Genomic DNA, 57,671 nt, shown 5'->3' on the forward strand with positions numbered 1-57,671 from the left:
CTACTTCGGTCGCCATGTGCAGTGGTGTTCCACCACCGCCACAAAAACCCACCAGCACACCCGCCTGTGAGAGCATGCGCATCGCCGCTTGAGTGATTGAGGTGCCATTACCCATCATAAGAACCGTGGTGTTAGCAATCGGGATATTGAAGTAGAGGTTTTCTTTGTCTGCTTCGGTTAAATACAGTACGCGGCCATCTTTTTGCATCACACGGCAATACTCGAGATAGTACATATTGGCGCGCTTTGAATGCAGGATCACTTTGAGATCTGAGGGGGATAAATCGTCCATTGCTTACTCCATTCCTGGCGGTGCGGTTATGCATCTACTTTATGTGCTTGTGTACAAAGCTCAATCCTGCACATTTATTCAGGTAAAATAACTTTACCTGAACGCGGTTTATCTTCGCATTAACGATCAAATAACCATGGTTTGACGTCACGTGGGTTGAGCAAAATCAGTTGCTGGGCTTCTGGGGTGCCTTCGAGATATTGGGTCTTGACTTGCATCTCTTTCAGTAGGTAATCAACTAAAGCAGCACGGGTGGTAATGTGCAGTTGCCCGTTATCCATTTGGTAGTCATGGACGATCACTTCCCTTTGCGCCTCATTCAAACGAGGATCGGGGGCAAAGATCAAATCCACCTGTGTATTCCAAACCTGATCATCGTCCTTGGTGTGCTCGGAAGCATCGAGCAATTCAGCTTCTCCACGACAACGGCTCAGCACCAAATCTCGGTAGTCCTGCGATTTTTCGCAGTAACCACGCATATGCCAACGTAAGCCCGTTTTGATAAAGGAGTGAGGGTGAAAAATTCGCCCTTGCCACTCGGGATTAGACAGTGAGACATACCCCAGTTCGACGCGTTTCTGCTGGCGAATAGCATCGGTTAAAACGGCAATGACTTGTGGAGAAACATAGCGCTGTGGGACGGAGCACTGCTCCCCCAATACAGAATTGAGTGCTGGCTGAGGCGCATAGAATTGACCTGTGCTCAACCATTGTAAGTAATGCTCTAGTGAGTGTTTTGGTGCTTGATATATATATTGAGCGCTAAATTGATATGGCCCTGAGGCCATTTTATTTAACCGTTCAGGATAACGCTCTTGGTAAGCTCGAATATCCTGATAAGCCTGTTGGCGAGTAATGACAAACTGATCGACGAGATCCTTGTTGCGGATATACCCTTGCCAAAGAGCAAGCATCTCTAGGAAAAGGTGTCGCTCTTGAAGGGTGTGAATGGTCAAATTCAATCCGCCTATCGATTAAAAATACGCCTAGATTAGCATAATCAATAAGATTGGTTCGTGATTGTGTCTACAATCCACTGCTCTCAAGAATGAATCTTTTTTGGGTATGGAATGACATGTAATTATCCCATATAAAAAGCCCCAATATTATTGGGGCTAATGACCTTTTAATTATCTGACTATTGTTATTATTTTAGATCAACAACCTTAATCTGTTTGGCTGGCGACTTTGTGACGGGCAGTAATATTCAGCTTATAACCAATCCAGAACACCAGTGCGACACAAATCACGGTTAACAGGAAATTAGACCCCATTCCGGCATACTCTGCACGAATAACTGCACTGTACAGAAAGATCCCCAACAAGAAACAGGATGCCGCTAACATTGGCGTCCCTGCTGGCATTGGATGAGTAACATAACGTTGATGCAAACAATAAATAGAAAAACCCAGTGCGATTAATGGAAATATCGAAAACGCAATCACTGAGTCAAACAATGCATTAAACGATCCATTAACAGATAAACCGGCGATAAACGCCAATAACAGTATTCCATATTCTTTATTTACTTGTTCTGTCATTGATATTCCTCCTTTTATCTAGAGTGAAATGGGCACTACACCCTTCTCCTGTTCACGACGATACCAATAATATACGCCTTTGGAAATCATCCGTAGCTGTAAGACTAAACGTTCTTCCAACTGTTTACGTTGGGCTGCGTCAATATCCAGCGCTTCCGCACCGGCACTGAATACAATGGTCACCATGGCTTCAGCTTGCGCCTCAGAAAAGCTACGTGGCATCTGATTTGCCAGTTCGAGATAATCCGCCAGTTCCGCAATAAAGTGCTGAATCTCCCGAGCAACCGCGGCGCGAAATGCAGCGGAAGTACCTGAACGCTCCCGTAATAACAGCCGAAACGCGTTGGGATTATCACCAATAAATTCCATAAATGTGGAGACGGAAGTACGAATAACACTCCCACCTTTGGCGATTCTCTGGCGAGCCTGACGCATCAGTTGACGTAGCATCAGACCACTTTCATCCACCATAGTTAAACCCAGCTCGTCAACATCACGAAAATGACGATAGAAAGAGGTAGGGGCAATACCCGCCTCACGAGCCACTTCTCTTAAGCTTAAGCTAGCAAAACTCCGCTCAGCACTTAACTGGCTGAAGGCCGCCTCTATCAATGAACGACGGGTACGCTCTTTCTGTTGGGCTCTGACGCCTATCACATCTTAATCCTTACCTATCAATCCACTGACCGAATATACATGACCAGCATTTAGAATGATTAATCATAAACTGCTTTAAAATTTGCTGACCAAGAAACAAATCAAGAACGTTTGCTTTAACCAATGTTTATCCGCTAACGGACGATAGATTAACTCGTTCTCTTTTGCTCAGAATCAATCACGCCCGGCATATGTCCGGCAATAGTGTCAGCCAGTTGCTCATAACGCGCTCGCAATGGTGACCCCGGACGATAGACTAAACCAATGGTTCTTTTTGGCTCTGGCTTATAGCAAGGCAGATAATAGATCCCATCCCGTTCACGTTCCGGTGGCGCAGCCAGTAAAGGCAGCAATGTAATACCGCTGGCAGCAGCAACCATGTTGCGTAACGTTTCCAGGCTGGTTGCCCGAAAATGCGAATCCTCATCAGCACCGGCCTGAAAACAGAAGCCTAATGCCTGATCGCGTAAACAGTGGCCGTCTTCCAACATCAGCAACTTCTCACCGGCAAGTTCAGACATCATAATTTTGTCTCGGCCTGCCCAAGGGTGATCGGAATAAATCGCTAAACGCATTGGCTCATCATAGAGTGGAATTTCAATAAAAGACTCGGTCTCTTTTACCAGTGCCAAAATGGCACAGTCCAGCTTTCCACTGTCCAACTGCGCGAGTAGATCTTTCGTCTGAGCTTCATGAAGATACATTTCCAACTTAGGAAACTCTTGATGCAGCATGGGAATAATGTGGGGCAATAAATAGGGAGCAACCGTGGGAATCAAGCCAATATGCAATGGCCCAGACATGGTTTCACCCTGCTGGCTAGCCATCTCTTTTAATACTTTCACTTCTCGTAATACGGTTTTGGCCTGATCAACCAGCAGCATACCCGCCTGAGTGAACAAAACCTTACGGCTGGTTCGCTCAAGTAACATAACGCCTAATTCGTCTTCCAGTTTACGAATCTGTCCACTTAACGTTGGCTGGCTCACATGACACGAGTCCGCTGCACGTCGGAAGTGACAGTGTTCAGAGAGTGCAACAAGGTACTCCAAATCGCGAATATTCATAGCTCAATCCTTTAATTTAAGATAGTTCGTGTCAATAGATAAGATAGCGACTAACGATTATACCTATTAATCGGCTCAATGGATAATCATCAACAACAAAAATATGACGCTAGCAGTAAAAATTAGCACGCACACACAAATTGCATAAGAGGTTAAAACATGTTCAGTACTCAAGAAGGCCAGAAAGTACCTAATACCGTTTTCCATACCCGTCAGGGAGATCAGTGGATTGATATCAGTACTGAAGAATTATTCGCTAACAAAACCGTGATTGTGTTCTCCCTACCGGGCGCATTCACTCCGACCTGTTCTTCCAGCCATCTGCCTCGTTACAACGAACTGGCGCCAGTATTCAAACAATATGGTGTTGATAGTGTGTTATGCGTTTCCGTCAACGATACCTTCGTGATGAATGCCTGGAAATCAGAACAACACGCCGAAAACATTACCTTTATTCCTGACGGTAATGGTGAGTTCACCAAAGGCATGAATATGTTGGTTGAGAAAGCCGATTTAGGATTTGGCCCTCGCTCATGGCGCTATTCCATGCTGGTACGTAATGGCGTGATTGAAAAAATGTTTGTTGAGCCAAACAAGCCAGGCGACCCGTTTGAAGTCTCTGATGCCGACACCATGCTGAAATATTTGGCACCGGACTGCAAACTACAAGAATCGATTTCCCTGATGACTAAACCTGGCTGCCCATACTGTGCTAAAGCCAAACAAATGCTGCAAGAGCGTGGCCTACAGTATGAAGAGATCATTTTAGGCACCGATGCAACCACCGTTAGCCTGCGTGCGATTACTGGCCGTTCAACGGTTCCACAAATCTATATCGGCGGACAGCATATTGGCGGCAGCGATGATTTAGAAAAATATTTCGCCGCCTAATAAGACCAACAGAACGTATTTTGATTTTTTAAGCCACCATAATTTTAAAGTTAGCCAATGGTAAGTTTTGGCGGACTCCGGTCCGCCTTTTTTTATTCAGGAGTCAAAGGATGAAAGTATTACAGGTTGATGTTGCCGTGATTGGCGGCGGCACCGCAGGATTAGGCGCTTACCGTGCAGCAAAACGATTAACGCCCAATGTGGTCATGATTGAAGGTGGCCCATATGGAACAACCTGTGCCAGAGTTGGCTGTATGCCTTCAAAGCTATTAATTGCTGCGGCTGAAGCAGTACACCATATAGACATGGCGCCTGGATTTGGTATTCACCCACAGGGTGAAACCAGAATTGACGGTCGCGAAGTAATGAGTCGAGTTAAGCGCGAACGCGATCGTTTTGTTGGCTTTGTTCTGGAAGGCGTCGGGGAAATTCCTCAGCAGGATAAAATTAGCGGCTACGCCCGGTTTATCGATGACAATATGCTACAGGTTGACGAGCACACACGAATTCAGGCAAAGCGTATTGTGATTGCCACTGGTTCACGCCCAAGCTGGCCGGCACCATGGAACTCTCTGGGCGATCGTTTAATCATTAATGATGATGTTTTCAACTGGGACGATCTACCGAAGTCGGTAGCGGTATTTGGCCCTGGCGTTATTGGTTTAGAGCTGGGTCAGGCGCTGCATCGTTTAGGGGTTAAAGTCACGATGTTTGGTGTCGGTGGTGCCGTCGGCCCGCTGACGGATGGTGCTATTCGCCAATATGCCGCAAATACGCTAAATCAAGAGTTCTATCTCGATCCAGATGCCAAAGTCGAGCTAATGGAACGCAGAGACGATAGCGTGTTTATCCGCTATCAAGATAAAGACGGTCATCCGCAAGAAATTACCGTTGATTACGTGTTGGCCGCCACGGGCCGCCGTCCTAACGTCGATAAAATTGGTCTGGAAAACACCTCTCTTGAACTTGATGATCGTGGTGTACCTATTGCCGATCGTCTTACGATGCAAACCAATCTCCCACATATTTTTATTGCCGGAGACGCCAGCAATCAACTGCCACTGCTTCATGAAGCCAGCGATCAGGCACGCATTGCCGGCGAGAATGCGGGGTCATATCCTGAGATATCGCCCAGTTTACGTCGCAGCTCAATTTCCGTAGTGTTCTCCGATCCACAGATCGCCATGGTTGGCTCAACCTATCGGGAACTGAATCAAAAGTTCAGCGCCTGCGGCTGTTTTGAAATTGGCGAAGTCTCTTTTGAAAATCAGGGACGTTCACGAGTGATGCTACGCAATAAAGGCCTGCTGCACGTTTATGGGGAACAAGGTACCGGTCGTTTTCTTGGTGCCGAAATGATGGGGCCAAACGTTGAGCATATTGCTCATCTGTTAGCTTGGGCGCATCAACAGCAAATGACCATTCCTCAGATGCTGGATATGCCCTTCTATCACCCGGTGATTGAAGAGGGCTTAAGAACGGCATTACGCGATCTGAATGCTAAATTGAGACTGGGCAATGATGAAATAGAGCGCTGTCAGCGTTGTCCTGGGGATTAAAATACCCGTTGCATATCTAACATAATACTTAAAAGCAGCCTGATTTATTTCTGGCTGCTTTTTTCTTTAAAAGACGGTATAAACTAATCTGCTCGACTCTCCATTGGCATTCAACAACAGGCCTATACGGAAATTAACTGAATAAAAAATAGCGTGTCATTCATTAGAGGGAACTATTATGGCAGAAATGAAGTTTTTCCTACTCTCAGCCTTGGTGATTTTTGCCACATTTATGGGGTTTCATGCGCCCTTATTCTATGTTGTCTTTATGTTCATCTTATATCCAGTCTATATCTCGATCAGAACCGAAAGCCTAAGAAAAAGTGGAAAATTACTCATTGAGTCCAAAAAGAACCAGTGGATATTCTATATGCAGGGTATACCGGTTAAAGAAGCGATAAATAGCTTACATAATATACATGCCCCATCAGAAAACGAGCTGGGTTCAATATTTAATAGAATGCTTAACGCGAAATTACTCGTTCTGTTCACTCTGCTGGCGATTACTTGCCATAACTTTTATACCTACTTTATCCTTGGGCAGATACCTGTATTTTTTAATAATATATGGCTTATTATCGCAACTCTTCTGATCGGTCTTCTCTTTACCGTATTTATCGTCCAAAAAATACGCAACTGTATAAAAATAAAACAACTTATAAACAAAAAAACATGGATTATTAGTTGCCATGAGAATCATGGTATTGACTACTATTCGGCTTATCACATAATCACGGAAAAGAATGAGGTTTCTTATTCGCCATTCTTGTCTACCATACTAAAGTAATACTTCTTTTAGTGAACAGGATATCAGTACTGGTTTTAAGTTATTTTACAAACCGTAATGGGTCCCACTTAAAAAGTAAGGTTAATTAAAAAATAGCAGTAGTATTTTCACCTATTACTAACATTCAAATCATTACTTATCGTTTATTTCTTCTGAATACATTGAAATAACACTCCTTAAACTATCTAAGTAAGAAGTCACAAATAAAATTCAATAATCAATATCCCAGATTAAATTATATCTGTGCAAATAAACAAAAATATAAATAATCATTTATTTAAACACGCTTACTCCCTATAATCCCCGCGCTGTATTTTTATAATTTATATTTAAAATTTAAATTAGGGATAATCTTTTAATGAAAAAAATTCTTCTGGCTTCTATTATTTCTTTAAGCGTATGTGGCATGGTTAATGCTGGAGAACATACGGTGACTTTAGGCTATGCGCAAAGTAAAGTTCAGGACTTTGATGATATTAACGGCGTTAACGTAAAATATCGCTATGAGTGGGATTCTCCTCTAAGCATTATTTCATCCTTCACTTATATGAAGGGCGATAAAGATATGAGCTATCGTGCATATAGAGATATTATAAAAACCAAGGCCGAAGTAAAATATTATTCCATCTCCGCTGGTCCAGCCTACCGTTTTAATGACTTCGTTAGTATCTATGGCTTAATGGGCGTCAATGTTAACGATGTGGACTATTCCAGCAAATGGTATAACGCTGACAGTAGCTCTTATTCTTATAGTGGCACGCTGCACAGTAGCCAAACTAAATCTACCTTGATGTATGGTGCAGGCTTACAGATTAACCCAGTGACTAATCTGGCAATTGATGTTGGTTACGAAGGGTCCCGAATGGATGTAGACGGTAAAAACTATTCAATCAACGGCTTCAACGTTGGCTTAGGCTACCGTTTCTAATTTCATATTAAGTCACCCTCAATAAAACCAAAGCCCATAAATAGATTCACTATTTATGGGCTTATTTATTCTCGTCGTGACAAATTAAATATCCAGACGTACTTTTGCCGCATTAATCGCGCTGGCAACCTGCTCAGGGTTCACGCCACCTTTAGCACAGCGTTTTTCCAGACAGGACTTCAGCGATAAAGCAGGATAAACATCTTGGTCAATCGCCTCATTAAACTGCTGTAGCTGAGCCAATGAAAGTTCTTCTAAAGCTTTACCCTGTTTAATCGCTTCTAATACCGCAGAACCAACAATATGGTGGGCTTCACGGAATGGAATACCTTTAGCCACCAAATAATCCGCCAATTCAGTGGCGTTGGCATATCCCTGCTGAGCCGCTTCCTGACAGCGAGGACGTTTTACCTGAATACCATCAAGCACCAGCACTGCCATATGCAGGCAGTCTAGCCAGGTATCAAGCGCATCAAAAATGCCCTCTTTGTCTTCCTGCATATCTTTATTGTACGCCAGAGGTAAGCCTTTAAGGGTCATTAACATACCGCTAAGCGCCCCCTGAACGCGGCCACATTTGCCACGAATTAATTCCAGCGCATCAGGGTTTTTCTTTTGCGGCATCAGGGATGAACCAGAAGTCACCCGATCGGAAAGTTCAACAAATCCAGACTCACCACTGTTAAAGAAGATCAGATCTTCAGCAAAACGCGATAGATGCACCATACTAATGGATGCATCAGACAGCAATTCCAGCACGTGATCGCGATCGGATACGCTGTCCAAACTGTTACGGGTTGCCGAACTAAAGCCTAACCAACCCGCCAGTTGATCCCGGTCAATTGGATAAGCGGTTCCTGCCAACGCACCGCAGCCCAACGGGCTGGTATCCATACGCTTTAACGCATCCTGTAAACGGCTTTCATCACGAGCCAACATCTCGGTATAGGCTAAACACCAGTGAGCAAACGTCACTGGCTGAGCGCGTTGTAGATGAGTATAGCCCGGCATAACTGCATCTTGATTCTGCTCGGCGGTGATCACCAATGCCTGTTGCAGCTCTTTCACCGCATGCAGCAGTTGCTCCACTTCCATTTTGCACCATAACTTCAGGTCAGTAGCTACCTGATCGTTACGGCTACGGCCGGTATGCAGCTTTTTACCCAAATCACCGACTTTACCAATCAGCTTCTGTTCGACCCAACTATGGATATCTTCCGCATCACTGGCAACAATGGCTCCCGGTTCTGCACGCACTTCAATCAATAGCTGGTCTAACGCTTTTTCTAATTGTTGTTGTTCTTCAGCGCTTAACACACCCACGGTTACCAGTGCTTTAGACCATGCGACAGAACCAATAATATCTTGCTCCGCCAGACGATAATCAAAACGCAGTGAATCATTAAACTGCTTAAAACGCTGGTCTGCCGCTTGACTGAACCTGCCACCCCACAATGCCATACCCTTTACTCCTGAAAATCAGGGCAATAACAACCACCCTGGATTGATAACAACGAATGATATTAACTGGTTTCTGGACTCTACCGCGAAAAACAAAATAATGATGTTATCGGGTAAAATACATTGCGCTTAATAAAATAAGGGGCAATATCCTCATCGCCCCTCATGCTCTGTTAGCAAGAATAACGCCTTGAACTCAAAACGTTAAACGGTTTATCACTTCTTCAGTTCATTCAGCGCACGAATCCGACCTGAAAGTGAGAACAGACGGATAAAGCCACCTGCATGACTGTGATCGTAAACTTCATCTTCCCCGAATGTAGCAAACTCTTCGGAATACAGGCTATTAGATGATTGCTTCTGGATCGCCGTGGCCTGTCCTTTATACAGTTTCACCACCACCTCACCGTTAACATCTTCAGCCAGCGACTCTGCCGCAGCCTGAATGGATTTACGTAACGGAGCGAACCAACGACCATCATAAACCACATAGGACATTTCCAGCCCCAGTTGCTCACGCCACTTGAAGCTGTCACGATCGAGCACCAGCTGCTCAACGCCACGCAGCGCCGTTACCATAATGGTGCCCCCCGGCGTTTCATAACAGCCACGGGATTTAATCCCTACCAGACGGTTCTCAACAATATCAATACGGCCTACGCCATGTTTGGCACCCAGTTCATTCAGGGCTTCCAAACATTGGAACGGACTCATGGCTTTGCCGTTCACCGCAGTGACTTTGCCCTTTTCTACCTTAACCGTAACCAGTTCAGGCTGATCTGGTGCGTCTTCCGGCGATACGGTCCATACCCAACAATCTTGGTTAGAAGCGTTCCACGGAGTTTCCAGTACGCCACCTTCGGTGGAGATATGCCATGCGTTTTCATCACGACTGTAGATTTTTTCCAGCGAGGCCGTAGTCGGAATATTGCGCTCTTTCAGATAATCCAGTAGGGCTTCCCGGGAACGTAAGTTCCACTCACGCCATGGTGCCACTACTTTCAGGTGCGGAGCCAAAGCCGCATAAGTAGTTTCAAAACGCACCTGATCGTTACCTTTACCCGTCGCACCATGACACACCGCATCCGCACCCAATTTCAACGCCAACTCAACTTGAGCCTTAGCAATGATTGGACGCGCCATGGAAGTACCCAGTAAATAGCTGCCTTCATACAAAGCGCCGGTTTGCAGTACCGGATAAACATAGTCACGAATAAACTCTTCACGCAAATCGACCACATAGCACGAAGATGCGCCAGAGCTCAGCGCTTTTTGTTCTACGCCTTCAAGGTCAGAACGTTCCTGTCCAATATCGGCAACAAAAGCCACCACTTCACAGTCGCCGTAGTTCTCTTTTAGCCATGGAATAATGGCTGATGTATCCAGGCCGCCGGAGTAGGCTAATACAATTTTCTTAATACCGTTGTTATTCATCACGATTTCCTTGATTGCTAAGTCTTAATTCAGTTACTGAATAGTTGTTGAGAAAAAATATCCGCACATTTAATCAATCGATGGCCCGCTACGCTAATATGCGTGTCCCAACGGGCATCCCATTAAACAATGCGGGTAATTGGTCGGCATTACGCCAACTGGCAATATCAACCGGGCGCCCTAAAGTGCGGGCGGCATCCAGAGCCGCATTAACTTTCACGATCATGCCATCGGTAATAATGCCTTGCTCTATCAGCTTTTCGGCCTTTTCGGCACTCATTTCAGCGATACGCTGACCTTTACCGTCCAAAATACCGCTAACGTCAGAAAGCAGAACCAAATCCGCTCCCAGCGTTGCGGCTAATGCTGTCGCAGCCTGATCGGCATTCACGTTCATCAGCACACCTTCTGGTGTAATGCCAATGGAGCTAACAATCGGCAAATAGCCGCCTGCTAATAGGGTTTCAATCAGTTTTTTACTGCCCGCTTTAGCTTCGCCCACGTGGCCTAACTCATCAGACAGTTGTTTGACGGCGACCATATCACCATCGGCCAAACACAGGCCAATCGCATCAATCTGGTATTTTTTAGCTGCCGCCATCAGGGTTTTGTTCGCCGTACCGGCCAAAGCGCCGGTGATGGTGCCAATCTGATCTTGCGGTGTGACCCGTAGTCCATTGCGGCGAACTACCGGCAGCGCCAGCTTTTTCATTAGCTCATCCACCAAACAGCCACCGCCATGAACAATAATCAGGTCACGCTGATGCTTTTGCTTATAACCAGCAAGCGCAACAAACAGGCGTTCCATGGCTTCATCACTGTCTAACAGAGCACCACCAAGTTTAATAATTAATGGATTCATCCTTTCTTCTCCCTAGAGCAAGGATTGGGTTTCATGGAAGCCAAAGCGTATATTCATACACTGAACGGCCTGAGCTGCCGCGCCTTTCAATAAATTATCTTCAGCGGCCACCACGATAATGTGCTGTCCATCAACGGCAAAGCCAATATCACAGAATGGTTGTCCAATAACCGATTTTAGCGCCGGAAGCCCTTTTTCATAGACCCGAACCAACGGTTTATTGTGATAAGCGTTGAAAAATGCAGTTTTAATATCGGCTTCAGTCACGCCCGGTTTTAAACGGCAAGTAATCGTCGCCAAAATACCGCGCGGGAAGTTGCCTAAATGTGGTGTAAAAATCACCGGTATACCAAGATGTGCGACAATCTCTGGTTGATGGCGGTGGGTGAATACACCATAAGGCTGTAGGCTCACTTCGCAAAAACTGGTTGTCATACTGGCTTTACGCCCGGCACCGCTCACGCCGCTCACTGCATTAATCACCGGCCACTGTTGCTGATCTAAAAAACCAGCCTCAACCAGTGGTTTAAGGGCCAGCTGCGATGCTGTCGGATAGCAACCGGCTACCGCAACCAACTGAGCCTGTTTAATATTTTCACTTTGCCACTCAGCCAAGCCATACACTGCCTGCTTTAACAGATCCCGATGCTGATGGCTAAAGCCATAGTATTTGGTATAAAAATCAGCATCATCGACACGGAAAGCGCCGGACAGGTCAAACACCACACAGCCTGCGGCCAAAAATTTCGGTGCCAGATCGTGGCTCACTTCATGAGCCGTGGCGAGAAAAACCACATCAATACCTTTAGCCGCCTCAGCAACGTCGGTTAACGGCTGAAGGGGTAAATCAACCAAACCTTTAAGCTGCGGATGCAAATCTGAAAAAGTCTTTCCTGCATCGGCGCTTTGTGCCGACACCATCAGACCGGCAATATTAATTTCAGGGTGACGCCGCAGATATACAGCCAATTCTGCTCCGGTATAACCACTTGCGCCAACAATCAGTGTTTCAAGCATACAAATAGACCTGTATTTAAATGCGTACAGAGTTTGGAAACGGCAGCACGCTACGGTAAGGTGGATGAATATTGCTTAAGGTACGAAATTCTGTTCCCTTACACAATCCTTTATTGTATTTTTATGCAAAATAAATGAATTTATATTGAATTAATCACTAAGCAGGTGCCGAATTGTGAATAAAACCCTACCGCCTTTTATTGAGCTATACAGTAAACTTATCGCTATCCCCAGTATCAGTGCTACGGATGCTGCACTGGATCAAAGCAATGAATCCCTGATTAATCTACTGGCGGAATGGTTCAGCACGCTGGGGTTTAAGGTTGAAGTCCAGCCCGTTCCTGAAACGAGAAATAAATTTAATCTGCTGGCCTCTCTGGGTGAAGGCCCCGGTGGATTACTTCTCACTGGCCACACCGATACCGTGCCCTTTGATGATGGCCGATGGACTCGCGACCCTTTTACCCTGACAGAACACGACAATAAGCTTTATGGATTAGGCACCGCCGATATGAAGGGCTTCTTTGCCTTTATTCTTGATGCATTAAGAGATATTGATAAAAGCAAACTGACTAAACCACTCTATATTCTGGCAACCGCTGACGAAGAAACCTCAATGGCCGGCGCTCGCTATTTCTCCGCCACCAGCCAACTAAAACCCGATTGTGCCATTATTGGTGAGCCAACCTCTCTTCAGCCGGTTCGCGCCCATAAAGGACATATTGCCGACGCTATCCGCATTACTGGTCAGTCGGGCCACTCCAGCGATCCGTCCCGAGGAGTTAACGCCATTGAACTGATGCATGATGCTATCGGTCACCTGATGGGACTTAGAGATTCGCTGAAACAGCGTTATCACCATGACGCTTTTGCCATTCCTTATCCAACGATGAACTTCGGTCACATTCACGGTGGGGATGCACCGAATCGGATTTGCGCCTGCTGTGAATTACATATGGATATTCGACCGTTACCCGGGCTAACCCTCAACGATCTGGATGAATTAGTACATGGTGCACTGGAACCACTTAGCTCACGCTGGCCGGGTCGAGTGGCCATTGAGCACCTGCATACGCCGATTCCTGGCTATGAATGTGCCGCAGATAACTCATTGGTCAAAGTGGTGGAAAAACTGGTTGGCGCTCAGGCTGAAGTCGTCAACTATTGTACCGAAGCCCCATTTTTACAGCAGATGTGTCCAACGCTGGTATTAGGGCCGGGTTCTATTGACCAAGCTCATCAGCCGGATGAATTTCTGGCAACTTCGTTTATCCAGCCAACCCGTCAACTTTTAACGCAAGTTATTCATCATTTTTGTGCCGTTGGATAACCACCGCTGAACCATCCATCGCCGCCCAAAACAGGTATTAATTGTTAGGGCGGTAAACACCACTATTAAATTCTGAAAGTAGAATTTGTTGTTGAAATCGCGGGTTTATAAGAATTGCTTAAAGGATTCAACAAAGTTGTGGCAATACTTAATTAGTGTGATACAACTCTAAATTTGGTACGCATAAAAATAACGATCGAAAACAACACAGCATCACGCTTAACTAACCAGGCAGGGGACATATGAACGAACAATATTCAGCAATGCGAAGTAATGTCAGCATGCTTGGCACGCTTCTCGGCGATACAATCAAAGATGCGTTAGGGGAAAATATCCTCGAACAGGTCGAGACCATTCGCAAATTATCCAAATCATCCCGGGCAGGTAACGAAGCTAACCGTCAGGCTCTGCTCTCTACCTTACAAAATCTCTCCAACGATCAATTATTGCCGGTAGCCAGAGCATTTAATCAGTTCCTTAACTTTGCCAATACCGCAGAGCAATACCACGGCATTTCATCTCGTGGTGAAGCAGCGAATAACCCAGCGGTATTCGCCAATCTTTTTCAGCGCCTGAGAGAGAAACACATTACCGATGATGCGGTGCGTGAAGCGGTTGCTCAACTATCCATTGAGCTAGTACTCACCGCACACCCGACGGAAATTGCCCGTCGCACCATGATTCATAAGCTGGTTGAAGTGAATAACTGTCTCAGCCAGTTGGATCACAACGATTTGGCCGATTATGAGCACGACAAGATTATGCGCCGTCTGCGCCAGTTGGTTGCTCAGTCCTGGCATACCGATGAAATTCGTAAAAATCGCCCAACGCCAGTTGATGAAGCCAAATGGGGATTTGCTGTCGTAGAAAACAGCCTGTGGGAAGGTGTACCTGCCTTTATGCGAGAGTTTAACGATCAGTTGGCTGACGCGTTGGACTATAAGCTACCGGTCGATGCGGTTCCTGTGCGCTTTACTTCTTGGATGGGCGGCGATCGTGACGGCAACCCTAACGTTACCGCTAAAATTACCGAACACGTGATGATCTACGGTCGCTGGAAAGCCGCTGAATTGTTCCTGAAAGATATTCAGGTACTGGTATCAGAACTTTCAATGTCTGACTGTACTCCAGAATTACGCGCCATGGCCGGTGGCGATGAAGTGCTGGAACCTTATCGTGAGCTGATGAAAAAGCTACGCGCTCAACTGATCAGCACACATGCTTATCTCGGCGCCCGTCTGAACGGCGAACGCGTTACCTGTCCAGAAGATATCCTGATTGATAATAGTCAGTTGTGGGACCCGTTGTATGCCTGCTATCAATCACTTCAGGCCTGCGGTATGAGCATTATTGCCAATGGTCAGTTACTGGATACGCTACGTCGCATCGGTTGCTTCGGCCTGCCACTGGTACGCATTGATATTCGTCAGGAAAGTACTCGCCATAGCGATGCCTTAGCCGAGTTAACCCAATATCTGGAAATCGGTAACTACGACGAGTGGTCCGAAAAAGAGAAACAGGCATTTCTGGTAAAAGAGCTACAGTCCAGAAGACCATTGTTCCCACGGGACTGGCAACCTAGCGCCGATACTCAGGAAATTCTGGATACCTGTAAAGTGATTGCCAAAGCACCTCAAGGGTCGATTGCCGCCTATGTTATCTCCATGGCGCGTACACCGTCTGATGTGCTGGCCGTTCATTTATTATTGAAAGAAGCCGGCTGTCATTTCGCACTACCGGTCTGCCCGCTGTTTGAAACGTTGGAAGACCTGAATAACGCCAACGATGTGATGACCCAACTGCTGAATATTGACTGGTACCGCAACTTTATCGGCGGTAAGCAGATGATTATGATCGGCTATTCCGACTCATCGAAAGATGCTGGTGTATTAGCCGCCTCATGGGCGCAATATTATGCTCAGGAAGCGTTAATCAAAACCTGTGAACAGGCGGGTGTAGATCTAACGTTGTTCCACGGTCGCGGCGGTACCATTGGTCGCGGAGGGGCTCCGGCTCACGATGCGTTACTTTCTCAGCCTCCGGGCTCACTGAAAGGTGGATTACGCGTTACCGAACAGGGTGAAATGATCCGCTTTAAATTCGGTCTGCCAGAAGTGACGCTTGCCAGCCTGGCAAGCTATGCCAGTGCAATTCTGGAAGCCAATTTACTGCCACCGCCGAATCCAAAACAGGAATGGCGCGATATCATGGATGACCTGTCAGCCTTCTCCTGCAAAGAGTATCGTGACATCGTGCGGGAATCGCCAGACTTTGTGCCTTATTTCCGTTCAGCAACGCCAGAGCTTGAGCTCAGCAAACTACCGCTCGGTTCACGCCCAGCCAAACGTAAACCAAACGGCGGCGTAGAAAGCCTGCGAGCGATCCCATGGATCTTCGCCTGGACGCAAAATCGCCTGATGTTACCCGCATGGCTTGGCGCAGGTGCGGCCCTGAAACACGCTATTGATAACGGTAAGCAACAAGAACTGGCTGAAATGTGCCGTGATTGGCCGTTCTTCAATACCCGCATCAATATGCTGGAGATGGTGTACGCCAAAGCTGACCTGTGGCTGGCGGAGTATTATGACCAGCGTCTGGTAGAGCAACAACTGTGGCATCTGGGCCAGAAGCTACGCGCTCAGCTAGCAGAAGACATTAAAGTGGTACTGCAACTGGCGAATGACCAGCTACCAATGGAGAAATCCCCATGGATTGCCGAATCTATCGCTCTGCGTAATGTCTACACCGACCCGTTAAACGTTCTTCAGGCTGAGCTGCTGCACCGCTCTCGCCAACAAGAGACCGCAGATCCGCGAGTTGAACAAGCGTTGATGGTAACGATTGCCGGGATAGCTGCGGGAATGAGGAATACCGGTTAGTTTTTGCAAGGTAGCTCCATCCCTGTTAATCAAAAAATGCCGCAATATGCGGCATTTTTATTGATAACAAACCCTAAATAACCAAACGTAAACGGAAGGAGAGGGTTCTGTTGGGGTCGTAGCAGCTTTAGCTGCCGAAGCGCCCCTAAGAAGCGTAGGCCTGACGCCCGTTGAACTCAAAAACATCCCCTCTCGTCCGTGAGAGGAAGTAAATATTCCAACCTTCTTTTTACGGACGAAACATTCACTGAAATCAAATTAAATGACTTTATCTACACTCTCAATGCCGCATATTGCGGCATTTTTTACTTTAATCCTTTCCCTTTAAACAGGTTCTATCATATGAAAAACGAAATTCAATCTAAACTTACGCCGGTCTAACACCCAGCGTATGGCATATCGCATAGCTTAATTCAGCACGATTCAGAGTATAGAAATGGAAATCTTTTACCCCTTCACGGCACAAGATTTTGACCATATCCATTGCGATAGAAGCGCCGACCAATTTACGGGTTTCTATATCATCTTCCAAACCAGAGAACATTTGCGTCATCCACTGTGGAACGCGCACATTGGTCATCTTGGCAAAACGCTCCAACTGCTTAAAGTTGGATACCGGTAAAATACCCGGCACAATCTCAACATCAATACCTGTAGCTACACAGCGATCGCGGAAGCGTAAATAGCTTTCTACATCAAAGAAAAATTGGGTAATGGCTCGGTTGGCCCCCGCATCTACTTTCTTCTTCAGGTTGATTAAATCAGCCTGTGCGCTTTTTGCCTCTGGATGAACTTCTGGGTAAGCCGCCACAGAAATATCAAAATCCCCCACGCTTTTCAGCAGAGCTACCAGATCAGAAGCATACATATCAGGCTTGCCACCGCCAGCGGGTAAATCACCACGTAAAGCAACGATATGACGAATACCACTATTCCAATAATCTTTAGCAATATCCAATAGCTGGTCAGAGCTGGCATCAATACAGGTCAGGTGCGGAGCCGCATCCAAACCGGTTTTGTCCTTAATCCCTTTAATAATGCTATGAGTTCTGTCACGCTCACCAGAATTTGCACCGTAGGTAACAGACACAAACTTTGGCTTAAGGGTTTTTAAACGATCGATAGATTGCCAAAGGGTTTGCTCCATTTCTGTGGTGCTTGGCGGGAAAAACTCAAAAGAAACGTTAATCTGCCCGCTGACTTCCGCCAAACTCTGATTCAGTGCTTCCCGCTGATTAGCATGAAAAAAACTCATATCCTGTCCATCCCGTTAGTATTGGCTTTTGCCTGATATTCTTATGCGCCGTTTCGTTTAATATACTTCTGAACGTTTAGACGTCTAAACATCTAAATAAGATGGCTTAACTTGCTCATTCTGTCAACCGCAAAATAACAATAAATCAGAATAAATAAAAAACGCCCGAGATCATATTGATCTCAGGCGTTACGGAAAAATCATATCGTAATGATTTTAAAGTAGTTTAGCTAGCCTGTTCAGATCCGACTGGATAGCACCGGCGGTCACATCCCGCCCGGCTCCCGGCCCACGAATAATCAGGGGGTTATCTCGATACCAGCGACTCTCAATGGCAAACAGGTTATCGCACGGCAATAGAGCAGACAGAGGATGGTCGTCACTTACCGCTTCAACACCAACCCGCGCCTTACCATTAGCATCGTAACGAGCAACGTAACGCAGAACCAGCCCCATCTCTTTCGCCGCTTCTAAACGTTCCAACATTTGCTGATTCAGGGTCTGAGCGTTTTCAAAGAAGTTGTCAACTGAGCCATGCTCCGCTCCCTCTGCGACCAGCGACTCCACCCTAACCTGATCAGGTTCAATGTCATAGCCCGCTTCACGCGCCAAAATCACCAGTTTACGCATCACGTCCTGACCGGATAAATCAACCCGAGGATCCGGCTCGGTTAAGCCCTGTTGCCAGGCTTGTTCCACCAGCTCAGAAAACGGTATCGAACCATCAAACTGCAAAAATAGCCACGATAGCGTGCCGGAGAAAATTCCGCTTAACGACAGAATAGTATCACCGCTGTCACGCAGGTCGCGTACCGTATGATTGATGGGCAACCCCGCCCCAACAGTAGCGTTATACAACCAATGGCGTCCGGTTTTAACAAAGGCATCACGAATCTGACGGTATTCATTCCCTGACGATGCACCGGCCAATTTGTTGGCGCTAATTACATGAAAACCATAACTGGCAAAATTCAGATAATTACTGGCCAGTTCCTGACTGGCGGTAATATCCAGAATCACCAGATCATCAAAGGGATGATCCCGCATCCAACTGACTAACACATTATCATCCAGCGTTTGCGATTCATCATCAAAGAAGGCGAGCACTCTGCTGGCATCCAACCCCTGATAATCAAGCACGCATCGGCGGCTATCCACCACACCAGCCAGAACAAACTCGAATCCGGTACGGGCGGAAATATTTTTTTGCTCGCGGGCAAACAACTCCAGCCAGCGAGAACCAATATTCCCCTTACCGTATAGCACCAGCCCAACGCATTTCTCTGCTCTGAACAAACTGGCGTGTAATCCCTGAATCAAATGCTCTGTTGGCCCCAGACGCAGCACCGCAACTAAACTGATCCCATCATCCGCATGCCAGATAAACTCCACCGGCTGATCTTTTAGCAACTGATAGAAGCGATGGCTATGCAGCGGATTCTTACATACACCAGCACCCACCAATGCCACCAACGCCAATCCCTCACGTAGCTGCAATCGACCAGGCAGTCTGGCATCGCTCAAAATCTGCAATACACTATTAACGACTTCAGAGGTATAACAAAGCTGGAGTAGGTTACGGTCTGAATGCACACCGGTTGCCAACGGTTTAACCTGAACCCGGTTAAGAATGCGTATAACTTCTTTTTGAATCTGGGCAAAGTCGTGCTGTGGTTCAACATGCAGCTCAATCAAACAAACATCATCATGGCTGGTGACGATTCTGGCTCCGGTACCCGATGCCAGCACCCGCTCAATACGAGTAGAACCTTGCTCTGGCTGATAACTACAGCGGAGCTGGAGCTCAATATCACTACCGGAAACCGGCTGTAACGTTCGGGTATGAAGAACCGGCGCCGCTAAACGCGCTAATTCACTAGCCTCATCCAAACGCAGTAAAGGTAGCAAACAAGCATCCTTCACTTTACGTGGATCGGCACTATACACCCCGGCAACGTCGCTCCAGATAGTGACTTTCACTACGCCCGCCAAAGCACCGATCTGGGTAGCCGAATAGTCGCTGCCATTTCGTCCCAATAGAACGGTTTCACCCGCTTCATTGCGTGAGATAAAACCGGTAACTACCAGACGCTTACCCGGCTGTTGAGCCAGAATTTGTTGCAATAATGGGTAGGATCGCCCCTCATCTACCTGAGGCTGCGCCGAACGTTCTGCGCGTAAAAAATGACGGGCATCCAGCCATTCAGCACTCATACCTTGCTGATTTAGTACCGCTGACATTAACCGAGCTGACCATATTTCACCATGACCGACCACTTCGGCATAAACGGCATCGTTAACTTCGCCATCCAACAGTGCCGCCAGACGCTCAAGATCGCTAATGAATAAGGTAATAAGCTGAGATGCCTGTGATTCCGGCAACAGACTATTAATCAATTCGCTCTGATAGCGACGCAGCTCTTGTTGGACCTGATGAGCAGAAATGCGGTCTGATTGACTTAGCTGAAGCCATTTAATTAATTGATTGGTGGTATTACCTGCGGCAGATACCACCATCATGTCGCCTTCGTGGCTATACTCTGCCATTATCCCTGCTACTCGCAGATAGCATTTACTATCTGCCAGACTGCTTCCGCCAAACTTATGCAACTGGCGGTTTGCAGGAAGCCCGGAGGCTCCTAATGTACTCATACCTACCCCTTCGCTGACGCCTGGAAAGCCTGTTCCAGATCGGCAATTAAATCTTCACTGTCTTCAATCCCTACAGAAATCCGTAACAGGCTATCCGATATACCTGCAGCTATGCGTGCCTCTGCCGCCATTCCCGCATGTGTCATGGTTGCCGCATGGGAAATCAAACTTTCGACGCCGCCTAATGACTCTGCTAGTGTAAATAAATCCAGAGCGCTAAGGAATCGTCTCATGGCCGCTTCATCACCATTAAATTCAAAACTGAGCATTGCGCCAAAACCGGACTGCTGCCGGCAGGCAATCTCATGACCCTGATTCCCCGGCAGAGAAGGATGATACAACTTTTTCACCAGCGGTTGCTGTTGTAAGTAGTCTACAATAGCCGAGGCACTTTGCTGTTGTTGTTTCATCCGCGGACTAAGCGTGCGCAGGCCTCGCAACAACAAATAACTGTCAAATGCAGCAGCGGTGACACCAATATTATTGGCCCACCACGCAAAATCGACACCCAATGCTTCCTCTTTTGCAATCACCACACCAGCCACTACATCGGAATGGCCGTTGAGATATTTAGTGCAAGAATGCACAACAATATCTGCGCCAAGAGCGATTGGCTGTTGTAGTAACGGGCTGAGGAACGTGTTATCCACCACGGCTAACGCGCCAACCTGATGGGCAGCTCGGCAAATTTTGGCAATATCCACTACCCGTAATAGCGGATTACTTGGCGATTCAATCAAGACCAATTTAGGATTTTTGGCTAATGCCGCTTCCAGCGCTTTCTCATCCCCTTGATCGACAAACAGCACGTTATAGACACCGCGGCGCGCCTGACTGTCGAAAAGGCGATAGCTACCGCCGTAGCAATCGTGAGGGGCAACCAGTAAATCCCCGGGTTTTAATAACATGGTACAAATCAGGTGAATAGCCGAAGTGCCACTGCTGGTCAGCACAGCACGGCTTCCGCCTTCCAGTTCAGCCAATGCAGCCTGTGCCACATCACGGGTTGGATTACCGCGACGAGAATAATCATGCGCACGCGGCTGATTAAAATCGGCAAAGTTATAGGTGCTGGAAAGGTGGATCGAAGGAACTACACAGCCATATTGTTCGTCTGAGTTAAGTCCGCCACGTACTGCAATGGTTGCCTGTTTACGCTTCACCTGAATTACCTCAATAGATAGAAAACCATAAAATATAGCAGATAAGATAATACCTAACCAATACGGACGTCAATACTTCTAGACATCTAAACTTCTTGCCGTGTAGATTGAGGAAAACTGAAATATCCGTTAAAATTGTCATGATATATCTTTTTTCGTGTATTCATGCGCCATACCAACGCGTGAATAGGTAAGTTGGTTCAGATTGAGCTAACTTTAAAATTTCAGCTTTCTATATAATTTAAGGTGCCCCATGGCTGAGTGGAACGGCGAATATGTCAGCCCCTATGCTGAACATGGTAAAAAAAGTGAGCAGGTAAAAAAAATTACGGTATCAATCCCATTAAAGGTACTGAAAATTTTGACTGATGAGCGTACTCGCCGTCAGATTAATAATCTGCGACATGCCACTAACAGTGAATTACTTTGTGAAGCGTTCCTGCATGCATTTACCGGGCAGCCATTGCCGAACGATGAAGATTTGCGTAAAGAGCGTAGCGATGAAATTCCGGAAGCGGCAAAGATACTGATGCGCGAGAAAGGTATCGATCCGGACACTTGGGAATACTAAATCCGATACGGTTAGCCGGTATTCGAGAACAAACTTGGGTTACTAAAGACGGATCACTAGATACAAAAAAGGCGCCATCGGCGCCTTTTTCTTAAGCTCTGTAAAATTACTTAGAGCCGCCAACCATGTTGAAACGCTTGTTGAAGCGGTCTACACGGCCACCGGTAGCAACATCACGTTGTTTACCAGTATAGAACGGGTGACATTCGCTGCACACGTCCAGGTTTAAATCGTGACCCACAGTTGAGTGAGTTTTGATAACATTACCGCAAGAACAAGTAGCAGTAATTTCTTTGTATTCTGGGTGGATACCTTGTCTCATATTAGCCTCTCTATGTCGCGTCGCTATACGGTCACTATTGCCGAACACCACGCGAAGTAAAAAATGGTTGAGTGGTTTGATTCATGTTTTGAACCAAAGGTGGCGTATTATACAGATGCCATATAATCAACGCAAGCACCGTCACCTATTCAGCAGTTAAGGCTGCTTGTGTTATGCTGCTGCGCTTCTATTCCATTTTGATTACGCTGCCGGATTTGGATTATCACAATAATGAGCGTTGTTAACGTTGCTTTACCTGTACCACTGGACCGCTGCTTCGACTATCTGCTACCTGAAGGCGAGCAAGCTGTCGTCGGTGCCAGAGTGAGTGTACCTTTTGGCAAACGACAGGCTATTGGCATTATTGTTGGTACCAGCGAACAAAGCGATTTCCCGCTATCTCAATTAAAAAAAATTAATGATCTGCTCGATCGGGAATCGCTATTTACCCCATCCTTATGGAAAACCCTGCTGTGGGCGGCAAGTTACTACCAGTTTCCGCTGGGCGAAGTCCTGTTCCATGCCTTACCGGTATTATTACGTCAGGGAAAGCCCGCTCAGGAACCCCCTATTTGGCAATGGCACATCACCGATGAAGGTAAAACGGCCGATCTGTCAGTATTAAAGCGCGCACCAAAACAGCAGCAAGCCTTGGCTGCACTACGCCAGGCCAATATCTATCGTTACCAAATTAATGAGCTGGAACTCAATGAAGCAGCCTTTCAGGCACTCAAAACCAAAGGACTAGCTGAGTTACAGCCTCAGTATCCTTCTCCGATTGTTTGGCAGGAAAGTTTTGCAATCAATGGCGAACGATTAAAGCTAAATACCGAGCAGGCTACGGCTATTGGGGCTATCCGTAGTGATGATCAAAAGTTTGGTGTTTGGCTGCTGGAAGGCATTACTGGTTCAGGCAAAACCGAAGTTTATCTTAGCGTACTGGAAAATATCCTGTCTGAGGGACGCCAGGCTCTGGTTTTGGTACCCGAAATCGGCTTAACTCCGCAAACTATTGCCCGCTTTCGTGAGCGTTTTAACGCTCCAGTTGATGTTGTTCACTCCGGGCTAAACGACAGCGAGCGTTTAGCAGTATGGTTACGTGCCCGCCGTGGCGAAACAGCTATTGTTATTGGTACTCGTTCCGCCCTGTTTACGCCATTTAAGCATCTGGGCATTATCATTATCGATGAAGAACATGACAGCTCCTATAAGCAACAAGAAGGCTGGCGTTATCATGCCCGGGATCTGGCGATCCTTCATGCCCGACAAGAAAATATTCCTATTGTCTTGGGTTCGGCAACCCCGGCCATTGAAAGCTTATATAACGCCCAAAGCGGTAAATATCATCACCTAAGACTTACTTTCCGTGCTGGCCATGCGCAACCGGCTAGCCAATATATTTTAGATCTTAAAGGCCAGCCATTAACCGCAGGACTTGCGCCATCTCTACTTAAGCGTATGCGCACCCATTTACAGGCGAACAACCAGGTTATTCTGTTTTTAAACCGCCGTGGATATGCGCCAGCACTTCTATGCCATGAATGTGGCTGGATTGCCGAATGTCAGCGCTGTGAACGCTACTATACCCTGCACCAAAATCAACGAATGTTGCGCTGCCATCATTGCGACAGCCAACGACCTATTCCTTATCAGTGTCCAAAATGCGGTTCTACCCATTTAGTACCGGTTGGTGTGGGAACTGAACAGTTGGATCACGAACTGGCGCAGCTGTTTCCTGATACGCCAATTACCCGCGTCGATCGGGATACCACCAGCCGTAAAGGTGCACTAGAACAGCATTTATCCGATATCCATCAAGGAGGTGCCCGTATTCTGATAGGCACGCAAATGCTGGCTAAAGGTCATCACTTCCCTGATGTCACCTTGGTGGGATTAATTGATGTTGATGGCGCTCTTTTTTCTGCGGATTTCCGCGCCGCCGAGCGTTTTGCCCAGCTTTATACTCAGGTTTCTGGCCGAGCTGGTCGAGCCGGGAAAAAAGGAGAGGTCTTACTACAGACCCATCATCCTGAACATCCATTGCTACAAACCTTATTACATCAAGGCTATGATGCTTTTGCCAAACAGGCGATTGAAGAACGTAAAAGTGTATTTCTACCCCCTTTCACCTATCACGCCATTTTCCGTTCGGAAGATCATGATAATCAACAAGCTCCGATGTTCCTGCAGCAGCTGCGCGAACAGTTAGAAAATATTAGAGCACAGGATTCATCTTTATGGATTCTCGGACCGGTCCCGGCATTGCAAGCTAAACGCAGCGGTCGTTTCCGTTGGCAATTGCTCCTTCAGCATCCGTCTCGAGGCCGTTTACAACAGATATTACATTCAATCAGAGCTCAAATTGCGGTTATTCCCCAAGCGAAGAAAGTGAAATGGACGCTGGATGTCGATCCGATTGAAGGTTAATAACACTATATTTGAGAAGCGGCTCTAAAAAGCTACGTAACGTTATATTAATCAGCTCGGTAATAACATAAAACGGTTATCGCACAGCGTATTGCCCCTGATTATTTATTCATTACCAAGCTCAAAGATGACTGCCCCATGTTCAGCACAATCCATTGATAATCAATGAATAATAAGTCTGACTATCTTAAAAAAGCAGAAAAAACAAAGAATAAATAAAAGAAGGGAAGCCTTAATTTGTCTCTATCGATTTGAGATAAACTATTTTTGCAGGAGTCTCATCTTGAAACAGAATAATACAGCGGCACAAGTAACGATGAAAGATGTAGCCAATGTCGCTGGCGTCTCCACGGCAACCGTGTCCAGAGCGTTGATGATGCCAGAAAAAGTCGCCCATCAAACGCGGGAGAAAGTGGATAACGCCATTCAACAAACCGGGTATATTCCTTATCTTCCCAGTAGAAATCACAAAAACAACCAATCAAAAATATTATTGGTTATGTCGTTGGATATCACCGACCCTTTTTTGACCGATGTTATTCAGGGGATTCAGCAAACCGCTGCAGAGTATGGCTATATGGTTCTGCTGTTGGGTAATCAACAACAATCAATTGAACAAGCTTCGCTCTCCCCTCTGTTAAATCAGGTCGATGGCATTATCCTGTTAGGCGCTAACTCTCCGCTGGATATACATCATCATGAATCTCTGCCACCTATGGTCATGGCCAATGAATATTTGCCTGAACTGAAATTACCCACCATCCATATTGATAATCTGACCGCCGCCTTTAATGCGGTAAACTATTTACAGCAAATTGGTCATCGTCGCATCGCCTGTATTTCTGGCCCCGCACATCTGCACCTCAGCCACTACCGCCTCCAAGGATATATTCAGGCGATTCAGCGTAGCGGTATTGCATTGGAAAAGCGCTATATGTTGTCCGGATCTCTCACGTTTGAAACCGGATCGACTGCATTGACACAATTAATGTCTCTTCCTCAACCACCTAGTGCTATATTTTGTCATAGCGATATTATGGCCATCGGGGTCATACATCAGGCTAAAAAGATTGGCATCAAAATACCTGAAGAGCTGTCAATTGTTGGCTTTGACGATATCGCTCTGGCACAATATGCCGACCCACCGTTAACTACGGTGGCACAACCCCGGTATAATATTGGTCACCAGGCAGTGTTAATGCTGCTGGAACTATTGCAAGGATGCCCGGTAAAAAGTAACTCGGTATTACTCGACAGCGAACTTATTGTTCGGGAAAGTACGGCTAAACCTCATAGCTAGCTAAAGTACGTCATATTACGTACTATAATGGCTCTCTTTTAATCAGTTTTTTCAAATAACATTGTAGTGAAGTCATAGTGGCACAACGAGATTATGTAAGCCGTAGTCGTTCGGGGACGCGGAGCAAAAACAGCAGCAGAAAGAAAAAAGGCTCATCCGGTGCGGTTTCCAAGCTGATGATCGTGCTTGCGGTCGCCGTTTTAGTGGTATTTGCTGGCGGTCTCTATTTTATTACCCAGCATAAACCAGACATCTCTCCAGATACTCCTAACCAGTCAACTAAGCCAGGTAATGGGCTACCTCCTAAACCTGAGGAACGCTGGAGCTATATTAAAGAGCTGGAAAACCGTCAGGTCACCAATTCGCCAAACTCCATTGGTCAGCCAGCCAATAATTCTCAGATTCCGTTGACGGCCGAACAGAAAAAAATTCTGGAGCAAATCCAGTCAGATATGCAACAGGCGCCTACGCAACTCTCAGGCGTAGACGCTAGCGGCCGTCCATCTACAGCACGAGATGGCGGTGCTAAACCTGCATTAAATAATACAGCACCGGCGACGGCGACCAACACCCAGCAAACACAAACCACTCAGCCGAAAAAAACACCACCGCCGGCAGCAACTAGCCAAACCGCAGCTCAGGCACAAAACCAACGATGGATTATTCAGTGTGGCTCATTTCGCACAGTTGAACAGGCAGAGTCGGTCAAAGTTGGTCTGGCCTTTTCAGGTATTGGAAGCCGTATCAGTTCGAGTGGCGGTTGGAACCGGGTTGTTCTCGGCCCCTATTCGAATAAAGATGAAGCAGACAAAACTTTACAACGCCTGAAAAATTCTGGTAACAGCGGCTGTATTCCTGTTGCATCAGGAAAGTAATTCATTGATTTAATAGACTTACTCTATCCGTTTCGGTGACCTTATCGTCACCGAAAATTCTTTAAGCCCGGCTAATTTATGCAGATTGTTTATTGGCCAAGGGTTGAAATCTACTTATCTTTCCCCATCTACATATTTATTATGCCTCGTACTTGTGTGAGGTCGTTTTCTATTAGCTAACGAGGTGTTGCTCGTGACAACAATTGTAAGCGTTCGCCGTAATGGTCATGTAGTCATAGGTGGTGATGGTCAGGTAACTCTGGGTAACACCGTAATGAAAGGTAATGCCCGCAAAGTTCGTCGCCTGTATAACGATCGTGTTATCGCGGGTTTTGCCGGTGGTACCGCTGATGCCTTTACGTTATTTGAGCGTTTTGAGCGCAAATTAGAAATGCATCAGGGTCATCTAACCAAAGCTGCCGTTGAGTTGGCAAAAGACTGGCGTACTGACCGGATGTTACGCAAATTAGAAGCTCTGTTGGCCGTCGCAGATGAAACTGCATCGTTAATCATCACCGGTAATGGTGACGTCGTACAACCTGAAAACGATCTGATTGCGATTGGTTCAGGTGGTCCCTATGCACAATCCGCAGCCAGAGCATTGCTTGAAAATACCGATATGAATGCCCGCGATATCGTCGAGAAGTCTCTCTCTATCGCCGGAGATATCTGTATTTATACGAACCGATTCCAAACCATCGAAGAATTAAAGTCTAAAGAATAAGGACCGAAACGATGTCTGAAATGACTCCTCGCGAAATCGTCAGTGAACTTGATAGTTATATTATCGGTCAGCATAAAGCCAAGCGCGCCGTTGCAATAGCATTACGTAACCGCTGGCGTCGTATGCAACTTGATGAAGTGCTGCGCCACGAAGTTACCCCAAAAAATATCCTGATGATCGGTCCTACTGGCGTCGGAAAAACCGAAATTGCCCGTCGTCTGGCAAAATTAGCCAATGCGCCGTTTATTAAAGTCGAAGCGACCAAATTCACTGAAGTCGGCTATGTTGGTAAAGAAGTTGACTCTATTATTCGTGATTTAACCGATGCGTCGATCAAAATGGTGCGTCAGCAGTCGGTTGAAAAAATGCGTTTCCGTGCGGAAGAACTGGCTGAAGAACGTATTCTTGATGCACTGATTCCACCAGCACGCGATAACTGGGGACAATCAGAAAGCACAACGGATAATTCCGCGGCCCGTCAGGCATTCCGTAAAAAACTACGGGAAGGTCAACTGGACGATAAAGAGATCGAAATCGAACTGGCTGCAATGTCGATGGGCGTAGAAATTATGGCGCCTCCAGGCATGGAAGAGATGACCAATCAACTGCAGTCAATGTTCCAGAATCTTGGCGGACAAAAACAAAAGCCGCGTAAGATGAAAATCAAAGAAGCCTTTAAACAGTTAATCGAAGAAGAGGCCAGCAAGTTAATCAATCCTGAAGAGCTAAAACAACAGGCTATTGATGCCGTTGAACAACACGGTATTGTATTTATTGATGAGATCGACAAAATCTGTAAACGCGGCGAAGTGTCTGGGCCTGACGTTTCCCGTGAAGGCGTTCAGCGCGACTTACTGCCATTAGTGGAAGGCTGTACGGTATCAACCAAGCACGGTATGGTAAAAACTGACCATATCCTATTTATTGCTTCTGGTGCATTCCAGACCGCCAGCCCATCCGATCTGATTCCAGAATTACAAGGTCGTTTACCTATTCGCGTTGAGCTGCAGGCTTTAACCACCGAAGACTTTGAAAGAATTTTGACCGAACCAAGCGCATCATTAACCGAGCAATATAAAGCGTTAATGGCAACAGAAGGCGTTAGCATTGACTTCACAACTGATGGCATCCGCAGAATTGCTGAAGCTGCATGGCAGGTCAATGAGCGTACTGAAAACATTGGAGCTCGTCGCTTACATACCGTGTTAGAACGCTTAATGGAAGACATTTCCTATGATGCCAGCGAAAGCGCCGGAACGGCCATCAACATTGACGCTGACTATGTCCGCAGCCATCTTGATGAACTGGTTGATGATGAAGACCTAAGCCGTTTCATTCTGTAACGTTTTTTACTGTACTACTTATTTTGCTGTATTTACGGGAGGTATCAACCTCCCGTAAACTTATCTCTCCGGTATTTACCCTGTTTTGGTGCAGAATCAAAGCAAACTCTCGTTAACTTCTCTATAATACTCGTATAATCAGCGGTTAGCCGTTTATCCACATTAAATTTTATTTTTTGATTAAAGCTAAAACATGAGCCAAACCCACTCAACAAGTAAAGCCACGGCCTGGATTGAAAGTCTGCGTCCCCGTACGTTACCCCTGGCGCTGGCGTCTATCGTCACGGGCTCAGCATTAGCTGCCTGGATGAACCATTTCCAATTAGATATCGCATTGATGGCGTTGTTAACCGCCGCACTACTGCAAATACTATCGAATTTGGCCAACGATTATGGTGATGCCGTCAAAGGTAGCGACACCGAAACCCGTATTGGCCCCAACCGAGGTATGCAGAAAGGCTTAATCAATCAGGCACAAATGAAGCGAGCTTTGATTGTCGTTATTGCTTTGACGGTGATCTCCGGCATTACGTTAATTACCATTGCCTGTAAAAAACCTGAAGATATTATTGGTTTTATGGGTTTAGGCCTTTTGGCTATCGTTGCCTCAATTACTTATACCGTCGGCCGTAAACCGTACGGTTACATGGGATTAGGTGATATTTCAGTTCTGATTTTCTTTGGCTGGCTTAGTGTAGCTGGTACCTATTATCTGCAAGCCGGTACGTTAGACAGCGTCGTGATGCTACCCGCAACCGCTTGTGGTCTACTGGCCACTGCAGTACTCAATATCAATAACCTGCGTGACATTGATAACGACAGAATGAACGGCAAAAACACGCTTGCTGTCCGTCTTGGGCCAATATGGGCTCGCCGTTATCATTTCCTGTTGCTGGCGGGGGCGCTACTCTGCTTAATTCTCTTTACCTTATTTGATCTGCGTAGTTGGAGCGGTTGGCTTTTCATTCTTGCCGTGCCGCTACTATACCGTCATGCCATGTATGTGCTACACCAACCAACGGCCGTTGCCATGCGTCCAATGTTAGAGCAAATGGTCAAAGGCGCATTACTGACTAATATCCTGTTTGCTATCGGTGTCATACTGAGTTAATTATTCACTAATTTTCATCCCAAGCGGCTTTAGATTGCCGCTATATCAGGCGTGAAACCGAGGATAGCTTTGCTATCCTCGTAAAATTCAGGATATACTGATCATTCATGGCGATACACTGACAGGCGACGATCTTATGAAATATGATACTTCCGAGTTGTGCGACATCTATCATGAAGAAGTCAACGTTGTGGAACCTCTGTTCTCTAACTTTGGCGGACGCCCCTCTTTCGGTGGTCAAATCACCACGGTCAAATGCTTCGAAGATAATGGCTTACTCTATGAACTATTAGAAGAAAATGGTCAGGGTCGGGTCTTATTGGTTGACGGCGGTGGTTCGGTACGCCGAGCATTGGTCGATGCAGAGTTAGCGCGTTTGGCTGTTCAGAACGAATGGGAAGGTGTGGTGATCTACGGCGCTGTTCGTCAGGTCGATGAGCTGGAAGAGCTGGATATCGGTATTCAAGCCTTAGCATCAATTCCCGTTGGTGCTGACTCGCAAAACATTGGCGAAAGCGATATTCGTGTCAATTTCGGCGGAGTCACCTTCTTCTCAGGCGACCACTTGTATGCTGATAACACCGGAATTATCCTGTCGGAAGAAGCACTGGATATCGAGTAATACGGTATCTCACCGATAAAAATACTCACAAAAAACGCCGTCTTTGCACGGCGTTTTTTATTGCTGAATAATCAACAAAATTGGATCAGTTAACATCGTCCATTTTACCTAACAGCAAACGTAAACGCTCCTGCCAGGCTTGCTGTTCTTGTTTCAGTTGAGCGTTTTCGTTCACTAATGATTCACGTCCATTGGATGCCGTTTCAATTTCACGAACTAAAGAGTTATTTTTTTCTTTCAGCTCTTCAATTTCCATTTGTAATAATGTGATGGTATCAATGGCCTGTTGGACCTTAGCTTCCAGTTTTTCAAATACTTCAAATGACATTATATTGTCCTCATATAGACATAACCGCAAAGCGGAAAATCAAAAATTATCACAGCCGCTAGCGGCAAGACGCGCTCATCCCGTTTAGTGGATCGCCAAAATCAACAGAATGATTGTATTAACCTGACCTGATGCTGTCCAGCCATAGACCCATATAAAGCGCGAATGTTCAGAAATTTTGTTAATAAAACTGAAAACCATCCGTCAAAGCCAGCTAACCGATTATACCGCGGTCTACACGCATTGAGAAATATGCTTCTGAAGGTTCAGCAAAATTTGCCAGAAATCTGAGCCAGGCATCAATTTTCGAACTCAAAACAACAATTCTTTGACCGATAACACAGATTAACACTTTCGTTATTTTTCGAAATGGCGCGATAACGCTAAAATAAAGCTATTCCCTCTATCTCTCTAATAGAGGCTATAAACAGGTAATCAGCTTAACGCCATTTACCTCTCTCTTCTTCCTTTTACAGGATTATATTTATGAGCCAAACCGACGGCCCTTCTTTAAAGGGGCAATGTATTGCTGAGTTTCTTGGTACTGGTTTATTTCTTTTTTTTGGTATTGGCTGTGTAGCGGCATTGAAAGTGGCGGGAGCAAGCCTCGGACAATGGGAAATTAGTATTATCTGGGGTCTGGCGGTTGCACTGGGCGTTTACTTAACTGCCGGTGTATCCGGGGCTCATCTTAACCCGGCCGTCACCATTGCTCTCTGGTTATTCGCCTGTTTTGACCGCAAGAAAGTAGTTCCTTTTATTATTGCGCAAGTCGCTGGCGCATTCTGTGGGGCTGCGTTGGTATATGGCCTGTACTTCAGCTTGTTCTACGAAGTAGAAACAGCTCAGCACATTGTCAGAGGTAGCGTAGACAGTCTGTCATTAGCTGGCGTGTTCTCCACTTACCCCAACCCGGCAATTAATGTATTTCAGGCATTTTGTGTGGAATTCGTCATCTCGGCTATTCTGCTCTGTTTGATTCTGGCCTTAACCGATGACGGCAACGGTGTACCGCGCGGTTCTTTAGCACCATTATTAATTGGTATTCTGGTTGCGGTTATCGGTGCATCTATGGGACCACTAACCGGATTCGCCATGAACCCGGCGCGTGATTTCGGACCAAAACTGTTTGCCTATTTTGCTGGCTGGGGCAATATTGCTATGACCGGAGGCAGAGATATTCCTTACTTTATTGTCCCTATTTTAGGACCTATTCTCGGCGGCTGTCTGGGTGCATGGGGCTATCGTAAATTTATTGGCGGCAATTTGCCTTGCCATACCTGCGCTATCGACGACAACAAAAAATAATGGCTGCCGTTAACTTACTTACCACACGTCAATTCACGGAGTTACCGCAATGACGACTGAACAGAAATATATTGTAGCCCTCGATCAGGGGACGACCAGTTCACGAGCCGTGGTTTTGGACCACGATGCTAACATCATCGGTGTATCGCAGCGTGAATTTACCCAAATTTATCCCCATGCTGGTTGGGTAGAACATGACCCGATGGAAATTTGGGCCACCCAAAGCGCGGTATTAGTTGAAGTACTGGCACAAACTGGCATCAGCTCAGATGAAGTCGCTGCAATAGGTATCACCAACCAGCGTGAAACCACTATCGTCTGGGATAAAGCAACCGGTAAACCAATCTATAACGCTATCGTATGGCAATGCCGCAGAACCGCCAGCATTTGTGAGCAGTTGAAAAAAGAAGGCATGACAGACTATATCCGTGAAAATACGGGTTTGGTTGTTGACCCCTACTTCTCTGGTACCAAAGTGAAGTGGATTCTGGATAACGTCGAAGGCGCTCGTGAGCGCGCAAAACGCGGTGAATTACTGTTTGGTACCGTCGATACTTGGCTGGTATGGAATATGACGCAGGGGCGCATCCACGTTACCGATTACACCAATGCCTCCCGTACGATGCTGTTCAATATCAAAACGCTGGAATGGGATCAACGCATGCTGGAAGCGTTGGATATTCCTCGGGAAATGCTGCCGGAAGTTCGTCCGTCTTCGGAAATTTATGGCAAAACCAATATTGGTGGTAAAGGCGGTACGCGTATTCCTATTTCTGGTATGGCCGGAGACCAACAGGCAGCACTATTCGGTCATTTATGCGTCCAACCAGGTATGGCGAAGAACACCTATGGTACCGGTTGTTTCCTACTGATGAACACCGGCAAAGAAGTCGTGAAGTCCGACCATGGCCTGTTAACCACCATCGCCTGTGGCCCACGTGGTGAAGTGAACTATGCATTGGAAGGTGCGGTGTTTATCGGTGGTGCGTCTATCCAGTGGCTACGCGATGAACTAAAACTGTTTAACGATGCTATGGACTCCGAATATTTCGCTACTAAAGTCAAAGACAGCAACGGCGTATATGTGGTACCAGCCTTTACCGGTTTAGGCGCACCATATTGGGATCCTTATGCTCGTGGCGCCATTCTCGGTCTAACCCGCGGCGTGAACTCTAACCACATCATCCGCGCAACGCTGGAATCTATCGCTTATCAAACCAGAGACGTTTTGGATGCGATGCAGGCCGATGCAGGCACACGCCTTAAAGCTTTACGCGTTGACGGCGGTGCCGTATCCAATAACTTCCTGATGCAGTTCCAATCAGACATTCTGGGTACCTCTGTAGAACGCCCGGCAGTACGCGAAGTGACCGCATTAGGTGCAGCTTACTTGGCCGGTTTAGCCGTTGGGTTCTGGAGCGATCTGGAAGAAGTGAAAAGCAAAGCAGATATCGAGCGAGTATTTAAACCCGGTATCGAAACCACCGAGCGTAACTACCGTTATAAAGGCTGGCAGAAAGCCGTGGCTCGTGCCCGTGACTGGGAAGAGCACGACGCGTAATAAAACGCTCTCGATAACAAAAGGCCCGCTTGCGGGCCTTTTGTTTGTTGATAATTCGCTTATCACCCTCTTTTTACCCGAGTTAACTGTGATAAGATCCCATCAATATTTTTCCATTCATCATCCATTCTTCACTACAGACGGACCCAACAAATGAAACGTGAATTAGCGATTGAGTTTTCCCGTGTCACTGAGGCCGCTGCACTGGCCGGTTACCGCTATTTAGGCCGCGGCGATAAAAATAAAGCCGACGGTGCGGCAGTAGAAGCCATGCGAATTGTACTAAATCAGGTCAATATCGACGGCGAAATCGTGATTGGTGAAGGTGAGATCGACGAAGCCCCAATGCTTTATATCGGGGAAAAAGTGGGAACTGGTCATGGTGATGCGGTCGATATCGCAGTTGATCCCATCGAAGGTACCCGTATGACCGCGATGGGTCAGGCTAATGCTTTATCAGTATTGGCCGTAGCAGAAAAAGGTGCCTTCCTGCATGCGCCTGATATGTACATGGAAAAACTGGTTGTTGGCCCTGGCGCCAAAGATACCATTGACTTAAATTTGCCCCTGCGTGAAAACCTGATTCGTATTGCCGCTAAATTAGAGAAACCCCTGGAGTCTTTAACTGTGATCACGCTGGCTAAGCCGCGTCACGATGGGGTTATTGCTGAGATGCAGCAGCTAGGCGTCAAAGTATTCGCCATTCCTGACGGTGATGTTGCTGCCTCTATCTTGACCTGCATGCCAGACAGTGAAGTCGATGTGATGTACGGGATCGGTGGTGCACCAGAAGGCGTTATCTCTGCTGCCGTCATTCGAGCACTAGACGGCGATATGCAGTCCCGTTTACTGGCTCGTCATCAGGTAAAAGGGGACAGTGAAGAGAATCGCCGCATCGGTGAACAAGAGCTGGAGCGTTGCCGCCAAATGGGCATTGAGGCAGGAAAGGTACTTAAGTTGGGCGATATGGCGCGTAACGATAATATTATTTTTTCAGCCACCGGTATCACTAAAGGCGATCTGTTGAATGGTATTCAGCGCAAAGGGAATATGGCCACAACTGAAACCCTCATGATCCGCGGTAAATCCCGTACCATTCGGCGAATTCAGTCAATTCATTATCTGGATCGCAAAGATCCTGCCCTGTGTGACATTCTGCTTTAAGACTTTTTCATCATGCCATGCTGCCTTCATTCAGGGCAGCATGGTACTTTATCTAAACCTATTTCAGGCGATTAAACGCCAAACTCACTACGATAAGCTTGGATGGCCGCCAGTTGTTCCACCATCTCTGGCTTCTCCGTCAGATACTCTACTAAATCATCCAGCGTAACAATAGTAATCACCTCACATTGGTAATCACGCTTTACTTCCTGAATGGCTGACAGTTCACCACGGCCACGCTCTTGACGATCGAGAGAAATCAATACTCCGCTCAATGTTGCGTCATGCTGACGAATCACTTCCATTGATTCACGAATAGCAGTACCGGCAGTAATCACATCATCAACCAGCATAACGCGGCCGGTCAGAGGGCTCCCCACCAAACTGCCGCCTTCACCGTGATCTTTGGTTTCTTTACGATTAAAACAGTAAGGAATATCAATATCATGATGTTCAGACAGAGCAACCGCCGTAGTAGTGGCAATCGGAATACCTTTGTAGGCTGGTCCAAACAGTAAATCAAACGCTATACCGGAATCTACCAGTGCTGCCGCATAAAAACGCCCGAGCAACGCCAAATCACGTCCAGTATTAAAGAGACCCGCATTAAAAAAGTATGGACTAACTCGACCGGATTTCAGGTGGAATTCGCCAAACTTTAATACCTGTTTATTCAGTGCGAACTCAATAAACTGGCGTTGATAGGGTTTCATAAACGGCCTCTCCTTAACTGAATAACAATAATTAAATCATAAAAAAGCGACGTTTCCGTCGCTTTTCAACTACTGTGCCAATACGGCTATTTGAGCCTGAATAATGGTATCTATTCCCTGACGAGCCAGAGCCAATAACTCTAACAACTCTTCATGAGTAAACGGCTCACCTTCTGCCGTACCCTGTACTTCAATCATGCGACCGTCATCGGTCATCACCACATTCATATCGGTTTCAGCAGCAGAATCTTCCACATACTCCAAATCGCAAAGGGCCTCGCCACCCACAATGCCCACGGATACCGCAGCGACCATACATTTCATTGGGTTCTTCTTCAACTTACCTTTGGCAACCAACGAGTTTAGCGCGTCAGCCAATGCTACGCAGGCTCCGCTAATCGATGCGGTACGCGTGCCACCATCCGCCTGTAACACATCACAATCCAATGTAATAGTGAACTCACCTAACAAGGTTAGATCAACCGCGGCACGCAGTGAACGAGCGATCAGACGCTGAATCTCCAGCGTGCGTCCCCCTTGCTTGCCTTTTGCCGCTTCACGTGGATTACGAGTATGGGTTGAACGTGGTAGCATGCCGTATTCAGCAGTGATCCATCCCTGACCTTGCCCTTTCAGAAAACGCGGTACACCTTCTTCAATTGTCGCCGTACACAGCACTTTAGTTTCACCAAACTCTACCAAAACGGAACCTTCCGCATGTTTGGTATAATGGCGAGTAAAGGTAATAGGGCGTACTTGTTGAGCACTTCGACCTTCTGGACGCATGCAATAATCTCCACGGGTGTATTTATTGGTGGCTCAGGAAGTGTTCCACAATATAATTATTAAAAATATTGAGGAACGCCCCCTGCTTCTGTGACCGCGCATTATACTGACTTCGTAGCGCTATGCCTATCATGGACAGTAAACTTTACCGCAGCTAAGAGACTTTTATCTGACTGGCAAAGAATAAATACATTCTTATCGATAAAAGTAAGCCCACCACAGGGTGGGCCATAAAAATAGAGAAATATCGATTAGTTAACTGCAGGAGCTGCGGCAACAGACTCGGTGGATTCAGGATTACCAAAATTAAAAATGAATCTTTTATATTGGTTTTGGAAAGCAAGTTTTGCCTCTTTACCCGTCATTTTTCCATCGATTACCTGCTGCTTATACTTATTAGCCGTTGCCATAATATTGATAGCTCCACTACCTTGGCTCACTTTATGGTCCGCAGCTAATAATGCGTTCATACAGTCAACGTAACCAACATAAGCATTCGCCTCAGGGTTCTGAGCATCGCACTGTTTATGATATTTAGTCATAATTGAATATTTGGAAGCACACCCTGCCACAGCCAACACCACCAGGACTAAAATCGACATTTTTTTCATAACTATTCCTTTATATTTTAATTAGATAGTACTTTTTATATCCTGAAACATTAATACCTGCAATAATGTTTTACCAGCGAGTCAATATTGAATCTGTTACTGAATCAACCAAAATAGTAGCTAATTCAAACGGGTAATAAACCATAGTTTGTTACAGGTCACTGGTCGACGCTTCTTCAACAGCATAATATTTTCTTTAGAAAAATAAAATCCGATGATGCTCAAAAAATAGCTATAATCACCAGCTAAACCGTGTGCCAAAATCGCTACCGACTTATCTGGACATCAAGCAGTATTATTATAATAATGAACCAGTTGTCAGGAAGAATGCATCTTATGCTTAATTTTCATGGCGCTCAATAACATTATATCAATTCACTTTTATGCAGGATCATTCAATGGATACCCCGCGTGGAGAGCGCTTACAAAAGCTAATTCAAACATTAAAAGAAGGCGATAAAATTCATTTACGCGATGCCGCACAATCATTAGGCGTTTCGGAAATGACTATTCGCCGCGATTTAAATGACAATCCCTATTCTCTTATCGTGCTCGGTGGCTATATTGTTATCGATCCTAAAAACAATAACGTTAATCACTATTTTCTCAGCGAGCAGAAATCTAAAAATATTGATGAGAAAAGATATATCGGAAAACTGGCAGCCCAACAGATTGAAGAGAATGACACGGTGTTCTTTGACTCCGGTACTACTCTGCCGTTTATTATTGAAAACATTCCTGATGAACTGAGGTTTACCGGGGTGTGTTATTCTCTGAATACCTTTCTATCACTCAAGAATAAGCCCAACTGCACCGTTATTTTATGCGGTGGTGAATTCAAAACCAGTTCCTATATTTTCACACCGGTTGGTGCAAATAATGAGTTGGATTTTATCCGCCCCAATAAAGCTTTTATTTCTGCGGCAGGTGTGTCCCTGGAACATGGCGTAACCAGCTTTATTCTAGATGAAGTCAGAATGAAAATGCAGGCAATGTCAGCCTCAAAACAGAAAATACTTATCGCCGATGCCTATAAGTTCGATAAAACCAAGCCAGGACGTTTCGGCACACTCAATCAATTTGATAAAATCATCACCGATCAGCAACCAGACAAGAGTTATCTCGATTACTGTTATCAACACGATATCGGTGTGATTTATTAAGCCATAAAAAAGGGCGGTTATTCCGCCCTTCAACTTGATGATAACGCGACTAATAATTTTCCGGCCGTAACAATAGAGGCTTGTTATTGTTACAACTGGACAAAGGGCGGCATAACCGCCCTTTTTTATTTCAACAATAATTATTAGAAAATCTTAAACTTATAATCAATCTGTAATTCAATAGAGTGATTCTGCGCCAGTAACGCTTTATCTTGCGATTCATTCAAGATTGGCTTGTTACGCTTACTTTGGAAGTTCCAAGATGGTCCACCAGAAAGCTGAACGCTCAGGTTTTTCAACTTACCATCTACTGGAGCCCAACGGGTATAAAGCAGGGTTTCGCCGCGATCAATGCTAACGCCTTTATACTTCATGCCCCAGCCGTAGTTAGTGACTGCACCCACTTCAATTTCAGGCGTAACAGCATAGCCAGGCGTCCAGGCAATCATTTTCTCTTTATGCCCAACGTAGTCATTACCCCAGCTATCCGCCATGGAGTTAAACGTTCCCCGGCTGTTTTTCGCTAAGTGCCACTCAAAACGACCCAGCCCATCATCCAACTTCGCTACCGTATATGAAGCACCCACTTTATGCTTCCAACGATCGGCTTGCCACTGAGCCATTAGCGCATAGTGATAAGCGTTTTTATTAAAGGTTTTATGTGAAGTGGACATTTCAGTCCAGTTATCCAATCCCTGATTCAGATAGAATAATGAAGTCACACGGAGCTTATTACCCGCCATTGTTGACGGTTTCCATTCCAGCTCAAGGCCCTGACGACGCATATAGTCATGGCTTTCTCCCCAGAAATATAGCGCGCTATAATCCTGAAGCTGATATTTCACATCGGCAGTAGAAATATTACTGATCTGACGCTTCCTATCTGCACTGCGGAAGTGAACTTTTTCAGGTGAATCACGATCGGTATAACGCGTGACATAAGCCCCTCTTAATCTCAATGGGCCAGTACCTGCTTCAGCACTCCAGCCCAAATAGGAGCTAGGAATAGCACGAGTAGAAATATTCAACGCACCCCATTTACGCAGTTCTTTCCAACCGCTGTACAAATGGAAGTAAGTATCATCATCGCCCAGACGGAACTTACCGTAGATCTGTCCCATCTTGTTAAAGCCTTTCGCTTCACCATTATCGTTATAAAGTACGCTACGGCCATAGAACTCATCACTGTTCGCCAGCTTTAACACACTGTAATAAGAAGCATCAACACCGATCATATCGGCTAAATAACCCGAACGATAGTCAAGGGTGAATCCCTGACCCCATGCGGTTTGTACAGAACGCTCACCGTAGTCAGAAGTATTTAAATTTTTAAATACGTTACGCAGTGAAAAATCCAGCTGACTATTGTTGACAAAATCGGCTAAAAACTCAGGCGTTGTATCATTTTTCTGCGACTCAGCATAAGCGGATAAAGGCAGCAATGCGCAAGTCAATAAAGCAACAGAAAGCTTATGTAAGGTATTTATTCTCATTAATGCAATCCCTGTTCATGCCCAAAAAATAGGCGAACAAATACGCCAAATTTTGGTAATTATTTGATGGAAAGTTTTTATTATTTAATGATGCTATAAAGCGTAAATTTAATTTTTAATAATTAGTCAGGTATATATTCCTTAATTAATATTCATTGATGGCTGATGAAAATACCTTATGTCTATATATTAATATCGACATAAGGTATGAATAACTTAAATTTATTCAGTAATAATTGTGTGAATTAATGTTGGCACTTCAGCACGATCGGAAATAGTGATGTTATTATAAATTTTATCAATAACAGCAGCTACATCCGGACGGTTTGCATAAACCGTTACCAACGACTCGCCAGCTTCAACTTTGTCGCCCACTTTCTTGCGCAGCATTAAACCAACGGATAAATCGATAGTATCTTCTTTGGTTGCTCGTCCTGCACCTAACAGCATGGCAGCAACACCTAATTCATCAGCGACGATATTTGAAACTACACCACTGGTTTTAGCTGGAACTTCAATCAAATGAGCGGCCTGAGGCAGTGCATTAGGATCGTCAATTACAGCACCATTACCACCCTGACTTTCCAGGAAGGTACGGAATTTCTCTAAAGCCTTACCGTTAGCAATCACTTCTTCTAGTAAAACGCGTGCGCCTTCCAGCGTATCTGCTTTACCTGCTAAAACGACCATCTGACAGCCTAGAGCCATAACTAACTCAGTTAAATCTTCCGGGCCCTGACCACGCAGAGTATCAATCGCTTCTTGAACTTCCAGAGAGTTACCAATTGCATAACCTAGCGGTTGGGACATATCTGAAATAACCGCCATGGTTTTACGACCAACGTTATTACCGATACGTACCATCGCTTTCGCTAGCTCGATAGCATCTTCATTGGTTTTCATAAACGCGCCAGCACCGGTTTTAACATCCAGAACGATGGCATCAGCACCTGCGGCAATTTTCTTACTCATGATAGAGCCAGCGATTAACGGAATAGAGTTCACCGTTCCGGTAACATCACGCAGCGCGTATAACTTTTTATCTGCAGGCGTTAAGTTGCCGGTTTGACCAATAACAGCAACTTTGTTGCGGTTCACTAGATCAATAAACTGCTCTTTGGTGATTTCAACGTGGAAACCTTCTACCGCTTCCAGCTTATCGATGGTTCCGCCGGTATGGCCTAAACCACGACCAGACATTTTCGCCACAGGAATATCTAAAGCAGCGACCAATGGAGCCAGAACTAAAGTTGTGGTATCGCCAACGCCACCGGTAGAGTGTTTGTCCACTTTAACGCCATCAATCTCAGACAGGTCAATCACTTCACCAGAGTTAACCATTGCCATCGTCAGATCGGCACGTTCACGGTCATTCATATCCTGAAAGTAAATAGCCATTGCTAACGCGCTAGCCTGATAATCAGGAATGGAGCTATCAGTATAACCATTGATGAAGAAATTAATTTCTTCAGTGGTTAATTCCTTCCCATCGCGCTTTTTCGCAATTAGATCAACCATTCTCATTATGCAAATCCTCTTATCATTCTGGAACTTTTAGACTTAATTGCCTAAAAGTTAATTAAATTAATTTGTTCAGAAAGCTGTCACCGTAATTCGGTTTTTCCAGACCAAAATTCTCTGCAATGGTGGCACCCAAATCGGCAAATGCCTGACGAATCGCCAGATCGCCACCTTGCTTAAAGCGGTTTGAATAGGCCAGTAGCGGAACAAACTCTCTCGTATGATCGGTACCTTCTGCCGTCGGATCGTTACCATGATCGGCAGTAATAATCAGCAGATCGTCCTGCCCCATACCAGCAAATACCGCCGGTAAACGAGCATCAAACTCTTCCAACGCCTGAGCATAACCCTGAACGTCACGACGATGGCCGTATAGCGCATCAAAATCGACCAGATTCAGGAAACTGATGCCATGAAAAGGTTCGCTTAGCAGGCTAATAAACTTATCCATACCGTCCATATTGCCGCTGGTGCGAATGCTGCGGGTGATACCTTCACCGTCAAAAATGTCGCTGATTTTCCCCAATGCAACCACATCGTTGCCGGCAGATTTCAGCGCATCCAATACGGTTGGCGTAAACGGCTTCAGCGCATAATCATGACGATTGGTGGTACGGGTAAAGTTTTCACGGCAATCCCCAACGTAAGGACGGGCAATTATCCGCCCAATACGATATGGCTCATCACGTGTAATTTCACGGCAGTATTCACAAATACGATATAGCTCTTCCAGCGGAATCACTGCTTCATTGGCAGCGATTTGCAAAACAGAATCCGCAGAGGTGTATACAATCAAATCACCACTGGCCAGCTGCTGTTCACCCAGCTCATCAAGAACATCAGTGCCGCTGGCAGGTTTATTACCGATCACTTTACGACCGGAAAAAGCTTCGATTTTCTCAATCAGTTCGGCTGGAAAGCCATCCGGGAACACGCTAAATGGCTGATCAACATAGATCCCCATCATTTCCCAATGACCGGTCAATGTATCCTTGCTAGCAGAAATTTCCTGCATTTTACCGTAATAACCGGACGGCTGTTCCGCTTTGGAAACTCCCTTCAAGGGCCGGATATTCGCCAGCCCCAGTCCTGCCATATTGGGAACATTCAATTGGCTGACCGACTCGGCAATATGGCCAAGCGTATCAGCACCCACGTCACCAAATTGCGCAGCGTCCGGTGCTGCTCCAATACCTACGGAGTCAATCACAACGACATGTATACGCTTGAATGGAGTTAACATAGCTACCTCTTTTATTTCTTTTGCAAATCAATCTTATAAACCGCGAAACCAATATCATCATGACCAACAAAAGTCATTGGATACTGAGCATGGTCTTTAATAAAGGCCGCCGCAGTTTCACTTGGTGAAGTTTCGACACGGATATCCAGCTGTTGTGGAGCAGCAATAGGCGCAATACTCCAACCATATTTAGTCGCTGGCGTCAGTACACCGTGTTTCTTAGTCTCGCTGCTAATATAGTTGGCAACCACTGAGCGAACTTCATCTGGCGCTGAGAAGGCAACATTCTTCTCTCCGGTACCCGAGAATGTACCACTATATGCACGATAATTATTTACCGCCGCCAGGAATTTCTGCTTAGCATCAAGCGGCTTACCTTCATAGGTCAGGTTAGTAATACGATGTGAATTCGGGTTAACCAAATTACAGTCACGGTCATAACGCGCTGGTTTAGTCACATCGATCTGATAGCTAACGCCATCAAACATATCAAAATTATAGGTTCTGAAACCGTCCCAGTTGAATAAGTGCTGTGGTTTAGCGCTATTGACATCAATCTGGTTATACATGCCGGCAGAACACTCCAGCCATTCACGCACATCCTGACCGGTGATTTTCACCGCTGCCAGAGTATTGGAATACTGGTAAATATCCGCAGCATTACGGAAGGTTAACTCACCTTTATTAATATTAACGAAGGCAGCTGGATCGTTCTTACGTCCACCGGCTTTAAACGGTGCAGCGGCAGAAATCACTTTATAACCATCCAGGTCTGGATCGCCCTGAATATAATGTTCAACGTAAGCTTTTTGCGCATCACGTACGATCTGAATCAATGGATCGTCTTGAACCAATGCCAAATAGCTATTCACATTGGTGTCAATTTTACCGATTGGCTTATTAACAAAGTCACGTGTTGCCTGATGATCATGCTTAATAATATCTACCAGCTTATCTTCAGCCTTAATAACCTGCTTGCCTTCTTTATCAAATACCGGACGCGCCTTCGCAGTACCAGAAGTGATCTTCCACTTATTGGTTTCACCTTCAAGCACCAAATCGATCACACCCAGATGATCGCCCCAGTGACCTGGCATGACGGCTGGAATACCGTTTAAGGTTCCCTTTTCAATATCTGCGCCTTTAACGTCAGCAAAATCTTTACCTGGGAAAATACCGTGAGCGTGACCAAACGCGATAGCATCAATCCCTTCAACTTCACTGAGGTAATAAACAGAGTTTTCTGCCAATACTTTATAAGGGTCGGTTGATAAACCAGAGTGGGCAATAGCCACTACCACATCAGCCCCTTGCTTACGCATTTCAGGCACTAACTGTTTTGCTGTTTCAGTAATATCTTTAGTAACGACTTTACCGTTCAGGTTGGATTTATCCCACAAGGTAACCTGTGGAGGAACAAAACCGATATAACCAACGCGTACCGTATGCTCTTTGCCATCACGGTCTTTTACCGGCGTATCAACGATCAGATACTGTTTAAAATACGGCTTACCGGTTTCAGCATCAAAAATGTTGGCGTTGATATAAGGGAAGCGAGCGCCGCTTAATGCGCGCTTCAGATAATCCAATCCATAGTTAAACTCATGGTTACCTAAACTACCTACGGTATAGTCAAGGTTATTCATCACCTTATAAACCGGGTGAATTTCGCCTTTCTTCAGACCACTGGCAGCTGCATAATCTGCCATTGGGCTGCCCTGAATCAGATCGCCATTATCAACCAGTACACTGTTGGTCGCTTCTTTACGGGCTTGTTCAATCAATTTCGCCGTTCTGACCAAACCGTATTTATCGGTCATTTTGTCTTTATAGTAGTCATAATCCATCATGTTACCGTGCACATCGGTGGTTTCCATGATGCGCAAGTCAACAGTGGCGGCGTTAACGGTGCCAGCAATCAGCACCGCTAAAAACGAGAGAGGTAAGGAAGGTCGTAATAACATAGTTTCCTCCAGTTCTGATCAAAATCAGTTTGGTTAAATAGTGTGAATTATCTTATTAATATCAATTTATTACCGTGAATTAGTACAGTAGTCCCACCACGGTCGCACTTAAAAAACTCACCAACGATGCACCGTATAGCAGTTTCAGACCAAATCTCGCGGCTGTATTTCCCTGACGACTATCCAGCGCTTTAATTGCGCCAACAATAATGCCGATAGAAGAGAAGTTAGCGAAAGAGACTAAAAAGACTGAAATAACCGCAATAGAGTGCTCAGAAAACTTGAACTCACTGTTCATCAGAAGATGCATGGCAACAAATTCGTTACTGACAATTTTAGTGGCCATGATTCCACCCGCTTGCACCGCTTCTTCCCATGGAATACCCACCAGAAAAGCTAAAGGAGCAAAGATATAGCCAAGAATCTCTTGAAATGAGATACCAAGAACCGCAGTAAAAATTGAGTTCGCCATAGTGATCAAAGCAATAAAGCCAATCAGCATCGCGGCAACAATGACTGCAACTTTAAATCCGTCCAGAATGTATTCGCTGAGCATTTCAAAAAAGCTTTGGCGTTCTTCTTGAATGGTCAGAATATCTTCTTCCGGCTGCACCTGATATGGATTGATAATAGAGGCGATAATAAATCCGCCCAGCAGGTTCAATACCATTGCCGTTACCACATAACGCGGGTCGAGCAGTTGCATGTAAGCCCCGACGATGGCCATCGAAATGGTCGACATCGCCGAAGTACACAGGGTGTACAGTCGATGTTCGGGCAGCAGACCGAGCTGCTTTTTAATAGAGATAAAGACTTCTGACTGACCCAAAATAGCTGAAGCCACAGCGTTATAGGATTCGAGCTTACCCATACCGTTAATTTTGCTGAGTCCCAGGCCGATATATTTCACGATAAAGCCGAGAATATGCCAATGTTGCAATATACCGATTAACGCTGAGATAAAGACGATAGGCAGCAAAACGGAAACGAAGAAAGACATCTCGCCTTGATTAACCAGATTACCGAAAGCAAAGTTAACTCCTTCCTGAGCATAAGAAAGCAGATAACCAAATCCTTTCGCAAAGGTCATGATAATGGTGTTGCCGACGTTAGTTTTCAGCAACAGCATGGCCATAATAAATTGGGTAGCCAACATAACAAAGATCGGACGTAAACGAATCTCTTTACGTTTCTTACTAACCAGAGCGGCAAGGCCACATATGATAATGATACTAAGCACGCCTATAATGTATTTCATGCCTCTCTCCAAACCCTTTGAATTATATTTTTCTTTCCGTTCATACCATAAAATGTACTGAACATTGGTCCCGATGTGATTTTACTAACATTCAGGGTGTTCTCATTGTTATACCATTAACAATGTTAGAATGTTAACATCAAAAACCAATCTATGTTATTTGTGTGACACCAGTCACGCAACTTAAAACCCGCCAAATGGATTAATTAGATTATCTTGTAAAATTACCCTTGCTTTTTAATGTTAAAATTATAACATGGCTCACACGGCATAAAACCCGGGAAATGGATTAATTAGGTTATTTTGCAAAGTTACACTTGCTTTTTAATGTTAAAATTATAACATTGATGACAATTGTTAAAGTTTTATCGCGACACAATCGTTAAGCTACTTAAATCTCAGAGGGTATATATGAATCAGCAACAAATTGATTACGCAAACTATATTGACCATACATTATTAAATATGGACGCTACCGAAGCACAAATCACCAAGCTGTGCGAAGAGGCCATAACCCATCATTTTTATGCCGTTTGCGTAAACTCAGGTTATGTTCCACTAGCAGCGAAATGTCTGAAAGACACGAATGTTACAGTTTGTTCTGTGATTGGCTTCCCATTAGGCGCTGGTTTAACTTCATCTAAAGTATTTGAAGCACAGGCTGCAATCGAAGCTGGCGCTCAAGAGATCGATATGGTTATCAACGTCGGCTGGCTGAAAAGCGGCAAGTTTGACGAAGTAAAACATGATATCCAGATGGTACAAAACGCTTGTGGTAACGTTCCACTGAAAGTGATTCTGGAAACTTGCCTGCTGACTGATGAAGAAATCGTACAGGTTTGCCACATGTGCAAAGAAATTGGTACTGCCTTTGTGAAAACCTCTACAGGCTTCAGCAAATCTGGCGCTTCTGTACACGCAACCAAACTAATGCGTGAAAGCGTTGGACCAGTGATGGGCGTTAAGTCTTCCGGTGGCGTGCGTGACAGAGAAACAGCAAAAGCCATGATTGAAGTTGGCGCGACCCGTATCGGCACCAGCTCTGGCGTATTTATTGTTGGCGCTGACAGCCAAGATAAATCCAGCTACTAATTCTAAATTATGCTAATAAAACTGCATTCCAATATAATATTGGGGTGCAGTTCTTTTTTTATCCCTCACTGAAAACAAAATATCCTCCCTCTAAGCACTCGCCAACCCTACGATTGTCAGAATAATGAGAGCTTGATCCGCAATAAGTAACGATTAATCGATATAAAGCGCGCTGACGCCTTGGTGGATTAGCCCTCCGATAGGTATAATCTATTTTTATTTTATCAACGGGTACCTGATTATGATCCGCAGTATGACCGCTTATGCTCGCCACGAAACCAAAGGCGAATGGGGTAGCGCAACTTGGGAACTCCGTTCCGTAAACCAGCGTTATCTGGAAACTTATATCCGCCTTCCGGAGCAATTTCGTAGCCTCGAGCCCGTGATTCGCGAACGTTTACGTACCCGTCTGACCCGCGGAAAAATCGAATGCAACCTGCGTTTTGATCCCGATCCTTCAGCCCAAACTGAACTCATGCTGAATAAAGAATTAGCTGCGCAGCTGGTTCAGGCAGCTAACTGGGTCAAAATGCAAAGTGATGAAGGGGAAATCGATCCGGTCGATATCCTGCGCTGGCCTGGCGTAATGTCAGCCAAGAGCCAGGATTTAGACGCCATCAGCAGTGAATTGATGGCCTCTCTGGAAATTGCCTTAACCGACTTTATCGACGCTCGCGAACGCGAAGGTGCAGCATTAAAAGCACTGATTGAACAGCGCCTGGCTGGCGTCAGCACTGAAGTACAAAAGGTTCGCGCCCATATGCCAGAAGTTCTGGTCTGGCAACGCGAGCGCCTGCTCAGCAAGCTAGAAGAAGCCCAAGTCCAGTTGGATAACAACCGTCTGGAACAAGAGCTGGTGATGCTTGCCCAACGTGTCGATGTTGCTGAAGAGCTGGACCGTCTGGAAGCCCATGTAAAAGAAACCTACGTCATCCTGAAAAAACCGGAAGCCGTTGGCCGCCGTCTGGACTTTATGATGCAGGAATTCAATCGCGAGTCGAACACATTGGCTTCTAAGTCAATTAACTCGGAAGTGACGACATCAGCCATTGAGCTGAAGGTGCTGATTGAGCAAATGCGTGAGCAGATTCAGAATATTGAGTAAAGTTGCTTAGTGTTACTCTCAATAACAAAGCTCGCTTAAATGGCGGGCTTTTTTAATGCTATTAAATCTATGTTCTTGTCAGAGTCACGCTTTGAGTTACTGATGGCCCTTTACCAACAGAAACAACAGACGTAAAAAAACCTGCTATTAAAGCAGGTTTTCTTGAAATTGGTCGGCGAGAGAGGATTCACTCGTATCATCCTGATACTCGCCCTTCGGGTGTCACTTCGTGACATGCAAATCCGTTCCCGACGGATTTGTCGACCTCCTCACGGAGCTTCTCATCCTCAATAAACAACAGACGTAAAAAAACCCGCTATTAAAGCAGGTTTTCTTGAAATTGGTCGGCGAGAGAGGATTCGAACCTCCGACCCACTGGTCCCAAACCAGTTGCGCTACCAAGCTGCGCTACTCGCCGTTGAGTGGGCCGCATATTACTGCCGCTTTTGCATAACGTCAATCTCTTTCCTATATTGTTCAACTAACCGCAGATAAATGCAGCGAGTTTTCATGAAACGAAGGTATTTTGGGAAACAAATAGCATCTCATCCATAAATGGTTCAATGCCGCAGAAAATAAGTGATATTCTGTTTAATACTTTTTAACTCGCGCTTCCTAATATAGTTAAAAAGCTAAAAAATTTATAAAATCAGTAAATTAAGAGGATAGCATTCATGGCTGACTGGGTTTCGGGTAAGGTTACACGAGTAGATAATTGGACAGATGGTTTATTCAGCCTGATTATACAAGCTCCGGTACGATCGTTTACTGCGGGCCAATTTGCCAAATTAGCTTTAGATGTTGATGGTGAACGTGTTCAGCGGGCTTACTCCTACGTTAATTCTCCTGATAGTTCAGAATTAGAATTCTATCTTGTCAAAGTACCCGAAGGTAAACTCAGTCCTAAGCTACATCAGTTGAAGGTCGGAGATGACATTCTGGTGACCCAAGACGCAGCCGGTTTCTTCGTGCTGGAAGAAGTACCTGTTGCAGATACCTTATGGATGCTGTCTACCGGAACGGCCATCGGGCCATTTTTGTCGATTCTACAATTAGGTCAGGATCTGGAGCGTTTTAATCATATCGTTCTGGTTCACGCCGTGCGTTATAACCAAGATTTGAATTACCTACCGCTCATGCGTGAGTTGGAAAAACGCTATGCTGGAAAATTGCGTATCCAGACCATTGTTAGTAGAGAAAAAACGACTGATTCCCTGCATGGCCGCATCCCGGCGTTAATTGAAAGCGGTGAACTGGAATCCAGCGTAGGATTAACCATTAATCCAGAAAATAGTCATGTAATGTTGTGTGGTAATCCACAAATGGCCAAAGATACTCAGCAGTTACTAAAACAACAGCGCGGAATGTCAAAACACCTGCGCAGAAAACCAGGTCATATCACCACGGAGCAATACTGGTAATCATTTCATTAACCGGCTATTTTATTTAGACGCCGCACCGTTGCTGCATTTATTTGAGTAACGGTATCGGCTCGATAAGGCGCTTTTGACAAGCTATGTTCAACAGGTTTTAATCATATATTAATTCCTCTCTATCACAGCACATCAGGATGATTCTCAAGTGGGACATGATACGTTGACAAAAGCAGGCATCTTTAGCGCTACTCTCTTGACCTTAATGTTAAGCAACACTGCATTTGCTGTTGAGCCTAATGCATCATCCAGCGAATCATCCTCAGCGAAACATTCAGAAACGGTTGTCGCCCCTTATTTAAGAGAAGATGCACCAACGTTCAACCTGACGGTCGCTCAATTTAGAGAGAAATTTAATACCACTTACCCACATATGGTTCTGGCAGAATACAAAACCATCAAGACCCTGGAAGTAAAGTCACCACTCATCCGAGCTGCCAGTCGCATCAATAATACACTCTATTCTTCTGTCGCCATCGATAAGAGTCAGCGGACTATTAGAAGCCTACAATTAACCTATTTACCGCCGCCACCCTCAGAGGAAAAACCAGAAAAACCTGAAAATATAGCAAAAGCGGAAAAAGCCGATCGGGCTGTATTAGCTAACTACATGGCTGCTTTTATTAGTTTATTTGAACCGACTTCAACATTGGAAAAGTGTCAGAACAAAGCAAATGAACTACTCGAGAAAGGTAAAGGGAGCCCCTTCTATCAGCAAAAGGAAGGTACACTGCGCTTTGTTATAGCCGATCACAATGAAAAAGGTATAACATTCGCTATTGAACCGATTAAGCTGTCGCTATCTGATAAATAAATCGTCGACAACGAGCGAATGACTGATAAAAACGAAATCTTATACATCAAGTCACTCTATACTATGGCAAGATATGAATATCGTCGCAGCAATTTACGCGATATCGTAAGTAGCTAACCCACTGTAATTAAAGTCATTACCGTATAATCTGATTGGAGAAAAAACATGCGTCATCCATTAGTTATGGGCAACTGGAAACTCAACGGTAGCAAACATATGGTCAACGAGCTTATCGCTGGCCTACGTCATGAATTAAGCAATGTAGATGGCTGTGATGTAGCAATTGCACCACCGTTTATTTATCTGGATCAAGCCAAACAGGCTATTTCCGACAGCCATATCGCACTCGGTGCACAAAACGTTGATATTAATCTTTCTGGCGCATTTACCGGCGAAACATCCGCTAATATGTTAAAAGATATCGGCGCCAAATACGTTATCATCGGCCACTCAGAGCGCCGTACTTATCATAAAGAAAGCGATGAACTGATTGCCGAAAAATTTGCCGTTCTGAAAGAGGCAGGTTTAATTCCAGTATTATGTATTGGTGAAACTGAAGCGGAAAACGAAGCAGGCCAAACCCAAGCCGTTTGTGCCAGACAGTTAGATGCAGTGCTAAAAACGATGGGAGCCCCTGCACTGAAAGGTTCCGTGATTGCCTATGAACCCGTTTGGGCTATTGGTACTGGAAAATCAGCAACCCCAGCTCAAGCTCAAGCAGTTCACAAATTTATCCGCGATCATATTGCTAAGCATGATGCTGACGTCGCAGCCAAAATCATTATTCAATACGGCGGTTCAGTCAATGACAGCAATGCTGCTGAGCTATTCTCTCAGCCAGATATTGACGGGGCTTTGGTTGGCGGAGCATCATTAAAAGCTGACGCTTTCGCCATTATCGTTAAAGCCGCAGCTAAAGCGAAAAAAGCCAAATAATTTAGCTTTAAATAAAAAAATCCCCGGAATAACCTTCCGGGGATTTTTTATATCTGATTGTCTGACAGCATTATCAGAATAATTCTTTTGCCGTTTTCAGCCAGTCACCTTTAAACGGACGCTTCATATTTTCAATGGCATCAATAATATCGTGATGTACCATCTTCTCATTCTGAATACCGACGCAACGACCACCATAACCCTGTAACAGCAGGTCAATAGCATAAGCACCCATACGAGAAGCAAGAATACGGTCATAGGCAACCGGAGAGCCGCCCCGCTGAATATGCCCTAATACGGTTGCTCGAGTATCGCGGTGAGTTTTCTGCTGAATATACTTCGCCAACTCGTTGATATCACAGATATGTTCCGTAATGGCAACAATCGCATGCTTTTTGCCTTTACTAATACCTGCCATAATCTCGGCAACTAAATCATCACGGTTAAATTCTATTTCAGGCAGGACAATAAACTCGCAACCACCAGCAATAGCTGCTGCCAGAGTGAGATCGCCACAGTGACGCCCCATCACCTCTACAATGGAAATACGCTGGTGAGATGAAGAGGTATCGCGCAAACGGTCAATCGCTTCCACCACGGTATCCAGAGCCGTAAAGAAACCAATGGTATAATCCGTACCCGCAACGTCATTATCAATGGTACCGGGTAAGCCGATACATGGGAAACCACGCTCAGTTAACAGCTTTGCCCCCATGTAAGAACCATCACCACCGATAACCACTAATGCATCAATATTTCTGCGCTTTAGGTTTTCGATAGCCTTCTCACGCGCTGCAGGATCTCTAAATTCTGGATAACGCACAGAGCCTAGAAAAGTACCACCACGGTTAATCACATCGGATACGCTATAGCGATCCAACTGCTCCATCCGATCTTCACACAGCCCTTGATAACCATCGTAAATACCAAAAACTTCCAATCCCTGAGAGAGTGCCGCTCGCACCACTCCACGAATGGCTGCATTCATACCCGGTGCATCACCACCACTCGTTAAAACGCCGATTCTTTTGATCATGACCACCTCTAAACTAACAGATGTTATTGTAGATATCGTTTCACGACATGCCATGGTTATACATGGCGATAAAACCTTGTGGGTCTGAAAGCTGACCCTTGGTATCAATTAAATGCACCGGGCTTATTTTGTAGGGTAATCCCCGGGCTTTTAATCCGATTGACTACATTCAGGCTAATGACATTTAGCTTCGACTACTCAGTATAACAAATGCTATTGGCTGAATTGATTCAGTTTAAGTTAAAAACGGTAATAATTTATATAGCTGAGAGAATTATTTTTTTCTCGCCCCAAAATAAATACCTACAGGGTAAAAAAACTGCTATCCGGTATCATGCGATAAATCAGGAAATCACCACAGAACACGGATCTTGGTGAATGATCACCTCAGAATTCGGAAAACGTCTCAGTATATCCTGCTCAACGTTATCGGCAATTTTATGTGCTTCAATCAGCGGTAAATTGTCATCCATTTCTACATGTAGTTGAATAAAGCGGGTTGGTCCAGACTGTCGGGTACGCAAATCATGAGCCCCCTGAATCCCCGGCCATGACAGTGCAATATTCATAATTTCCTGACGTTCCTCATCTGGTAAAGCCCGATCGAGTAACGTTTGTACTGCATCATAAGCCATGCGTAATGCGCTATACAAAATATAACAGCCAATTGCCAACGCAAAAATAGCATCCGCATGCAGGAAGCCATACAGACTAAAGCCTAACGCAGCCAGAATAGCGCCATTCATAAAGATATCTGATTGATAGTGGAGCATATCAGCCCGAACGGCCTGACTTTGTGTCTTCCTGACCACCCAACGCTGAAAAGCGACCAGACAAAGCGTGGTAATTAATGAAACAATTGTCACACCAATACCGACGCCTGCAGCTTTAAGGGGTTGCGGATTCACCAGATGCTGAAACCCAGTTAAGAATAAAAAAATCGCGGAGCCACTAATAAACATACTCTGCGCTAATGCCGCCAGCGACTCGGCTTTACCATGACCGAAAGTATGCTGATGATCCGCCGGTTGCAGCGCATAACGCACCACCAATAAGTTGGTTAATGAAGCGGCGATATCAACCAGTGAATCCACTAAAGCGGCCAGCAAGCTGACAGACCCCGTTAACCACCAGGCAACTACCTTTATGATCAACAACGCTGTTGCCACTGTTGTTGCACATAACGCCGCTGTTTTGACTAATCGTCCGTACTGATCGCTCACCCTTAAACCTCAAAACCGTATTTGATGAACTTGCTAGTATAGCTTTTTTAGATAAAAAAAACCCCGCCGTCAATGGCGGGGAAGACATGGATGGTGTCTAAGGCAAGGAAAAACATACATCATAGGATACTACATACAACTACATACACTACTGGGGATCTAACTCTTCATACTTTCGCATTTGGTCCAAATGCTGCTGCATCTTTTCCATTCGTTCAGAATGGTTTCGATTAAATACTATTCTCTGCTCTGGCGTTAACAGGCTATAAAACTGGTGATGTACCTTGGCTAAAGCAACCTGCCGTTCAACCTGAGCTTTAGCAATAAATTCAGCCTGTGCCCGAGCGGCATTCTCATCAAAGTGGTCAGCGATAACTAAATTATGCATCGCTTCCATGTTATCCATATACATCTTTGGCATGGCATCATGATAATTCTGCCGAATCAGATCGCGCATTTGTTGACGTTGTTTAACCGTTAAATTAAGTCCATCAAACAAACTATGTTGGTGCATGATCTGAGCTTTTACTGCTTCGCTACTATTGGTAGTAGAAACCGAACCTAAACACGCGCCAGTTTCCGAACAATTCTCTGGTTCAACATTTTTTCCATCTGCGGCTAACACAGTTGATGTACTCAGTGCCAACATTGATGCCATAATTAGAATGTTAACTTTATGCATCGCTATCTCCGCAAACTTCACCGTATTGAACCGATGAATAGAAGTTTAATCGAGTGGATGAAAACTACCGTCAGCACGTGTAAATGTGTGTAAAGTCATGGAATAGCGCCATCTATTCGAGTAATTTTGCTTCTGGAGGAAACATTATGAGTAAAATTTTGCTTGTTGATGACGATCGTGAAATCACATCATTATTGGAAGAGTTACTGGAACTGGAAGGGTTTGACGTTATTGTTGCTTATGATGGCGAACAAGCAATCAATATGATGGATAACAGCGTTGATCTGCTGCTATTGGACATCATGATGCCAAAGAAAAACGGTATCGATACGTTAAAAGAACTACGCCAGAATTATCAAACGCCTGTCATTATGCTCACTGCACGCGGTAGCGAATTAGATAGGGTATTAGGCCTTGAGCTAGGTGCCGATGATTACCTACCTAAGCCATTCAACGACCGTGAATTAATCGCACGTATTCGCGCAATTTTACGGCGCTCTAACTGGAGCGAGCAGCAGCAAGAACCTGAAGTCAGCTCCAATACGCTACAGGTTGATAAACTGCGCCTAAACCCAGGTCGTCAGGAAGCCAGCTTTGATGGACAAACCCTTGATCTGACTGGAACAGAATTTACCTTGCTCTATCTACTGGCACAGCGTTTAGGTCAAGTGGTTTCCCGTGAATACTTAAGTCAGGAAGTATTGGGGAAACGCTTAACGCCATTCGATCGCGCCATTGACATGCACATTTCCAACCTTAGACGCAAATTACCAGAGCGCCACGATGGGCTGCCATGGTTTAAAACCCTGCGTGGACGCGGCTATCTGATGGTTACTGTCACATGATAACGTTTAACAGCCTGACCACCCGCATATTTGCTATATTCTGGCTAACATTAACGCTGGTTGTAATGGTGGTATTGATGGTGCCTAAACTCGACTCGCGCCAGTTATCGCAAGTTATGGATAGCGAGCGCCGTCAAGGCACCATGTTAGAGCAGCATGTCGAAGCAGAATTAGCCAGTACGCCTAACAGCGATTTGATGTGGTGGCGCAGGCTCCTGCAATCTATTGAAAAATGGTCTCCTCCTGGTCAGCGTATGCTATTGGTAACCAGTGAAGGCCGTATTGTTGGTGTATTAAAGCGCAACGAGATGCAGATGGTTCGCAACTTTATTGGTCAGGCAGATAACGCCGATTATCCAATGAAGAAAAAATATGGTCTACAGGAGATGATAGGGCCATTCTCCGTACGCGACCGTGAAGAACACTATCAGCTTTATTTAATTCGCCCAGCCAATAGTCCCCAGTCTGACTTTATCAATCTGCTCTTTGACCGTCCGCTACTATTACTGGCCGTAACCATGGTGATCAGTATACCGTTGTTACTTTGGCTCGCCTGGAGTCTGGCGAAACCAGCCCGTAAATTAAAACAGGCCGCAGATGAAGTCGCCAGAGGAAATCTTCGAGAGTCTCCGGAACTTGAATTTGGCCCTCTGGAATTTCGTGCAGCGGGGGCAAGCTTTAACCAAATGGTCAATGGACTCGATCGTATGGTTAAAGCCCAACAAAGGCTAATTTCGGATATTTCCCATGAACTACGCACCCCACTGACCCGATTACAGCTGGCCACGGCATTAATGCGCCGCCGCCACGGGGAATCAAAAGAGCTGCTTAGGATAGAAACTGAAGCCCAGAGGTTGGATAACATGATTAACCACTTACTGGCATTATCCCGTAATCAATACAAAAGTGAGATATCCAGAGAACGTCTGATGGCGAATGAGCTGTGGGCTGATGTCCTCGATAATGCAAAATTCGAAGCAGAACATACGGATAAGAAGCTGGAAATCGCTGTCCCACCTGGACCATGGCCAATTTTTGGTAACCGAACGGCATTAGACAGTGCGTTGGAAAATATCATCCGTAATGCCTTCCGCTATTCAGATAAACATATTGTCGTTACCTTCAGCTGTGATAATCAGGGGATCGTTATTCACGTTGATGATGATGGTCCCGGCGTTGCAGAAGAAGATCGAGAACAAATCTTCCGCCCCTTCTATAGAACGGATGAAGCACGTGATCGTAACTCTGGTGGTTCCGGTTTGGGATTAGCAATTGTCGAATCGGCGATCAGTCAGCACGGTGGCTGGGCCAAGGCGGAAAAAAGTCCACTTGGTGGGTTGCGCCTGACAATTTGGCTTCCTCTTTATCTTCGCTAGTTCTAGCCGAGTTTAATATCTGTTATTCTGCGCCTCTCTAATTGGGGGGCGCATGTTAAATATCGTTTTATTCGAACCAGAAATTCCACCAAATACCGGGAATATTATTCGCTTATGTGCAAATACCGGATTCCAGCTGCATCTAATAGAACCACTTGGTTTTACCTGGGATGATAAGCGCCTACGTCGAGCCGGGCTGGACTATCATGAATTCACATCTATTAAACGTCATAAGAACTATCAGGCTTTTCTGGACAATGAAAATCCTGGCCGACTGTTTGCGCTAACCACGAAAGGTACGCCGGCCCATAGTGAGGTCTTATATCAACCAGGAGATTATCTGTTGTTTGGTCCGGAAACCCGAGGATTACCGATGGAGATTCTTGATAGCCTGCCTAAAGAACAAAAGATCCGCATTCCAATGCAGTCAGACAGCCGCAGTATGAATTTATCCAATGCGGCTTCCGTCGTGGTATATGAAGCATGGCGGCAGTTAGGCTATCAGGGCGCGGTACACCGCGAATAACAATCACCAAAAATCTCCGGCTAGTTAACCTGATATACAACGATATAAAAACGTTAATCGCCGGAGGTCAAATCAAGATCGCCTTTGATGCCGTTAAAGCTCTGATCCATTTCCATAGAAGGTTTATCGCAACCAGAACGGCCCACGATCCGGGCAGGAACGCCGGCAACGGTGGTATATGGCGGAACCGCCTGTAAAACAACAGAACCAGCACCAATTTTTGCTCCCCGACCAACTTCGATATTGCCGAGAATTTTAGCGCCAGCACCAATCATCACCCCTTCACGAATCTTTGGATGACGATCGCCGCCTTCTTTACCGGTACCACCGAGCGTTACCGACTGCAGAATAGAAACATCATTCTCCACTACCGCCGTTTCGCCAATCACAATCCCCGTGGCGTGGTCCAACATAATCCCG

52 protein-coding genes and 1 tRNA gene (2 of these 53 cut by a window edge) are annotated in these 57,671 nt (G+C 45.5%); 26 read left to right on the forward strand and 27 right to left on the reverse strand.

Annotation, left to right across the window (positions count from 1 at the left end):
* The 5 genes from cas1f to oxyR all read right to left on the reverse strand — a co-directional run.
* Positions 1 to 292: the beginning of a type I-F CRISPR-associated endonuclease Cas1f gene (cas1f, locus tag EL341_RS15930; RefSeq protein ID WP_074824680.1), read on the reverse strand. The gene continues 698 nt to the left of window position 1, outside the view; only the first 292 of its 990 coding nucleotides appear in the window; it begins with the start codon at positions 290 to 292; its stop codon lies off the left edge, out of view.
* A 119-nt stretch (positions 293 to 411) separates the two neighbouring features.
* On the reverse strand, positions 412 to 1,206 hold the full coding sequence (locus tag EL341_RS15935) for a WYL domain-containing protein (protein ID WP_074824678.1): 795 nt from the start codon (positions 1,204 to 1,206) through the stop codon (positions 412 to 414).
* Between the two features lie 252 nt (positions 1,207 to 1,458).
* Positions 1,459 to 1,833, reverse strand: a complete 375-nt coding sequence (locus EL341_RS15940) for a YijD family membrane protein (RefSeq protein WP_047782212.1) — start codon at positions 1,831 to 1,833, stop codon at positions 1,459 to 1,461.
* 18 nt (positions 1,834 to 1,851) lie between these two features.
* The gene (gene fabR, locus EL341_RS15945) at positions 1,852 to 2,487 is read right to left on the reverse strand and encodes an HTH-type transcriptional repressor FabR (RefSeq protein WP_047782810.1); all 636 of its coding nucleotides are present in this window, start codon (positions 2,485 to 2,487) and stop codon (positions 1,852 to 1,854) included.
* A gap of 152 nt (positions 2,488 to 2,639) precedes the next feature.
* Positions 2,640 to 3,557 (reverse strand): DNA-binding transcriptional regulator OxyR, encoded by a 918-nt coding sequence (oxyR, locus tag EL341_RS15950; RefSeq protein WP_047782213.1) that lies wholly within the window; start codon positions 3,555 to 3,557, stop codon positions 2,640 to 2,642.
* Positions 3,558 to 3,716: 159 nt separating this feature from the next.
* On the opposite strand from oxyR, the gene EL341_RS15955 reads away from it, so the two are divergent.
* From EL341_RS15955 to EL341_RS15970, 4 genes are all read left to right on the forward strand, one after another.
* Positions 3,717 to 4,448, forward strand: a complete 732-nt coding sequence (locus EL341_RS15955; RefSeq protein ID WP_126468155.1) for a glutathione peroxidase — start codon at positions 3,717 to 3,719, stop codon at positions 4,446 to 4,448.
* 110 nt (positions 4,449 to 4,558) lie between these two features.
* The gene (locus tag EL341_RS15960) at positions 4,559 to 6,007 is read left to right on the forward strand and encodes a dihydrolipoyl dehydrogenase (protein WP_126468156.1); all 1,449 of its coding nucleotides are present in this window, start codon (positions 4,559 to 4,561) and stop codon (positions 6,005 to 6,007) included.
* A 178-nt stretch (positions 6,008 to 6,185) separates the two neighbouring features.
* Positions 6,186 to 6,794, forward strand: coding sequence for a hypothetical protein (locus tag EL341_RS15965; RefSeq protein ID WP_126468157.1), 609 nt, complete (start codon positions 6,186 to 6,188; stop codon positions 6,792 to 6,794).
* A gap of 358 nt (positions 6,795 to 7,152) precedes the next feature.
* Positions 7,153 to 7,722: an Ail/Lom family outer membrane beta-barrel protein gene (locus EL341_RS15970; RefSeq protein ID WP_047782217.1), complete on the forward strand. Its 570-nt coding sequence runs from the start codon at positions 7,153 to 7,155 to the stop codon at positions 7,720 to 7,722.
* An 84-nt stretch (positions 7,723 to 7,806) separates the two neighbouring features.
* Here EL341_RS15970 and argH read toward each other — a convergent pair whose 3' ends face one another.
* From argH to argC, 4 genes are all read right to left on the reverse strand, one after another.
* Complete coding sequence (argH, locus tag EL341_RS15975) at positions 7,807 to 9,183, reverse strand: argininosuccinate lyase (protein ID WP_126468158.1); 1,377 nt, start codon at positions 9,181 to 9,183, stop codon at positions 7,807 to 7,809.
* Between the two features lie 216 nt (positions 9,184 to 9,399).
* Positions 9,400 to 10,617 (reverse strand): argininosuccinate synthase, encoded by a 1,218-nt coding sequence (locus EL341_RS15980; RefSeq protein WP_047782219.1) that lies wholly within the window; start codon positions 10,615 to 10,617, stop codon positions 9,400 to 9,402.
* Positions 10,618 to 10,705: 88 nt separating this feature from the next.
* A complete protein-coding gene (gene argB, locus EL341_RS15985) occupies positions 10,706 to 11,479 on the reverse strand; it encodes an acetylglutamate kinase (protein WP_126468159.1) in 774 nt (257 codons plus the stop codon).
* 12 nt (positions 11,480 to 11,491) lie between these two features.
* Positions 11,492 to 12,496 carry an N-acetyl-gamma-glutamyl-phosphate reductase gene (gene argC / locus EL341_RS15990; RefSeq protein ID WP_114987162.1) on the reverse strand — a complete coding sequence of 335 codons (1,005 nt, stop codon included), beginning with the start codon at positions 12,494 to 12,496 and terminating at the stop codon, positions 11,492 to 11,494.
* Positions 12,497 to 12,671: 175 nt separating this feature from the next.
* Between argC and argE the strand changes: the two genes are divergently transcribed.
* Complete coding sequence (argE, locus tag EL341_RS15995) at positions 12,672 to 13,826, forward strand: acetylornithine deacetylase (protein ID WP_126468160.1); 1,155 nt, start codon at positions 12,672 to 12,674, stop codon at positions 13,824 to 13,826.
* Positions 13,827 to 14,068: 242 nt separating this feature from the next.
* Complete coding sequence (gene ppc / locus EL341_RS16000; RefSeq protein WP_126468161.1) at positions 14,069 to 16,705, forward strand: phosphoenolpyruvate carboxylase; 2,637 nt, start codon at positions 14,069 to 14,071, stop codon at positions 16,703 to 16,705.
* A gap of 367 nt (positions 16,706 to 17,072) precedes the next feature.
* On the opposite strand, the gene metF is transcribed toward ppc, so the two are convergent.
* The 3 genes from metF to metB form a co-directional block, all read right to left on the reverse strand.
* Positions 17,073 to 17,960 carry a methylenetetrahydrofolate reductase gene (gene metF, locus EL341_RS16005; RefSeq protein WP_047782224.1) on the reverse strand — a complete coding sequence of 296 codons (888 nt, stop codon included), beginning with the start codon at positions 17,958 to 17,960 and terminating at the stop codon, positions 17,073 to 17,075.
* Positions 17,961 to 18,176: 216 nt separating this feature from the next.
* A complete protein-coding gene (locus EL341_RS16010) occupies positions 18,177 to 20,612 on the reverse strand; it encodes a bifunctional aspartate kinase/homoserine dehydrogenase II (protein ID WP_126468162.1) in 2,436 nt (811 codons plus the stop codon).
* A gap of 2 nt (positions 20,613 to 20,614) precedes the next feature.
* Entirely contained in the window at positions 20,615 to 21,775 is a 1,161-nt protein-coding gene (gene metB, locus EL341_RS16015) for a cystathionine gamma-synthase (RefSeq protein WP_126468163.1), read from the reverse strand.
* Positions 21,776 to 22,028: 253 nt separating this feature from the next.
* Between metB and metJ the strand changes: the two genes are divergently transcribed.
* Positions 22,029 to 22,346 (forward strand): met regulon transcriptional regulator MetJ, encoded by a 318-nt coding sequence (metJ, locus tag EL341_RS16020; RefSeq protein ID WP_047782227.1) that lies wholly within the window; start codon positions 22,029 to 22,031, stop codon positions 22,344 to 22,346.
* 106 nt (positions 22,347 to 22,452) lie between these two features.
* Here metJ and rpmE read toward each other — a convergent pair whose 3' ends face one another.
* Positions 22,453 to 22,668, reverse strand: a complete 216-nt coding sequence (gene rpmE, locus EL341_RS16025; protein WP_047782228.1) for a 50S ribosomal protein L31 — start codon at positions 22,666 to 22,668, stop codon at positions 22,453 to 22,455.
* A gap of 231 nt (positions 22,669 to 22,899) precedes the next feature.
* Here rpmE and priA point away from each other — a divergent pair, with 231 nt between their 5' ends.
* The 7 genes from priA (at position 22,900) to rraA (ending at position 31,070) form a co-directional block, all read left to right on the forward strand.
* On the forward strand, positions 22,900 to 25,095 hold the full coding sequence (priA, locus tag EL341_RS16030; RefSeq protein WP_126468164.1) for a primosomal protein N': 2,196 nt from the start codon (positions 22,900 to 22,902) through the stop codon (positions 25,093 to 25,095).
* Between the two features lie 283 nt (positions 25,096 to 25,378).
* Entirely contained in the window at positions 25,379 to 26,395 is a 1,017-nt protein-coding gene (gene cytR, locus EL341_RS16035; RefSeq protein WP_268794294.1) for a DNA-binding transcriptional regulator CytR, read from the forward strand.
* Positions 26,396 to 26,472: 77 nt separating this feature from the next.
* Positions 26,473 to 27,270 carry a cell division protein FtsN gene (gene ftsN, locus EL341_RS16040; RefSeq protein WP_047782230.1) on the forward strand — a complete coding sequence of 266 codons (798 nt, stop codon included), beginning with the start codon at positions 26,473 to 26,475 and terminating at the stop codon, positions 27,268 to 27,270.
* Between the two features lie 193 nt (positions 27,271 to 27,463).
* Positions 27,464 to 27,994 carry an ATP-dependent protease subunit HslV gene (hslV, locus tag EL341_RS16045; protein WP_047782231.1) on the forward strand — a complete coding sequence of 177 codons (531 nt, stop codon included), beginning with the start codon at positions 27,464 to 27,466 and terminating at the stop codon, positions 27,992 to 27,994.
* 11 nt (positions 27,995 to 28,005) lie between these two features.
* On the forward strand, positions 28,006 to 29,337 hold the full coding sequence (gene hslU, locus EL341_RS16050) for an HslU--HslV peptidase ATPase subunit (RefSeq protein WP_047782232.1): 1,332 nt from the start codon (positions 28,006 to 28,008) through the stop codon (positions 29,335 to 29,337).
* A gap of 193 nt (positions 29,338 to 29,530) precedes the next feature.
* Complete coding sequence (locus EL341_RS16055; protein ID WP_047782233.1) at positions 29,531 to 30,448, forward strand: 1,4-dihydroxy-2-naphthoate polyprenyltransferase; 918 nt, start codon at positions 29,531 to 29,533, stop codon at positions 30,446 to 30,448.
* A gap of 136 nt (positions 30,449 to 30,584) precedes the next feature.
* Positions 30,585 to 31,070, forward strand: a complete 486-nt coding sequence (gene rraA, locus EL341_RS16060; protein ID WP_047782234.1) for a ribonuclease E activity regulator RraA — start codon at positions 30,585 to 30,587, stop codon at positions 31,068 to 31,070.
* Positions 31,071 to 31,155: 85 nt separating this feature from the next.
* On the opposite strand, the gene zapB is transcribed toward rraA, so the two are convergent.
* Positions 31,156 to 31,398, reverse strand: coding sequence for a cell division protein ZapB (gene zapB / locus EL341_RS16065; protein WP_047782235.1), 243 nt, complete (start codon positions 31,396 to 31,398; stop codon positions 31,156 to 31,158).
* 486 nt (positions 31,399 to 31,884) lie between these two features.
* Here zapB and EL341_RS16070 point away from each other — a divergent pair, with 486 nt between their 5' ends.
* The 3 genes from EL341_RS16070 (at position 31,885) to glpX (ending at position 35,431) form a co-directional block, all read left to right on the forward strand.
* Positions 31,885 to 32,706 carry an MIP/aquaporin family protein gene (locus EL341_RS16070; protein WP_047782236.1) on the forward strand — a complete coding sequence of 274 codons (822 nt, stop codon included), beginning with the start codon at positions 31,885 to 31,887 and terminating at the stop codon, positions 32,704 to 32,706.
* Between the two features lie 49 nt (positions 32,707 to 32,755).
* The gene (gene glpK, locus EL341_RS16075; RefSeq protein WP_047782237.1) at positions 32,756 to 34,267 is read left to right on the forward strand and encodes a glycerol kinase GlpK; all 1,512 of its coding nucleotides are present in this window, start codon (positions 32,756 to 32,758) and stop codon (positions 34,265 to 34,267) included.
* Between the two features lie 153 nt (positions 34,268 to 34,420).
* A complete protein-coding gene (glpX, locus tag EL341_RS16080; RefSeq protein ID WP_047782238.1) occupies positions 34,421 to 35,431 on the forward strand; it encodes a class II fructose-bisphosphatase in 1,011 nt (336 codons plus the stop codon).
* A 71-nt stretch (positions 35,432 to 35,502) separates the two neighbouring features.
* On the opposite strand, the gene pyrE is transcribed toward glpX, so the two are convergent.
* The 3 genes from pyrE to EL341_RS16095 all read right to left on the reverse strand — a co-directional run bounded on the left by pyrE (position 35,503) and on the right by EL341_RS16095 (position 37,541).
* Positions 35,503 to 36,144, reverse strand: a complete 642-nt coding sequence (gene pyrE / locus EL341_RS16085) for an orotate phosphoribosyltransferase (protein WP_047782239.1) — start codon at positions 36,142 to 36,144, stop codon at positions 35,503 to 35,505.
* A 69-nt stretch (positions 36,145 to 36,213) separates the two neighbouring features.
* Positions 36,214 to 36,930, reverse strand: coding sequence for a ribonuclease PH (gene rph / locus EL341_RS16090; RefSeq protein ID WP_047782240.1), 717 nt, complete (start codon positions 36,928 to 36,930; stop codon positions 36,214 to 36,216).
* Positions 36,931 to 37,181: 251 nt separating this feature from the next.
* Positions 37,182 to 37,541: a hypothetical protein gene (locus EL341_RS16095; RefSeq protein WP_047782241.1), complete on the reverse strand. Its 360-nt coding sequence runs from the start codon at positions 37,539 to 37,541 to the stop codon at positions 37,182 to 37,184.
* A 398-nt stretch (positions 37,542 to 37,939) separates the two neighbouring features.
* On the opposite strand from EL341_RS16095, the gene deoR reads away from it, so the two are divergent.
* Positions 37,940 to 38,704: a DNA-binding transcriptional repressor DeoR gene (gene deoR, locus EL341_RS16100; protein WP_047782242.1), complete on the forward strand. Its 765-nt coding sequence runs from the start codon at positions 37,940 to 37,942 to the stop codon at positions 38,702 to 38,704.
* 143 nt (positions 38,705 to 38,847) lie between these two features.
* On the opposite strand, the gene EL341_RS16105 is transcribed toward deoR, so the two are convergent.
* The 5 genes from EL341_RS16105 to EL341_RS16125 all read right to left on the reverse strand — a co-directional run bounded on the left by EL341_RS16105 (position 38,848) and on the right by EL341_RS16125 (position 46,183).
* Positions 38,848 to 40,197: an OprD family outer membrane porin gene (locus tag EL341_RS16105; RefSeq protein ID WP_126468165.1), complete on the reverse strand. Its 1,350-nt coding sequence runs from the start codon at positions 40,195 to 40,197 to the stop codon at positions 38,848 to 38,850.
* Between the two features lie 222 nt (positions 40,198 to 40,419).
* On the reverse strand, positions 40,420 to 41,721 hold the full coding sequence (locus EL341_RS16110; RefSeq protein ID WP_047782243.1) for a pyrimidine-nucleoside phosphorylase: 1,302 nt from the start codon (positions 41,719 to 41,721) through the stop codon (positions 40,420 to 40,422).
* A 55-nt stretch (positions 41,722 to 41,776) separates the two neighbouring features.
* On the reverse strand, positions 41,777 to 42,961 hold the full coding sequence (gene deoB, locus EL341_RS16115; RefSeq protein WP_126468166.1) for a phosphopentomutase: 1,185 nt from the start codon (positions 42,959 to 42,961) through the stop codon (positions 41,777 to 41,779).
* 11 nt (positions 42,962 to 42,972) lie between these two features.
* Positions 42,973 to 44,925 (reverse strand): bifunctional 2',3'-cyclic-nucleotide 2'-phosphodiesterase/3'-nucleotidase, encoded by a 1,953-nt coding sequence (locus EL341_RS16120; protein WP_074824648.1) that lies wholly within the window; start codon positions 44,923 to 44,925, stop codon positions 42,973 to 42,975.
* A gap of 79 nt (positions 44,926 to 45,004) precedes the next feature.
* Positions 45,005 to 46,183 carry a NupC/NupG family nucleoside CNT transporter gene (locus EL341_RS16125; protein ID WP_047782246.1) on the reverse strand — a complete coding sequence of 393 codons (1,179 nt, stop codon included), beginning with the start codon at positions 46,181 to 46,183 and terminating at the stop codon, positions 45,005 to 45,007.
* Between the two features lie 411 nt (positions 46,184 to 46,594).
* Between EL341_RS16125 and deoC the strand changes: the two genes are divergently transcribed.
* Together deoC and EL341_RS16135 are read left to right on the forward strand one after the other, a co-directional pair.
* Positions 46,595 to 47,275, forward strand: a complete 681-nt coding sequence (deoC, locus tag EL341_RS16130; protein ID WP_047782247.1) for a deoxyribose-phosphate aldolase — start codon at positions 46,595 to 46,597, stop codon at positions 47,273 to 47,275.
* Between the two features lie 241 nt (positions 47,276 to 47,516).
* Entirely contained in the window at positions 47,517 to 48,380 is an 864-nt protein-coding gene (locus EL341_RS16135) for a YicC/YloC family endoribonuclease (RefSeq protein WP_074824642.1), read from the forward strand.
* 341 nt (positions 48,381 to 48,721) lie between these two features.
* Here the strand turns inward: EL341_RS16135 and EL341_RS16140 are convergent.
* Positions 48,722 to 48,798: transfer RNA gene (locus EL341_RS16140), tRNA-Pro, on the reverse strand.
* Positions 48,799 to 49,054: 256 nt separating this feature from the next.
* Between EL341_RS16140 and fpr the strand changes: the two genes are divergently transcribed.
* The 3 genes from fpr (at position 49,055) to tpiA (ending at position 51,563) form a co-directional block, all read left to right on the forward strand.
* The gene (fpr, locus tag EL341_RS16145; protein ID WP_074824131.1) at positions 49,055 to 49,801 is read left to right on the forward strand and encodes a ferredoxin--NADP(+) reductase; all 747 of its coding nucleotides are present in this window, start codon (positions 49,055 to 49,057) and stop codon (positions 49,799 to 49,801) included.
* Positions 49,802 to 49,961: 160 nt separating this feature from the next.
* Entirely contained in the window at positions 49,962 to 50,627 is a 666-nt protein-coding gene (locus EL341_RS16150; protein WP_232036575.1) for a DUF1454 family protein, read from the forward strand.
* 165 nt (positions 50,628 to 50,792) lie between these two features.
* On the forward strand, positions 50,793 to 51,563 hold the full coding sequence (gene tpiA, locus EL341_RS16155; protein ID WP_074824127.1) for a triose-phosphate isomerase: 771 nt from the start codon (positions 50,793 to 50,795) through the stop codon (positions 51,561 to 51,563).
* 73 nt (positions 51,564 to 51,636) lie between these two features.
* On the opposite strand, the gene pfkA is transcribed toward tpiA, so the two are convergent.
* From pfkA to cpxP, 3 genes are all read right to left on the reverse strand, one after another.
* Positions 51,637 to 52,599, reverse strand: coding sequence for a 6-phosphofructokinase (gene pfkA / locus EL341_RS16160; protein ID WP_047782258.1), 963 nt, complete (start codon positions 52,597 to 52,599; stop codon positions 51,637 to 51,639).
* Between the two features lie 344 nt (positions 52,600 to 52,943).
* The gene (fieF, locus tag EL341_RS16165; RefSeq protein WP_047782259.1) at positions 52,944 to 53,822 is read right to left on the reverse strand and encodes a CDF family cation-efflux transporter FieF; all 879 of its coding nucleotides are present in this window, start codon (positions 53,820 to 53,822) and stop codon (positions 52,944 to 52,946) included.
* A 148-nt stretch (positions 53,823 to 53,970) separates the two neighbouring features.
* Complete coding sequence (gene cpxP / locus EL341_RS16170) at positions 53,971 to 54,504, reverse strand: cell-envelope stress modulator CpxP (RefSeq protein WP_074824125.1); 534 nt, start codon at positions 54,502 to 54,504, stop codon at positions 53,971 to 53,973.
* Positions 54,505 to 54,650: 146 nt separating this feature from the next.
* Here cpxP and cpxR point away from each other — a divergent pair, with 146 nt between their 5' ends.
* The 3 genes from cpxR to trmL are packed head-to-tail and all read left to right on the forward strand — an operon-like array spanning position 54,651 to position 57,251.
* Complete coding sequence (cpxR, locus tag EL341_RS16175; RefSeq protein WP_047782261.1) at positions 54,651 to 55,349, forward strand: envelope stress response regulator transcription factor CpxR; 699 nt, start codon at positions 54,651 to 54,653, stop codon at positions 55,347 to 55,349.
* Complete coding sequence (gene cpxA / locus EL341_RS16180; protein ID WP_047782262.1) at positions 55,346 to 56,725, forward strand: envelope stress sensor histidine kinase CpxA; 1,380 nt, start codon at positions 55,346 to 55,348, stop codon at positions 56,723 to 56,725. Before cpxR ends, cpxA begins: the two co-directional genes overlap by 4 nt.
* Positions 56,726 to 56,777: 52 nt before the next feature.
* A complete protein-coding gene (trmL, locus tag EL341_RS16185) occupies positions 56,778 to 57,251 on the forward strand; it encodes a tRNA (uridine(34)/cytosine(34)/5-carboxymethylaminomethyluridine(34)-2'-O)-methyltransferase TrmL (protein WP_074824123.1) in 474 nt (157 codons plus the stop codon).
* 53 nt (positions 57,252 to 57,304) lie between these two features.
* Here trmL and cysE read toward each other — a convergent pair whose 3' ends face one another.
* A protein-coding gene (gene cysE, locus EL341_RS16190) for a serine O-acetyltransferase (protein WP_047782264.1) crosses the window boundary here: on the reverse strand, positions 57,305 to 57,671 show its 3' portion. The gene runs 452 nt beyond the window's last position; only the last 367 of its 819 coding nucleotides appear in the window; its start codon lies beyond the right edge, outside the window — the gene reads right to left on this strand; its stop codon occupies positions 57,305 to 57,307.

Source organism: Pragia fontium, from assembly GCF_900638655.1.
GTDB classification, from domain to species: domain Bacteria; phylum Pseudomonadota; class Gammaproteobacteria; order Enterobacterales; family Enterobacteriaceae; genus Pragia; species Pragia fontium.

Bases quoted from the DNA above. Each gene is read 5' to 3' on its own strand.
- EL341_RS15935 (WP_074824678.1), bottom strand. From the start codon at position 1,206: ATGCTTGCTCTTTGGCAAGGGTATATCCGCAACAAGGATCTCGTCGAT.
- EL341_RS15940 (WP_047782212.1), bottom strand. From the start codon at position 1,833: ATGACAGAACAAGTAAATAAAGAATATGGAATACTGTTATTGGCGTTT.
- oxyR (WP_047782213.1), bottom strand. From the start codon at position 3,557: ATGAATATTCGCGATTTGGAGTACCTTGTTGCACTCTCTGAACACTGT.
- EL341_RS15955 (WP_126468155.1), top strand. From the start codon at position 3,717: ATGTTCAGTACTCAAGAAGGCCAGAAAGTACCTAATACCGTTTTCCAT.
- EL341_RS15960 (WP_126468156.1), top strand. From the start codon at position 4,559: ATGAAAGTATTACAGGTTGATGTTGCCGTGATTGGCGGCGGCACCGCA.
- EL341_RS15965 (WP_126468157.1), top strand. From the start codon at position 6,186: ATGGCAGAAATGAAGTTTTTCCTACTCTCAGCCTTGGTGATTTTTGCC.
- EL341_RS15970 (WP_047782217.1), top strand. From the start codon at position 7,153: ATGAAAAAAATTCTTCTGGCTTCTATTATTTCTTTAAGCGTATGTGGC.
- argH (WP_126468158.1), bottom strand. From the start codon at position 9,183: ATGGCATTGTGGGGTGGCAGGTTCAGTCAAGCGGCAGACCAGCGTTTT.
- EL341_RS15980 (WP_047782219.1), bottom strand. From the start codon at position 10,617: ATGAATAACAACGGTATTAAGAAAATTGTATTAGCCTACTCCGGCGGC.
- argB (WP_126468159.1), bottom strand. From the start codon at position 11,479: ATGAATCCATTAATTATTAAACTTGGTGGTGCTCTGTTAGACAGTGAT.
- argC (WP_114987162.1), bottom strand. From the start codon at position 12,496: ATGCTTGAAACACTGATTGTTGGCGCAAGTGGTTATACCGGAGCAGAA.
- ppc (WP_126468161.1), top strand. From the start codon at position 14,069: ATGAACGAACAATATTCAGCAATGCGAAGTAATGTCAGCATGCTTGGC.
- metF (WP_047782224.1), bottom strand. From the start codon at position 17,960: ATGAGTTTTTTTCATGCTAATCAGCGGGAAGCACTGAATCAGAGTTTG.
- EL341_RS16010 (WP_126468162.1), bottom strand. From the start codon at position 20,612: ATGAGTACATTAGGAGCCTCCGGGCTTCCTGCAAACCGCCAGTTGCAT.
- metJ (WP_047782227.1), top strand. From the start codon at position 22,029: ATGGCTGAGTGGAACGGCGAATATGTCAGCCCCTATGCTGAACATGGT.
- rpmE (WP_047782228.1), bottom strand. From the start codon at position 22,668: ATGAGACAAGGTATCCACCCAGAATACAAAGAAATTACTGCTACTTGT.
- priA (WP_126468164.1), top strand. From the start codon at position 22,900: ATGAGCGTTGTTAACGTTGCTTTACCTGTACCACTGGACCGCTGCTTC.
- hslU (WP_047782232.1), top strand. From the start codon at position 28,006: ATGTCTGAAATGACTCCTCGCGAAATCGTCAGTGAACTTGATAGTTAT.
- EL341_RS16055 (WP_047782233.1), top strand. From the start codon at position 29,531: ATGAGCCAAACCCACTCAACAAGTAAAGCCACGGCCTGGATTGAAAGT.
- rraA (WP_047782234.1), top strand. From the start codon at position 30,585: ATGAAATATGATACTTCCGAGTTGTGCGACATCTATCATGAAGAAGTC.
- zapB (WP_047782235.1), bottom strand. From the start codon at position 31,398: ATGTCATTTGAAGTATTTGAAAAACTGGAAGCTAAGGTCCAACAGGCC.
- EL341_RS16070 (WP_047782236.1), top strand. From the start codon at position 31,885: ATGAGCCAAACCGACGGCCCTTCTTTAAAGGGGCAATGTATTGCTGAG.
- glpK (WP_047782237.1), top strand. From the start codon at position 32,756: ATGACGACTGAACAGAAATATATTGTAGCCCTCGATCAGGGGACGACC.
- glpX (WP_047782238.1), top strand. From the start codon at position 34,421: ATGAAACGTGAATTAGCGATTGAGTTTTCCCGTGTCACTGAGGCCGCT.
- pyrE (WP_047782239.1), bottom strand. From the start codon at position 36,144: ATGAAACCCTATCAACGCCAGTTTATTGAGTTCGCACTGAATAAACAG.
- rph (WP_047782240.1), bottom strand. From the start codon at position 36,930: ATGCGTCCAGAAGGTCGAAGTGCTCAACAAGTACGCCCTATTACCTTT.
- EL341_RS16095 (WP_047782241.1), bottom strand. From the start codon at position 37,541: ATGAAAAAAATGTCGATTTTAGTCCTGGTGGTGTTGGCTGTGGCAGGG.
- deoR (WP_047782242.1), top strand. From the start codon at position 37,940: ATGGATACCCCGCGTGGAGAGCGCTTACAAAAGCTAATTCAAACATTA.
- EL341_RS16105 (WP_126468165.1), bottom strand. From the start codon at position 40,197: ATGAGAATAAATACCTTACATAAGCTTTCTGTTGCTTTATTGACTTGC.
- EL341_RS16110 (WP_047782243.1), bottom strand. From the start codon at position 41,721: ATGAGAATGGTTGATCTAATTGCGAAAAAGCGCGATGGGAAGGAATTA.
- deoB (WP_126468166.1), bottom strand. From the start codon at position 42,961: ATGTTAACTCCATTCAAGCGTATACATGTCGTTGTGATTGACTCCGTA.
- EL341_RS16120 (WP_074824648.1), bottom strand. From the start codon at position 44,925: ATGTTATTACGACCTTCCTTACCTCTCTCGTTTTTAGCGGTGCTGATT.
- EL341_RS16125 (WP_047782246.1), bottom strand. From the start codon at position 46,183: ATGAAATACATTATAGGCGTGCTTAGTATCATTATCATATGTGGCCTT.
- deoC (WP_047782247.1), top strand. From the start codon at position 46,595: ATGAATCAGCAACAAATTGATTACGCAAACTATATTGACCATACATTA.
- EL341_RS16135 (WP_074824642.1), top strand. From the start codon at position 47,517: ATGATCCGCAGTATGACCGCTTATGCTCGCCACGAAACCAAAGGCGAA.
- fpr (WP_074824131.1), top strand. From the start codon at position 49,055: ATGGCTGACTGGGTTTCGGGTAAGGTTACACGAGTAGATAATTGGACA.
- tpiA (WP_074824127.1), top strand. From the start codon at position 50,793: ATGCGTCATCCATTAGTTATGGGCAACTGGAAACTCAACGGTAGCAAA.
- pfkA (WP_047782258.1), bottom strand. From the start codon at position 52,599: ATGATCAAAAGAATCGGCGTTTTAACGAGTGGTGGTGATGCACCGGGT.
- cpxP (WP_074824125.1), bottom strand. From the start codon at position 54,504: ATGCATAAAGTTAACATTCTAATTATGGCATCAATGTTGGCACTGAGT.
- cpxR (WP_047782261.1), top strand. From the start codon at position 54,651: ATGAGTAAAATTTTGCTTGTTGATGACGATCGTGAAATCACATCATTA.
- cpxA (WP_047782262.1), top strand. From the start codon at position 55,346: ATGATAACGTTTAACAGCCTGACCACCCGCATATTTGCTATATTCTGG.
- trmL (WP_074824123.1), top strand. From the start codon at position 56,778: ATGTTAAATATCGTTTTATTCGAACCAGAAATTCCACCAAATACCGGG.